Origin of the sequence: Streptomyces sp. 3N207, from assembly GCF_052246355.1 — a bacterium.
In the GTDB taxonomy this organism is placed as follows: domain Bacteria; phylum Actinomycetota; class Actinomycetes; order Streptomycetales; family Streptomycetaceae; genus Streptomyces.
The window spans coordinates 115343-170966 of sequence record NZ_JBQQBV010000004.1 but is presented as its reverse complement, the minus strand read 5'-3'; the positions used below and the strand labels follow the sequence as shown (position 1 = coordinate 170966).

Annotated in this window: 55 protein-coding genes (2 of these 55 cut by a window edge); 20 read left to right on the top strand and 35 right to left on the bottom strand. The window is 70.2% G+C overall.

Going from position 1 to position 55624, the window contains the following annotated elements; genetic code table 11:
• The 5 genes from ACTWP9_RS08495 to yhfZ all read right to left on the bottom strand — a co-directional run.
• On the bottom strand, window positions 1-834 hold the 5' portion of the coding sequence (locus ACTWP9_RS08495) for a phosphotriesterase family protein (RefSeq protein WP_443245384.1). 183 nt of this gene lie to the left of the window's left edge; 834 of the gene's 1017 nt are visible here — the first part of the coding sequence; it begins with the start codon at window positions 832-834; the stop codon falls past the left edge of the window.
• 69 nt (window positions 835-903) lie between these two features.
• Entirely contained in the window at window positions 904-2265 is a 1362-nt protein-coding gene (locus ACTWP9_RS08490) for a YhfT family protein (RefSeq protein ID WP_443245591.1), read from the bottom strand.
• 53 nt (window positions 2266-2318) lie between these two features.
• Window positions 2319-2675, bottom strand: a complete 357-nt coding sequence (locus ACTWP9_RS08485; protein ID WP_443245383.1) for a DUF2620 domain-containing protein — start codon at window positions 2673-2675, stop codon at window positions 2319-2321.
• A gap of 113 nt (window positions 2676-2788) precedes the next feature.
• The gene (locus tag ACTWP9_RS08480; protein ID WP_443245382.1) at window positions 2789-3163 is read right to left on the bottom strand and encodes a PRD domain-containing protein; all 375 of its coding nucleotides are present in this window, start codon (window positions 3161-3163) and stop codon (window positions 2789-2791) included.
• Window positions 3164-3277: 114 nt separating this feature from the next.
• The gene (gene yhfZ / locus ACTWP9_RS08475; RefSeq protein ID WP_443245381.1) at window positions 3278-4222 is read right to left on the bottom strand and encodes a GntR family transcriptional regulator YhfZ; all 945 of its coding nucleotides are present in this window, start codon (window positions 4220-4222) and stop codon (window positions 3278-3280) included.
• 286 nt (window positions 4223-4508) lie between these two features.
• Here yhfZ and ACTWP9_RS08470 point away from each other — a divergent pair, with 286 nt between their 5' ends.
• The 6 genes from ACTWP9_RS08470 to ACTWP9_RS08445 all read left to right on the top strand — a co-directional run bounded on the left by ACTWP9_RS08470 (window position 4509) and on the right by ACTWP9_RS08445 (window position 11375).
• The gene (locus tag ACTWP9_RS08470; protein ID WP_443245380.1) at window positions 4509-7253 is read left to right on the top strand and encodes a SpoIIE family protein phosphatase; all 2745 of its coding nucleotides are present in this window, start codon (window positions 4509-4511) and stop codon (window positions 7251-7253) included.
• 281 nt (window positions 7254-7534) lie between these two features.
• Window positions 7535-8926 carry a diaminopimelate decarboxylase gene (locus tag ACTWP9_RS08465; RefSeq protein WP_443245379.1) on the top strand — a complete coding sequence of 464 codons (1392 nt, stop codon included), beginning with the start codon at window positions 7535-7537 and terminating at the stop codon, window positions 8924-8926.
• A 249-nt stretch (window positions 8927-9175) separates the two neighbouring features.
• The gene (locus ACTWP9_RS08460) at window positions 9176-9538 is read left to right on the top strand and encodes an amino acid permease (protein WP_443245378.1); all 363 of its coding nucleotides are present in this window, start codon (window positions 9176-9178) and stop codon (window positions 9536-9538) included.
• The gene (locus ACTWP9_RS08455; RefSeq protein WP_443245590.1) at window positions 9465-10091 is read left to right on the top strand and encodes a hypothetical protein; all 627 of its coding nucleotides are present in this window, start codon (window positions 9465-9467) and stop codon (window positions 10089-10091) included. Before ACTWP9_RS08460 ends, ACTWP9_RS08455 begins: the two co-directional genes overlap by 74 nt.
• 140 nt (window positions 10092-10231) lie before the next feature.
• Window positions 10232-11035: a DUF1266 domain-containing protein gene (locus ACTWP9_RS08450; protein ID WP_443245377.1), complete on the top strand. Its 804-nt coding sequence runs from the start codon at window positions 10232-10234 to the stop codon at window positions 11033-11035.
• Between the two features lie 112 nt (window positions 11036-11147).
• Window positions 11148-11375 (top strand): DUF6408 family protein, encoded by a 228-nt coding sequence (locus ACTWP9_RS08445; RefSeq protein ID WP_443245376.1) that lies wholly within the window; start codon window positions 11148-11150, stop codon window positions 11373-11375.
• Window positions 11376-11432: 57 nt separating this feature from the next.
• Here the strand turns inward: ACTWP9_RS08445 and ACTWP9_RS08440 are convergent, their stop codons facing one another.
• From ACTWP9_RS08440 to ACTWP9_RS08415, 6 genes are all read right to left on the bottom strand, one after another.
• Complete coding sequence (locus tag ACTWP9_RS08440) at window positions 11433-13532, bottom strand: DUF2075 domain-containing protein (RefSeq protein ID WP_443245589.1); 2100 nt, start codon at window positions 13530-13532, stop codon at window positions 11433-11435.
• Between the two features lie 134 nt (window positions 13533-13666).
• Window positions 13667-15550, bottom strand: a complete 1884-nt coding sequence (locus ACTWP9_RS08435; protein ID WP_443245375.1) for a DNA/RNA helicase domain-containing protein — start codon at window positions 15548-15550, stop codon at window positions 13667-13669.
• A gap of 180 nt (window positions 15551-15730) precedes the next feature.
• Entirely contained in the window at window positions 15731-16060 is a 330-nt protein-coding gene (locus tag ACTWP9_RS08430) for a peptidase inhibitor family I36 protein (protein ID WP_443245374.1), read from the bottom strand.
• A 264-nt stretch (window positions 16061-16324) separates the two neighbouring features.
• The gene (locus ACTWP9_RS08425) at window positions 16325-16723 is read right to left on the bottom strand and encodes a hypothetical protein (RefSeq protein ID WP_443245373.1); all 399 of its coding nucleotides are present in this window, start codon (window positions 16721-16723) and stop codon (window positions 16325-16327) included.
• Window positions 16724-17019: 296 nt separating this feature from the next.
• A complete protein-coding gene (locus tag ACTWP9_RS08420; protein ID WP_443245372.1) occupies window positions 17020-17229 on the bottom strand; it encodes a DUF397 domain-containing protein in 210 nt (69 codons plus the stop codon).
• Entirely contained in the window at window positions 17211-18053 is an 843-nt protein-coding gene (locus ACTWP9_RS08415; RefSeq protein WP_443245588.1) for a helix-turn-helix domain-containing protein, read from the bottom strand. The genes ACTWP9_RS08420 and ACTWP9_RS08415 overlap by 19 nt, the downstream gene beginning before the upstream one ends.
• A gap of 184 nt (window positions 18054-18237) precedes the next feature.
• Between ACTWP9_RS08415 and ACTWP9_RS08410 the strand changes: the two genes are divergently transcribed.
• On the top strand, window positions 18238-18582 hold the full coding sequence (locus ACTWP9_RS08410) for a hypothetical protein (RefSeq protein WP_443245371.1): 345 nt from the start codon (window positions 18238-18240) through the stop codon (window positions 18580-18582).
• On the top strand, window positions 18579-18962 hold the full coding sequence (locus ACTWP9_RS08405) for a hypothetical protein (protein WP_443245370.1): 384 nt from the start codon (window positions 18579-18581) through the stop codon (window positions 18960-18962). Before ACTWP9_RS08410 ends, ACTWP9_RS08405 begins: the two co-directional genes overlap by 4 nt.
• A 123-nt stretch (window positions 18963-19085) precedes the next feature.
• Here the strand turns inward: ACTWP9_RS08405 and ACTWP9_RS08400 are convergent, their stop codons facing one another.
• Window positions 19086-20720, bottom strand: coding sequence for an MFS transporter (locus ACTWP9_RS08400; RefSeq protein ID WP_443245369.1), 1635 nt, complete (start codon window positions 20718-20720; stop codon window positions 19086-19088).
• A gap of 101 nt (window positions 20721-20821) precedes the next feature.
• On the opposite strand from ACTWP9_RS08400, the gene ACTWP9_RS08395 reads away from it, so the two are divergent.
• The 4 genes from ACTWP9_RS08395 (at window position 20822) to ACTWP9_RS08380 (ending at window position 25171) form a co-directional block, all read left to right on the top strand.
• Window positions 20822-21370, top strand: coding sequence for a MarR family winged helix-turn-helix transcriptional regulator (locus ACTWP9_RS08395; protein WP_443245368.1), 549 nt, complete (start codon window positions 20822-20824; stop codon window positions 21368-21370).
• Between the two features lie 87 nt (window positions 21371-21457).
• Window positions 21458-22222, top strand: a complete 765-nt coding sequence (locus tag ACTWP9_RS08390; protein WP_443245367.1) for a response regulator transcription factor — start codon at window positions 21458-21460, stop codon at window positions 22220-22222.
• Between the two features lie 10 nt (window positions 22223-22232).
• Complete coding sequence (locus ACTWP9_RS08385) at window positions 22233-23825, top strand: sensor histidine kinase (RefSeq protein WP_443245366.1); 1593 nt, start codon at window positions 22233-22235, stop codon at window positions 23823-23825.
• 26 nt (window positions 23826-23851) lie between these two features.
• On the top strand, window positions 23852-25171 hold the full coding sequence (locus ACTWP9_RS08380) for a glycosyltransferase (RefSeq protein WP_443245365.1): 1320 nt from the start codon (window positions 23852-23854) through the stop codon (window positions 25169-25171).
• Between the two features lie 93 nt (window positions 25172-25264).
• On the opposite strand, the gene ACTWP9_RS08375 is transcribed toward ACTWP9_RS08380, so the two are convergent.
• Window positions 25265-25753, bottom strand: a complete 489-nt coding sequence (locus ACTWP9_RS08375) for a phospholipase (protein ID WP_443245587.1) — start codon at window positions 25751-25753, stop codon at window positions 25265-25267.
• Between the two features lie 198 nt (window positions 25754-25951).
• Between ACTWP9_RS08375 and ACTWP9_RS08370 the strand changes: the two genes are divergently transcribed.
• Entirely contained in the window at window positions 25952-26104 is a 153-nt protein-coding gene (locus ACTWP9_RS08370; protein ID WP_443245586.1) for an FG-GAP repeat protein, read from the top strand.
• An 84-nt stretch (window positions 26105-26188) separates the two neighbouring features.
• On the opposite strand, the gene ACTWP9_RS08365 is transcribed toward ACTWP9_RS08370, so the two are convergent.
• The 3 genes from ACTWP9_RS08365 to ACTWP9_RS08355 form a co-directional block, all read right to left on the bottom strand.
• On the bottom strand, window positions 26189-26800 hold the full coding sequence (locus ACTWP9_RS08365) for an MBL fold metallo-hydrolase (RefSeq protein WP_443245364.1): 612 nt from the start codon (window positions 26798-26800) through the stop codon (window positions 26189-26191).
• Between the two features lie 334 nt (window positions 26801-27134).
• On the bottom strand, window positions 27135-28490 hold the full coding sequence (locus ACTWP9_RS08360) for a class I SAM-dependent RNA methyltransferase (RefSeq protein ID WP_443245363.1): 1356 nt from the start codon (window positions 28488-28490) through the stop codon (window positions 27135-27137).
• Window positions 28491-28589: 99 nt separating this feature from the next.
• Window positions 28590-30698, bottom strand: a complete 2109-nt coding sequence (locus ACTWP9_RS08355) for an APC family permease (RefSeq protein ID WP_443245362.1) — start codon at window positions 30696-30698, stop codon at window positions 28590-28592.
• A 70-nt stretch (window positions 30699-30768) separates the two neighbouring features.
• On the opposite strand from ACTWP9_RS08355, the gene ACTWP9_RS08350 reads away from it, so the two are divergent.
• The gene (locus ACTWP9_RS08350; RefSeq protein WP_443245361.1) at window positions 30769-31428 is read left to right on the top strand and encodes a potassium channel family protein; all 660 of its coding nucleotides are present in this window, start codon (window positions 30769-30771) and stop codon (window positions 31426-31428) included.
• A 55-nt stretch (window positions 31429-31483) separates the two neighbouring features.
• Window positions 31484-32146 carry a potassium channel family protein gene (locus ACTWP9_RS08345; RefSeq protein ID WP_443245360.1) on the top strand — a complete coding sequence of 221 codons (663 nt, stop codon included), beginning with the start codon at window positions 31484-31486 and terminating at the stop codon, window positions 32144-32146.
• A 26-nt stretch (window positions 32147-32172) separates the two neighbouring features.
• On the opposite strand, the gene ACTWP9_RS08340 is transcribed toward ACTWP9_RS08345, so the two are convergent.
• From ACTWP9_RS08340 to ACTWP9_RS08305, 8 genes are all read right to left on the bottom strand, one after another.
• Window positions 32173-33156, bottom strand: coding sequence for a DUF3048 domain-containing protein (locus tag ACTWP9_RS08340; protein WP_443245359.1), 984 nt, complete (start codon window positions 33154-33156; stop codon window positions 32173-32175).
• Window positions 33157-33291: 135 nt separating this feature from the next.
• On the bottom strand, window positions 33292-34017 hold the full coding sequence (locus ACTWP9_RS08335; RefSeq protein WP_443245358.1) for a DUF3159 domain-containing protein: 726 nt from the start codon (window positions 34015-34017) through the stop codon (window positions 33292-33294).
• Between the two features lie 3 nt (window positions 34018-34020).
• The gene (locus tag ACTWP9_RS08330) at window positions 34021-34425 is read right to left on the bottom strand and encodes an OB-fold nucleic acid binding domain-containing protein (RefSeq protein ID WP_276477461.1); all 405 of its coding nucleotides are present in this window, start codon (window positions 34423-34425) and stop codon (window positions 34021-34023) included.
• A 139-nt stretch (window positions 34426-34564) separates the two neighbouring features.
• Window positions 34565-35251 (bottom strand): response regulator, encoded by a 687-nt coding sequence (locus ACTWP9_RS08325; protein ID WP_443245357.1) that lies wholly within the window; start codon window positions 35249-35251, stop codon window positions 34565-34567.
• A gap of 31 nt (window positions 35252-35282) precedes the next feature.
• On the bottom strand, window positions 35283-37910 hold the full coding sequence (locus tag ACTWP9_RS08320; protein ID WP_443245356.1) for an ATP-binding protein: 2628 nt from the start codon (window positions 37908-37910) through the stop codon (window positions 35283-35285).
• Between the two features lie 137 nt (window positions 37911-38047).
• Complete coding sequence (locus ACTWP9_RS08315; RefSeq protein ID WP_443245355.1) at window positions 38048-38827, bottom strand: DUF3710 domain-containing protein; 780 nt, start codon at window positions 38825-38827, stop codon at window positions 38048-38050.
• Between the two features lies 1 nt (window position 38828).
• Window positions 38829-39401: a dUTP diphosphatase gene (dut, locus tag ACTWP9_RS08310; RefSeq protein WP_443245354.1), complete on the bottom strand. Its 573-nt coding sequence runs from the start codon at window positions 39399-39401 to the stop codon at window positions 38829-38831.
• Window positions 39398-40000: a PaaI family thioesterase gene (locus tag ACTWP9_RS08305; RefSeq protein ID WP_443245353.1), complete on the bottom strand. Its 603-nt coding sequence runs from the start codon at window positions 39998-40000 to the stop codon at window positions 39398-39400. Before ACTWP9_RS08305 ends, dut begins: the two co-directional genes overlap by 4 nt.
• Window positions 40001-40056: 56 nt before the next feature.
• On the opposite strand from ACTWP9_RS08305, the gene ACTWP9_RS08300 reads away from it, so the two are divergent.
• Window positions 40057-40524, top strand: coding sequence for a DUF3093 domain-containing protein (locus tag ACTWP9_RS08300; RefSeq protein ID WP_443245352.1), 468 nt, complete (start codon window positions 40057-40059; stop codon window positions 40522-40524).
• Window position 40525: 1 nt separating this feature from the next.
• Here the strand turns inward: ACTWP9_RS08300 and ACTWP9_RS08295 are convergent, their stop codons facing one another.
• From ACTWP9_RS08295 to ACTWP9_RS08280, 4 genes are all read right to left on the bottom strand, one after another.
• Complete coding sequence (locus ACTWP9_RS08295) at window positions 40526-41368, bottom strand: hypothetical protein (protein WP_443245585.1); 843 nt, start codon at window positions 41366-41368, stop codon at window positions 40526-40528.
• On the bottom strand, window positions 41347-41646 hold the full coding sequence (locus tag ACTWP9_RS08290; protein WP_016470291.1) for a DUF4193 domain-containing protein: 300 nt from the start codon (window positions 41644-41646) through the stop codon (window positions 41347-41349). The genes ACTWP9_RS08295 and ACTWP9_RS08290 overlap by 22 nt, the downstream gene beginning before the upstream one ends.
• 455 nt (window positions 41647-42101) lie before the next feature.
• Window positions 42102-43394, bottom strand: a complete 1293-nt coding sequence (locus ACTWP9_RS08285; protein WP_443245351.1) for a sensor histidine kinase — start codon at window positions 43392-43394, stop codon at window positions 42102-42104.
• A 5-nt stretch (window positions 43395-43399) separates the two neighbouring features.
• Window positions 43400-44053 (bottom strand): response regulator transcription factor, encoded by a 654-nt coding sequence (locus tag ACTWP9_RS08280; protein WP_443245584.1) that lies wholly within the window; start codon window positions 44051-44053, stop codon window positions 43400-43402.
• Window positions 44054-44387: 334 nt separating this feature from the next.
• On the opposite strand from ACTWP9_RS08280, the gene ACTWP9_RS08275 reads away from it, so the two are divergent.
• The gene (locus tag ACTWP9_RS08275; RefSeq protein ID WP_019359798.1) at window positions 44388-44549 is read left to right on the top strand and encodes a hypothetical protein; all 162 of its coding nucleotides are present in this window, start codon (window positions 44388-44390) and stop codon (window positions 44547-44549) included.
• A gap of 181 nt (window positions 44550-44730) precedes the next feature.
• Here ACTWP9_RS08275 and ACTWP9_RS08270 read toward each other — a convergent pair whose 3' ends face one another.
• On the bottom strand, window positions 44731-45564 hold the full coding sequence (locus tag ACTWP9_RS08270; RefSeq protein ID WP_443245350.1) for an inositol monophosphatase family protein: 834 nt from the start codon (window positions 45562-45564) through the stop codon (window positions 44731-44733).
• A gap of 63 nt (window positions 45565-45627) precedes the next feature.
• Entirely contained in the window at window positions 45628-46788 is a 1161-nt protein-coding gene (locus ACTWP9_RS08265) for a ferrochelatase (protein ID WP_443245349.1), read from the bottom strand.
• Window positions 46789-47006: 218 nt separating this feature from the next.
• Here ACTWP9_RS08265 and ACTWP9_RS08260 point away from each other — a divergent pair, with 218 nt between their 5' ends.
• Complete coding sequence (locus ACTWP9_RS08260; RefSeq protein WP_443245583.1) at window positions 47007-48335, top strand: D-arabinono-1,4-lactone oxidase; 1329 nt, start codon at window positions 47007-47009, stop codon at window positions 48333-48335.
• A 135-nt stretch (window positions 48336-48470) separates the two neighbouring features.
• Here the strand turns inward: ACTWP9_RS08260 and ACTWP9_RS08255 are convergent, their stop codons facing one another.
• Window positions 48471-49613 carry a hypothetical protein gene (locus tag ACTWP9_RS08255; protein WP_443245348.1) on the bottom strand — a complete coding sequence of 381 codons (1143 nt, stop codon included), beginning with the start codon at window positions 49611-49613 and terminating at the stop codon, window positions 48471-48473.
• 460 nt (window positions 49614-50073) lie between these two features.
• Between ACTWP9_RS08255 and sepH the strand changes: the two genes are divergently transcribed.
• Window positions 50074-51183: a septation protein SepH gene (gene sepH / locus ACTWP9_RS08250; protein ID WP_443245347.1), complete on the top strand. Its 1110-nt coding sequence runs from the start codon at window positions 50074-50076 to the stop codon at window positions 51181-51183.
• Between the two features lie 107 nt (window positions 51184-51290).
• On the opposite strand, the gene ACTWP9_RS08245 is transcribed toward sepH, so the two are convergent.
• Entirely contained in the window at window positions 51291-52160 is an 870-nt protein-coding gene (locus ACTWP9_RS08245) for a sulfurtransferase (protein WP_443245346.1), read from the bottom strand.
• 227 nt (window positions 52161-52387) lie between these two features.
• On the opposite strand from ACTWP9_RS08245, the gene ACTWP9_RS08240 reads away from it, so the two are divergent.
• On the top strand, window positions 52388-53182 hold the full coding sequence (locus tag ACTWP9_RS08240) for a VOC family protein (protein ID WP_443245345.1): 795 nt from the start codon (window positions 52388-52390) through the stop codon (window positions 53180-53182).
• On the opposite strand, the gene ACTWP9_RS08235 is transcribed toward ACTWP9_RS08240, so the two are convergent.
• From ACTWP9_RS08235 to ACTWP9_RS08225, 3 genes are all read right to left on the bottom strand, one after another.
• Window positions 53148-53864 (bottom strand): thymidine kinase, encoded by a 717-nt coding sequence (locus tag ACTWP9_RS08235; RefSeq protein WP_443245344.1) that lies wholly within the window; start codon window positions 53862-53864, stop codon window positions 53148-53150. The two genes, ACTWP9_RS08240 and ACTWP9_RS08235, sit on opposite strands and share 35 nt — an antisense overlap.
• Before the next feature lie 72 nt (window positions 53865-53936).
• Window positions 53937-55151, bottom strand: coding sequence for an alkaline phosphatase family protein (locus ACTWP9_RS08230; protein ID WP_443245582.1), 1215 nt, complete (start codon window positions 55149-55151; stop codon window positions 53937-53939).
• An 11-nt stretch (window positions 55152-55162) separates the two neighbouring features.
• A protein-coding gene (locus ACTWP9_RS08225; RefSeq protein ID WP_099884820.1) for a DUF5998 family protein crosses the window boundary here: on the bottom strand, window positions 55163-55624 show its 3' portion. The gene runs 141 nt beyond the window's last position; only the last 462 of its 603 coding nucleotides appear in the window; its start codon lies beyond the right edge, outside the window — the gene reads right to left on this strand; the stop codon is at window positions 55163-55165.

Below are 55624 nucleotides of genomic sequence, written 5' to 3'. Positions count from 1 at the left end.
CAGCGCCCGGTCGGCATGCCCGGCCTCCAGCAGCGCGAGGAGCAGCCGCAGCCGCACGTCGTCGCTCTGGTAGCTCTCCTTGCCGACGGTGTCGAATGCCACGTACGCGCCCGCCTCGGCGAGCCGCCGGTGCACGGCCGGTGCGGTGAGGAGGTCCTGGTGCCCGACACAGATCCGGTGCGGGGCCAGACCCGCGCCGGTCAGCAGCTCGAACTGGGCGAGTCCGCCGTGGCCGAGTTGGGCGTGAGTGGCCACGGACAGCCCGGTGGCCACGGCTGCGCGCGCCGCGGCCCGCAGCACTCGGGTCTCCGGCCCGCTGGGCACCTCGCCGTGGCTGCCCAGCTCGCCGAGTACGCCCGGGCGGATCCCGGTCGGCGTGCCGTCGGGGCCGGCGATGCCGTCGCGGATCTCCCTCTCCAGGTCGGCGGCGAGCTGTTCGACCGAGGCCCCCGCCAGGTCCGCCACCGGGTGGAAGGGCTCGTAGTACCACCCGGTCGCGGCGACGACGGCCACTCCGCTTTCCTCGGCGATCCTGGCGAGCGTGCCCGGATCGCGGCCCATGCCCCGGCAGGTCAGCTCGATGACGAGGGAGAGGCCGAACTCCTCGCGAAGCTCGGTCAGTTCGCGGCTGACGGCAGGCCCGTGCCGCCGCGCGTCCAGGACGGCGGCACCGTCGCCCTTGAGGTCCAGGTCCAGGACCAGATGCTCATGAGCGAGGGCCGGACCGCGCACGGCCGCCGCGGGCAGGGGCCCTGCGACGGTGTGCAGCAGTGGCTCGGGACCGTAGGGAGTGGTGCCGTGGGGGGCGGTGCCGTGGGGGGTGCTCCAACTCATGGGGGCCTTCCTGGGTGGCAGGTGGCAGCGCGGCCTCAGCCCTGACGGGGGTGGCTCAAGAGCTGGAGGTCAGCCCTTGACGGGGGTGAACAGGTCGAGCCAGTAGAGGACGTTGAGCAGGACGCCGCCGACAAGCACCGCCGCGGGTGCCGCCGCCATCCGGACGACGGGGCGGCCCATCACCTCGTTGAGCAGATAGAGCCCGCCGACGATGAGGATGCCGAGCCCGGCGCCCATCGCATTGGCCGCCATCAGCGAGCCGAACAGGATGGCCAGGAGGAGGGTCTCGGTGATGGCCTTGCGCAAGTGCTCGGAGGAGTCGCGGACGCTGGGCAGCTTGCCGAGGAGCTTGCCGATGGAGGACAGGGCCAGGACTTCGAGGGCGAAGACGACCGCCCCAACTATCGCCGCGAGCACCGGGTTCGGCAGCAGATAGCCGATCGGGTAGACGATCGTGAAACCGACGATGCCGTAGGCACCCGAGGCGAGCGCCGTTGTCGCGATCAGTGGGATGAAGCCGAAGAAGCGGTAGAAGTCGACCTGCGCCGCCTCGGAGATATTGCCCTTGGCTATCAGGAAGCTGGTGGCCTCGCCGCCGCCGAATATGTGCATCTGCGCGAGCATGCAGATCCCCGCGCCAAGCACCATGAACAGCGGCAGATGGCGGCGCAGCCGGGCGGCGCTGGTGCTGAAGAGGGAGGCCATCGGGTCGTCCTCGGGCGGGCCTTCCGAGGCGGCGGCTCCCGAGGCGGCCTCGGCCTCGCGGTCCGCCTTGCGCTGGACCAGGTCGCGGCGGACGGCGAGCCCGATCAGCAGCAGCACGCCGACGGCCATGGCGAGGGCGCCCGCGAACATGTCGGGCCACAGCTTCATCGTCATGACGACGAGGGCGAGTTCGACGACGCCCGCCACCCCGCCCCAGGCGCGCCCGAACTGCTTGGTGATGGCCAGCACCGGGAAGAGCGTGAACAGGAAGAGGATCGGCGTCGACATCTGCTGCATGGCCGTCAGGAAGTCGACGGGCAGGTCGTGCGCCACCTCGTTGGCGCCGTTGAGGCCGAAGACGACCACCGCGCCCCAGCCGGCGCCCAGCAGCGGTGCGAGCCACTTCTTCGGTGCCAGCAGGCCCAGGATGTCGGTGGGCAGGAAGAGCAGCCACGGGTTGAGGACGCCGGAGGAGAGCGCCATCGGTGCGCCGAGTCCGAAGATGAAACCGGCGGAGAGCCCGAAGGAGACCGCCGCGGTGGCCGAGCGGGTGGTCCGCCCGTGGATGAAGTCCAGCATGAACGGGCGCACTCCGTCGTTGAAGACGGCCAGCGCCATGTGCGAGATGAACGCGGTCAGCGCGCACAGGAGGATCACGGTCAGCTGCTGCGGCAGCGAGAAGTCCAGTCCGGCGTTTGCTGCCAGCTGACTGCCGGCGGTGCTCACGGTACTCACGGGGGTTGCTCCTTCACGCCCGGGATGTCTGCGCCGGAACCCGGTCAGGCACGCGCGGCGACGGCGCGGCCGAGCAGGGGGGCGATGGTCTCGATCTGGTCCATGGAGAAGCCGAAGACCTTCTTGCCGTCGGCCAGCAGCGCGGCGACCTGGTCCTGTGTGGGCACCGAGCGGCCGAAGGTGTGGCAGGCGGGCTGCCCCATCAGGCCGACGAGCACGCCAAGGGAGGCCCCCGCACCGGTATGGCAGGTGCCGAAGAAGTAGTCGGCCTGGCCGGAGCGGAGCTTCATCGCGGCGTCCATGTCGCTGGAGACAGCAACTTCGACCCCGTCCAGACCGAGCGCTTGGACGGCGCTCGCGACCTCGGTCTTGCCGACTCCGCCGGTGAGGATCTTCGTCATGGCTGGGTGCCTCTCATCTGTGCTGCGGGGCCCGGTGGTTGTGCCTGGCCCGACGTGTCGGGGACGGGACGTGGTGGGGGCGGCGGTGAATAGCGTCGGGATGTCAGGACGGATCAGCCGGACACTCGCTGGGCCAGGACGGCCAGATGCAGGGCCAGGAAGTTGATCTCGGAGTCGGGCAGCGTGGCGCCCAACTGCGTCTCGGCGCGGGCGGCGGTACGGCGGGCGCGCTCGACGGCGGCCGGATGGTCGGCCAGCTCTGCGGCAACCTGCTCGTCGGTCTCGAACTTCTCGATGGACTCGCCCTTGAGCAGCCGGGTGAGGGCCATGACCAGATGGCTCGTCAGCATGCCTGCCGTCTCCTCCGTCACCGGAGCGCCCTCGTCGGCGAGCGCCGACAGCTCGGCCGCCACGAAGTCGACCACCTCGGGCTGGATTTGGCCGCCCTCGCGGAAGAGCTGGATGCGGAGTGCGAGTTGGTCGTCCACTGGCGTTCTCCTCGACGGGCGACAGAAGTCGGGATTCTGGATTCTCACGGCGGCCCGGACCCGGCCGGCTCGGGCCGTGCGCGGGCTCCCTGGGGACGGCGGGCCCGTCGGTGGTCAGTACGAGGGCATCCGGTCTCCTCGTACGACCGCTGACTGAAGCTCCGTCACCCGGCCGGGGTCGATGGCGTCCCGTATGGCGTGCAGTGCGGCCACGCTCTCGGCTCTGCCGATGACCGCCGCGCTGGAGTTCCGCAGGGACAGATCACGCGTTATCTCGTCGCCGAGCGGCAGCACGTCGATACCCGCGTCGATCCGGCCCTGCACCTCGTCGAGATTCCAGACGGTGGCGTCCGCCTTGTTCTGCGCCAGCAGATCGGGCAGCTGCATGTACGAGCACTCGATCCACTCGACGTCGTCCCGCTCTGCGAACGCCCGCTCTGCGAGCATCCGCTGGTCCTCCGAGGCATGGTCGACCGCGACGCGCAGCCCCGGTGCGTCAAGCGAGCCCCCCTCGCGCAGCAGCACCCCGTGGGCTCCGACATAGGTGGTAGGGCCGAGGTCGACCACCAGCGACAGGTCCTCCGGATACTCCTCGATCAGGCGGTCGGCGGCGAAGCGGGAGAGCACGACAAGGTCGGCCTTGCCCTCGAGCAGCGCTGTGGCCCGGCTTCCCGCGCCGCGCATGAAGGTGATGGCGAACGGCGTCCCCGCGTCGTCGAACGCGGCGCGCAGACCGGTGGCCAGGCCCTCGTAGCGGCGGGAGTAGGGCAGTGGCATCGCGGCGAGCAGCGTGCCGAGACCGGAGAGCCGCCACAGGACCGAGCGGTCCGAGCGGACGAGGAAGGTGCCCAGATGGCCGCGCGCCGCGGTCTCGATCGCCCCGGCCTCCTCCAGCAGCCGCAGTGCGGCCTGCACGGTGCCGTTGCCGCAGCCCAGCTCCTCGGCGAAGTCCCGCACCCGGGGCAGCCGCGTCTCCGGTTCGTACTCCAGCAGGAGGAGCGCGAGCTGGCGGGCCGCCAGGCCGTTGCGGGTCAGGAACCGCTCGTCGTAACCGTTCACGAAGGAACAGTAACCAGAATCCTGGATTCTTGACAAGACCCTTTCTCCTGGCGGGCGAAGGCTCGAGTCGACGGAGGCTCGCCATGCCCGGAACTGCTAGAAAAGGGGCATGCGCGGACTCTTCGGGCGCCGATCGGCTCGGCGTGAACGGCACCGCCGAGTGCCTCCCACCTCCCCGCGCTCCCGCCAGGGCTCAGGCGCAGAACGCCAGGACTCAGGAGCCCAACGCCAGGACTCAAAAGCACAACGCCTGGGCCCAGGAGCAGAGAGCACCCCGTCCCCCGGCATGTCCCCCGATGCCGGACAGCCACCGCAACCCGCGCGCCGCTTCCGGTTCCGGTTCGGTCCCCGCACCGTCGCGGGCGAGGTCTTCGTCCTCCAGGTGGCGGTCATCGTGCTGCTCATGATCGCCGTGGTGGTGGCCTTCGTGCTGCACGCCCGGTGGGCCAGCACCCGCCAGGCCAGCAACCAAGCCGTCGCCGTGGCCACGACCTTCGCACAGTCACCGGATGTGGTGCGAAGCCTGGACGTCCGGGACCCGACCGCAAAGCTCCAGCCACGTGCGGAGGCGCTGCGGAAGACGGCCGATGTCTCCTATGTGGTCGTCTGGAAGCCGAACGGAATCAGGGTCACGGCACCGGACCCCCGCCTGATCGGCAAGCGCGTCATCGGGCCGTACAAGAAGGCGGTCCGGGAGGCCCGCGAGGGTCGCTCCACCATCGAGACCCTCCAGGCGGCACCGGGCATGACCGTGAACTCCGCCGTCCCCGTCACCCGGCCGGACGGCACCCTCGCCGGGCTGGTGTCCACGGGGGTCACGGTGTCGCAGGTGAACGAGGGGGTGAAGAAACAACTGCCCGTACTGCTCATGTCGGCCGTCGGCGCACTCGCCCTCGCCTCGGGCAGCTCCGCGCTGGTGAGCAGAAGACTGCGGCGCCAGACCCACGGCCTGGGTCCGGAAGAGATGACCCGCATGTACGAGCACCACGACGCGGTGCTGCACGCCGTCCGGGAGGGCGTGCTCATCCTCGACGACGGTGGACGTCTGATGCTCGTCAACAGCGAGGCCCGGCGGCTGCTGGAGCTGCCCGAGGACGTGGAGGGGCGCCGTGTCGACCAGGTGGGCCTGAGCGCGGGCATGGTGGGGCTGCTGGCGTCGGGACGCACCGCCTCGGACGAGGTGCATCTGGCCAAGGGCAGACTGCTGGCCGTCAACGTCCGCTCCGCCCGCAGCGGGGAAGGGGCACCGGGCCGGGTGGCCACCCTCCGGGACACCACCGAACTGCACGCCCTGGAAGGCCGCGCGGAGGGGGCACGGGAGCGGTTGCGGCTGCTGTACGAGGCCGGGGTACGGGTCGGCACCACGCTGGATGTGGTCCGTACCGCCGAGGAGCTGACCGAGGTGGCCGTGCCCCGGTTCGCCGAATTCGCCACCGTGGAACTGCTGGACCCGGTGCTGCGCGGTGAGGAGCCGTCGGCCGCGCGCACCGATATGCGCCGTACGGCGATGAGCGGCGTCCGCGACGACCCGCCCCTTCTCCCGGTGGGCGAGGTCATCCGGACCGTCGAGACGGTGCCCGGCAAGGCCGTGGAGGACAGCGGACAGGCCGTCCTGGAAGCCGACCTGCGCGAGGCGCACGGCTGGCTGGCGCAGAACCCCGAACGCGGCCGACGGACCCTGGAGTACGGCATCCGCTCACTGATCAGCACCCCGCTGCGGGCCCGCGGTGTGGTGCTGGGCGCCGTGGAATTCTGGCGCACCGATCAGAGCGAGCCCTACGGCGAGGAGGACCTGGCCTTCGCCGAGGAGCTGACGGCACGCGCCGCGGTCAGTATCGACAACGCCCGCCGCTACACCCGTGAAAACGCCATGGCGGTCACCCTGCAGCGCAGCCTGCTGCCCCGCGGGCTGCCCGAGCAGGACGCCCTGGAGGTGGCGTCCCGCTACCGACCCACCAGGGCCGGGGTGGGCGGTGACTGGTTCGACGTCATCCCGCTGCCCGGCGCGCGGGTGGCGCTGGTGGTGGGCGACGTGGTGGGCCACGGGCTGCACGCGGCGGCGACGATGGGCCGGCTGCGCACGGCAGTGCTCAACTTCTCCTCCCTCGATCTGGCCCCCGAGGAGCTGCTGGCGCACCTGGACGAACTGGTCGACAGGATCGACCAGGACCAGACGGCCGAGGGCAACGGCGCGATGGTCACCGGAGCGACCTGCCTGTACGCCATCTACGACTCCGTCTCCGGCCGCTGCACCATCGCCCGGGCGGGTCATCCGGGACCCGCTCTGGTGCTGCCGGACGGCACCGTCGAGTACCCGGACGTGCCCGTCGGACTGCCGCTCGGTCTGGGCGGCGCACCGTTCGAGACGGCCGAGCTGCGGCTGCCCCCCGACAGTCGGCTCGTCCTGTACACCGACGGACTCGTGGAGGACCGCGAGCGCGACATCGACGACGGTCTCGCCCTCCTCCACGAGGCACTGACCGGGCACCCCGGCCGATCCCCGGAGGACACCTGCCGGGCGGTACTCGGCACACTGGTGCCCGCCGAACCCAGCGACGACGTCGCGCTGCTGGTGGCCCGCGCCCGGGTGCTCGACCCCGAGCGGATCGCACAGTGGGACGTGCCCGTCGACTCCGGCGCCGTGGCCCCGCTGCGCGCCCGGGTCACTCGAAAGATGGCCGAGTGGGGGCTGGAGGAGATGTCCTTCACCACCGAGCTCATCCTCAGCGAGCTGGTCACCAACGCCATCCGCTACGGCAGCGAGCCCATCCGGGTCCGGCTGCTGTACCAGTCGTGCCTCACCTGTGAGGTCTCCGACGGCAGCAGTACCTCCCCCCATCTGCGCCGCGCCGCCGCCACCGAGGAGGGCGGGCGCGGTCTGTTCCTCGTCGCACAGCTCGCCGAACGCTGGGGGACCCGCTACACCCCGCACGGCAAGGTGATGTGGACCGAGCAGGTCCTGTACCACGAGGCGACCGGCGGCGGGGGGCACGTAGGCAGCCTCCTCGACCAGTGGGACGAGCCGCTGTGACACCGCGGGCCGCCGCACCGTACGCGGCAGTTGGGCCACACCTGAGCCATGCCTGGCCCCACCCCGTCGCACCCCCGCACGCTCCGACATCACTGCCCCGCCTACGGTGTGGTGCAACAGGACAACGCCGTCCGCACACCACCGGCCTGTTGTGCCGGACCCCATCCCATCGGCCGCAGCTTCGGCCCTTCCGCCGCAGACAGGGCACACGCCGACAGCGCAGAGTGGACGGTTTCTACGGTCCCGTTCCGCTGGACCGCCGCACGAGAAGGGAGCCGCACGTGGAGCTGGACGCTGTGGCACGCAGACAACTGGATGCTGTGGCACGCAGACAGGACGCGATCGTCGCAGCAGTCCGCGAGGGGCTGCTCGGCCCGGAGGCTCCGGTCGTCGCCCTGCTGGACGTGCAAGGCATCCGGGAGAGTGCCCGGCAGTTGCACGCCGCGTTCGCCGGCCCCTCCCCCGTCCTCCACACCTTCGCCGTCAAGGCAGGCGCGCTGGTGCCCGTACTGGAGCTGCTGGCCGCCGAGGGGATCGGCTGCGAGGTGGCGAGCGCGGGTGAGCTGGCGCTGGCCCGAGCGGCGGGCGTCCCGGCCGCACGGACCGTTTTCGACTCCCCCGCCAAGACCGTGGGCGAGCTGCGCGACGCGTTGGAGACCGGCGTCGCGGTCAACGCCGACAACGCACAGGAGCTGGCCCGCCTCGACGCGCTGGTCGCCGGGCGCACCGCCGCCGAGCGCGCCGCCGCCGGGCAGGGCCCCGGCGCACCGGTCGGCCTGCGGATCAACCCCCAGGTGGGCACCGGCTCCATCGGCGCGATGAGCACCGCGACGGCCACCTCGAAGTTCGGGGTGGCGCTGCGCGACGAGGGCGTCGAACAGTGGGTCGTCGACAGCTGTCTGGCCCGCCCCTGGCTGACCCGGCTGCACTCCCACACCGGCTCGCAGGGCGTACCGCTGGAGCTGATGGCCGAGTCGGTACGCGTCGTCTTCGAGCTGGCCGAGCGGATCAACCGCGAGGCGGGCAGACAGCAGATCGACACCCTCGACATCGGTGGCGGCCTTCCGGTGAACTTCGCCGGTGACGAGACCGAGCCGTCCTTCGACACGTACGCCCAGCTGCTGCGCCGTACCGTGCCGGGGCTGTTCGACGGGCGGTACACCGTCGTCACCGAGTTCGGCCGGTCGCTGCTTGCCAAACAGGGCTTCATCGCTGCCCTGGTGGAGTACACCAAGACCGCCGGCGGCCGACGGATCGCCGTCACCCACGCGGGCGCGCACGTGGCGACCCGTACGGCGTTCGCGCCCGAGTCATGGCCGCTGCGGGTGGGCGCCTTCGACGCCCAGGGCGCGCCCAAGGGCGCACCGGAAGTGGTGCAGGACGTGGCCGGGCCGTGCTGCTTCGCCGGGGACCTGATGGCGCGTGAGAGGTCACTGCCCGAACTGGCACCCGGCGATGTGGTGGCCCTGTGGGACACCGGCGCCTACTACTTCTCCACGCCCTTCCAGTACAACAGCCTGCCCAGACCCGCCGTACACGGATTCCGGCGCACCCCTGACGGCCGTATCCGCTTCTCGCTGGTACGGCCGGCGCAGCGGATCGAGGAGGTACTGGCGGACAGTGGCGCCGCACAGAGCGGCGCGCTGACCGCCGGAGACACACGCTCCTCCTGACCTGTCCACCAGGCACACCCACACCCCCAGTGCGCAGTTCGGCGTGCCGGGGCTTCGGTGTGCCCCGATCCACGGAGAAGACGAACCCATGGCGCACGGAGCCGACACCCGCGGGGACCGAGCCGACACCCGTGGGGACGGGGGTGACCGCCGAGCCCCCCGTACGCCCCGCACCCGCCCCCACACGCACCGGGGGGCCGCTGGTGCGAGGACGGCTATGCGTCGGGCCTGCGCAACAGACAGGTACAGATGATCGCCGTGGGCGGCGCGATCGGCACGGGCCTGTTCCTCGGCGCCGGTGAGCGGCTGCACTCCGCAGGGCCGTCCCTGGTCGTGGTCTTCGCGGTCACCGGCCTGTTCGCCTTCTTCATCGCCCGCGCCATGGGCCAGTTGGTGATGCACCAGCCGACGTCCGGCTCGTTCGTCTCCTACTCGCGGGAGTTGCTGGGCGGCGAGAAGGCCGCCTCCGTCGCGGCCTGGGCGTACTTCCTGCACTGGATCTGCAGCGGCATCGCGGAGATCACCGCGGTGGCCGTCTATCTGCACTACTGGAGCGCCCTGCGCGCTGTCCCGCAGTGGACGCTGGCCCTGTTCGCATGTTGGTGGTGCTGAGTGCGAATCTGTTTCAGTTCGCTGGTTCGGCGAGTTCGAGTTCTGGTTCGCGCTCATCAAGGTCGCCGCGATCACCGCGTTCCTCGCCGTCGGCTGCTGGCTGTTGGCGAGCCGCCACCCGGTGCGGGGCCAGGCCGGCGGGCCGCAACTGATCACTGACCACGGCGGGATGCTGCCGCACGGCTTTGTGGCGGCCCTGTGGTCGTACAGGGCGTGGTTTTCTCCTACGCGGCGATCGAGATGGTCGGCATCACGGCAGGCGAGACGAAGCCCCCCCCGCACGGTCGTCCCTAAGGCCATCAACTCGGTCTCCTGGCGCAGCGTCGTCTTCTATGTGGGCTCCGTGCTGCTGCTCGTCCTGTTGCTGCCCTGGAGCGCTACAGCTCGCCTTCCTGCTGCTCGTCGTGGTGCTGATGGCCTCCGACGGGGACATCGGCACGTGGACGGTGGCGTGCCTGCCGCTGATCGCAACCGCGCTGTGGGCAGGCTGATACGCCGTACGGCGCCGGGTGACGGCGCTGGCAGCAGCTCGCTAACGGGAAGGCAAACGTGAGGGCGAGCGGCATGGAACGCGTGGACCGGCCGACCCCGCGGGCGGCTGACCTTGCCGGTGACCAGCCCGGATAGGATCCCGCCTGTTCTTGGAAGCAGAGGTCCGTTTCCGCAAGGGCCCGTTTCGCACGGGGGCTGAGTGTGTTCGCTTTTCTTCGCAAGTCGCCGATCTTCCCCTGGGTGGGCAACCGGCTCCGGTCGGCCCGCAGCGGCGGCGAGACGGACTCGGCGGTGCTCCGGGGGCTCGCCTGCGGTGCGCATCTTAAGTACGCCAACGGCGCCCCCTGGAACACCGTCGCCGCCCCGCACCCCGCCCCCAAGTGGGAACGCGCCCGGCTCAAGGCGATGTGGGGCGTCATCACACCCGAACAGTGGCACGAGATGGGGCAGCAGCTCCTCGATGGCCAGATCTCCACCCCGCTGTGGGACATGGCCATGGGCGCCCGGGCCGCCCTCCTCGTACGGCAGGACGGCGCCCCGGTCTACGAGCAAGCGTGGAACGACGCGATCGGCCGCCTTCTGGTGGACCGGTTCGGCCCCCACCATCCCGAACTGCGCAGCACGGCCACCGCCGTAGGCCAGGTCATCACCCGCGTCCCCCGCTACGAGGCCCGCTTCCGCGAGGACGGTCTCCTCCCCCCGCACACCTGCGTACGCCGCACCCTCGCCTGGGACCTGGGCCGCGCCGCCAACATGGCCTGCTGGGGCGTCGACGCCGGCTTCGCCCACCCCGGCGAGGCCCGCCAAGCGCTCCGCGCCATCGGCACCGCAGCAGCGGAGGAATACGACACCTGGACCGACTTCTCCCTCAGCTACGTTCTCGGCCGCTGCCTCCACTTCGACGAGGACACCTTCGGCCCCTGGTACCGCGAGGTCCGCACCTCCCACCACCTGCTGACCTCCCGCGGGGACAGCCCGTGGAGGGAGGTTGCCCTGCACGACTGATGTCCGAAGACCGCTTCAACTCCCGTATGGGGATAGGATCCTTGCGCTGCGCACCTTCCCGGAGGGTACGAGGCTCTGAGTTCAGCGTCCCTGCACTGAGCGTGAGGAGCGAATGGCCGGCCGTGCTTCGAGTACGGCACCACTGCGGATGCCCGGTAGGGCAACCCCGCTCTGCCATTCCGTAACTCACCCCCGTGGAGTGGTACGAATGGACCGAGCCAAGTACGTATCTGCGCGTCGTGTATGGATCCGTAAGGTCCTGCTCGACATCGCTACCAAGACCGTCACCAATCTCTTGGCGACGGCGCTGGCAGCGGTAGCGTCCCGCCTCTTCTTCTGAGGCGACACGTGGCGGGTCCGGCGAGCCCGCCACGTTCTTTTCCACGCCCTCGGGCCCTCAGAACAGTGGAAGCATCGGCTCTTGCGCGGCGGACTTCTTCTTGCGTCTACTCCGGGCACCACCACGCTCGGGGCGCTTCTGATGCGGAACACGCAGTGCAGAAGGCAGGTTCTCCCAGGACGGTCGTAGGCCATGAATCTGCACGTCGCCAACCAGCTCTTTCAGGTACGCGCGCGTCTCCTCGTCCGTTGAGTAGAGCACCGTCGCGCGGCTGGCACGGGTCAACAGCACGTGGTAGGCGTTGCGCACACATTCGCTGAACTTGTCGTCGGGCAGCTTCTTGCTCCGGACCTTGTCGTCCAGCGAGCCCTGTACGGCGACGCGCTTGACCCCCGTTTCCTTGTCTTTGCTCCACTTCCCTCGCTGGAACACCCAACGGTCACCGCGCCACACCATGTCGTCGCCCATGATGACGCCGCACCAGTCCCATTCGAGCCCTTGCGCTGTGTATACACAGCCGATCTGGCCAATGCCTGCTTCGTGCACGGACCAGATCTTGGATGGAGGCACGGTGCCGTTCTCGCAGGAACTGTCACTGTCAGCGTTCCAAGGGCGGTGCCAATCTCCGATGCGCACATCGGATACGAGGCGCTTCTCCGGCCCCTGCGGATCGGTCCATGGCCAGCAGAATCCGGCGACCATACGAGCGGAAGCGCCCGCATGGGACTCATGGTGAATGATCCGCTCCATTTCTTCGGGCGAGTCGACGACCTCGACGTGCATCAATCCGTCGGGAACCCACTCTCCGGGTTCTTTGTCGTTCAGGCCGAGGAGGTTTTGGACCCAGCGCACATAGGCGTCGCTTCCACCGCATCGATACTGGTCTCTGAGGTCGAAAGGAATGGCAGGGACCCCGCGCCGTTCAGCGGCTTCCCTGATCAGTTTCACCGTACCGACCTCGTTGGGCCGTACCGACTGTCCCTCATCAAGGAAGAACACGGTCACACGAGAGGCGTCCAGCAATTCATCGACCTGTGGCTTCGTGCCCTGTTTCTCCGCCGGTAGGCGGTGGTTCTCGGAGCGCTCCCGCAGCCGGTGAGCCTCATCGCAGATGAGGACGTCCAGGGGCTCTTCCGGAGGAGTCACAAAGCTACTGAAGTAGGTGAAGCTCTCCTTGAATTCCCGATCTCCGTAACCCACGTGGTCCTGCATTGCTCCGTTGAAGGCCCTGGATCCGCTCGCGTAGCGGACCTCTCGGCCCTCTGCCTCAAACTCCACCTTGAGCTGGAGTCCGATGGCGCTTTTCCCTGTGCCCGCGCCACCAGTGACTATGAACACGGCACGCTCTACATTTGAGGTGGGCTCATCAAGGACCTTGACAGCCCTTTCCTTGACGTGATCCGCCACCTTCCGCTGCTCACGCCGGAGAGTGAAGACAGTGTCCTCACCCCGCGACATGATCATGGCGTCGAGAAGGGGCGTATTCCACAGGCCCATCCTGCTGAGCAGGGTCTCGGCGTGCGAATGCCCGCTGTCCTCCCCGAAGTGTTTCCGCAGGTCCTTCATCAGCTGGTCGCGCCGGTCCCGCGTATAGACGGAGGAGTAGGCTCCCGTCGGCGCGTTGATGCCGAGCAGCGGCTGGACCGATTCCTCGGTCGCGTTATGAAGGTAGGTGAAACCGCTGCACTCGAAAGTCAACTCGTGGAGTGGTCCGGACTCACCGGCGAACAGCCCGAAGCTCGTGGCCAGTTGAAGGGCAGGGTGCTTCTTCGCCTTGGACATGCCCGGTACATAGACCTTATCCGCTGTTGCGGCCTCAACCTGGGTCACGGTCGACCAGCGCTTCAGCTCGACAAGCTGTACAGAGAGGCCGTGCGTCTCAGGGTGCCTTCCGACCAGCACCACATCGATGATGTGGGCCTCCTTCGGATCCCCGCCGACGGTGGCCGCGCACTCGACGACCATTTCAACGTGCCCCCGGCCCGCTTCCACCATGGTGTCGGCCAGTTCCACGAGGCTTTCCGCCCATGCGGTCCGCTCCCCGAGAGAGGCGCTCGTTTCACGGAAGTGCTTCCACCTCTCTGCCAGATGAGGCACCATACGGTGCCGTTTGTCCAGCGTGAGCAGGTCTTCCGCAGAAAGCTTCAGCAGGAGCATGGACACGAACGGATCTCCCCCAGGGCACGAGTGACTCGTGCGGGTGGGGGCATGTCCTGCTGGAAGCCCGTCGGGCCGCAACTGTTCCGAACGATCCTAGTGAATGACCGCGGTTCGGCGCAGGAGCGGCCGGCTCAGCCGACGGCAACCTCCCGCTGAACGCCTACCAGTTCGCGGAGCTTCGCCTGCGTCTCCGGATCGGTCGAATACACCACAGTGCCGACCATGCCGCGCGTCAGCAGGACCTTGTAAGTGTTGCGGATGAGCCGGTCGACGTCGTCGTCGGAAGTGGACTTCTTGAAGGCCGGGTCCTTGGACGCCGTGCGGTCTGTGATCCATCGGTCGCCGCGCCAGACCAGATCGGGTCCGATGATGACGCCCGACCAGTCGTACTCGAACCCCTGGGCCGTGTAGACGCAGCCGATCTGACCGAAACCAGCGGCGTCGGTGGCCCAGAGTGCGGACGGTGGCGCACCGGACAGGCCGCGATCACCCTTCAGGTTCCATGGGCGTGCCCAGTCGCCGATCACCACGTCAGCAGGGAGCGGGTCTCCTGGCTTCGGCTCTTTCGACCACTTCCAGCAGAAACCGGCTGATATACGGGCTCCGTACCCCTGAGCACGGCAGTCGTCCAGGAACCGCTCCATTTCCTCCGGGCTCTCCGCGATCCGCAGGTCCATCCTGTCGTCCGGCTCCCAGCCGACAGGCCCGCCCGACTCCAGTCCGAGGAGCCGCACAACCCACCGCAGGTAGGCATCGCTGCCGCCGCAGCGGAACTGACTGTCCAGGGGCACGACGGTGCAGGCGAGGCCCCGCTTCTCAGCGGTGGCCTGGATCTCGGGCACTCTGCCCATCTCACCAGGTCTCACCACCTGGTGTTGGTCGAGGAGGAAGACAGGAACACGAGCGGCGTCGATCAGCTCTTCCACCTGTGCCTTGCCGGTGCGAAGTGCGGCCGGGGTGTAGCGGTTGGCCGAAGTCTCGCGAATGCGGTGTGCCTCGTCGCAGATCAGGACATCGAGGGAGTTCTTCTCCGCGTCCATGAAGCTGTTGAAGTACTTGAAGAGGTCCTGCACGTCTCGCTTCCGGGAGCCCGCAACCTTGCGCATCGTCTTGGTGAATGCCTGCGAACCGGTGGCGTGCAGCGCTGGGACGCCTTGCCGGTAGAGCTCACCGAGGAGCGAGAGCGCGATCACGCTCTTGCCCGTTCCGGGGCCACCGGTGACGATCACGACTTCCTTGTGGTCGGCCTGCTTGGCCTTGCGAACGGCGTTGAGCACCATGCGGTAGGCGACCTGCTGCTCGTCCAGGAGGACGAACTGCTCGCGTTCGCGTACCTCCTGGGCCGCGACGGACATCAGCTGCTTGGAAGGGACCTGTTCCCCGCTGAGGAACGCGTCTCCCATGGGCGCGCCCGGCGCTTTATTGCTCAGTTTGGAGCGGAGGTAGTCGAGGAACTCGCCGCGGCGCTCTTCCGTGAACAGCTGACCCTGGTCGTCGACCTCGATGGTGCGCAGACCGCTGACGCCGAACTCGGTGGCGTTGTGCAGATAGGCCGCGCCACTCACCCGATGCCCGTGTCCGGCCACGGCACCGTTGAAGTTGACTACGTACTGGCAGTACCTGCGGACCTGCTCGATCGGGTTGAGAACCGGCCGGGCGTACGCGTCGATGTGGCAGAGCTCCGGGTCTTCCTCGTCCGGCTCCGCCTGCCCCCACTGTTTGAGCTCGACCACCACGTAGGAGGGCTCCCCGGTGGCCGGGTGCTTTCCGGCTAGCACTGCGTCGGCGCGCTTGCTGTTCAGCGGCAGCGCGTACTCCAGGAGGACCTCGACATCGCCGAGACCCGCGTCGTTCAGCGCGGCGGCAAGCACGGGGATGCTCCGCTCCCAGGACTGGGCCTCCGAAGTCCCGGCGCGGTGACCGAGTTTATGGAAGAACTGTTCGTTCAGGTGGAGGAAGAGCGAACCGTCAAGAGCCATGGCGGCAACCGTCTTGGCGGACGCGCGGAACAACAAGAAATGCCCCCAGGCAGCACGACGAGACTCGTGCGGGTGGGGGCATGTCCGTGTCTCCAGCTGAGCGGAGCGGAAGCCCGGCGGGCCGCGAATGACGAGGCGATCAAGGATACCTGCGCAGCACAGCCATGTCGCGGGTGGCTGTCCGTGGAGGAGAGAAGCGAATGTCACACTCCGCGGTTACGTGGTAGCTACGCCCTTGATGCCGACATCGGCAGCCCACGAGGAGCTGACCATCGAGCAGGGGCCCCGTTCCTGGCCGGGCTGTTGGAACTCCAGCCCTGGCTGGACAAGTGGCAGGGTGAGTTCGCCGCCGCCTACGCTGCGTGCCTCCCCCGCTCCCTGCTTCCGGGGCGACCGGCAGATCATGCGGTGCGAGCACCAGTCTGAGATCTCGCAGTGCGCTGCGGTGGTGCTCCACTTCGCCATCGCACCGCGCCAATTCTTTTGCTCCCACACGCAGTACCAGCCGCGCGGGCACGATGCTGGGTGGGATTCATCAGCACGCACGCTCCTCCGGTTCGCCGGTGTTCGTCACCGTACGCCCGTGCGGAGAGCTCCGGAACCGCGTACAGCAACGGTCCCCGCGCCAGTTGGCTGGGACGCTGTTGGTTATTCCGAGGGCTGCCGGTGGTGGCCGCGTCTCCACCTGCCGAGCGTCCGCAACGCTTGTGGTGCCTGGTGGGACCCCGGATGATCCAACAGCGTCGGGCAGGGGCCGGGTTCACGGCCGACGTGGCGGTTTCGTCATGAGGGCCCGGCCGGGTAACTTACTCAGCCGCTCAGGTAAACCTTGGCGTCGGCGGCGTTCCAGTAGCCGGTCGAGATCTTGGTGACCTTGCCGCCGCAGTCCTTGTACTTGTCGGTTACGCCGGACGGCACGAAGACGACCTTGCCATGGGCGCAACGGCCGTTGCCCTTGGTGTCGTTCAGCGTGCCCGTCACCTTGCGCTTCCCGTTCCAGGAGCACTCCTCATACTTGAGCGTGCCACCCTCAATCTTGATCTTCTTGTCCCAGCACGTCGGCGCCTGCACGCCGGTCTCCCCGGCCCGGGCCACGGCCGACGGCGCGGCCTTCGGAGCAACGGGCTGCGCCTGTACGCCCCCGGCCGGGATCGCGAACGCGGCCGTGCCCAGAGCGGCAGCCACCAGGCCCATACGGATCTTGCTCATCTCGGCTCTTCCCCCTTGTTCCCATGCTGCGTTGTGGCAGGTCGTCCTGCACTGGACCAAGAAACCCGCTGCCGCTCGGCGGAGGAAAGGTGTTTCGGGGACGGCCGAAGATATGTGGGGGACGCGCCTGGAGCGTTTACGTGCGAGCGCCCGCAGACTCGACTCGCTGGAACATTCGGAACCCTGACGTTCCCCCAGCGACGTCGGCTCCCAAGACCACAACTGGCCTTGGGAGCCGACGTCACATGAGGGGGCCCGGATCAACCAACCGCACGCTCCGTAGCACGTGCTGCGCGTCAGGCGCTCACCTCGCCGTCCTTGACGGCCGTCACGAACGCCGACCAGCCGTACGCCGCGAACGTGAGGACAGGGCCGTGCGGGTCCTTGCTGTCACGGACAGGGACGGCCGTGGCGAAGTCGTCGGAGACCTCGACACATGCGCCACCGTCTGGGTTGCTGTAGGAGCTCTTGCGCCAGGTTACGGCGCTCAGGTCGAGGGATGGCAAGGCACTTCCTCCAACATGCGCAGGACGAATTTTCGCGACTCAGCCGGGGACAGCGCCAAGTCGCGCAACGCATCGTAAGCACGTTGCAAGCGCTCAACCGACGCGTTTTCCTCGATGAGATCGCCCCCGTAGGTGCTCTCGCTGTACGCAACGGTACGCGCATCCGGAAGACGCAGGAACCACATGTCAGTCCCGACGAGGCCGTGCAGCCCTGCACTGAACGGCAACACCTGCACCGTCACATTCCCCCGCTCCATCACCTCCCCCACATACTCCAACTGCGCCCGCCACTCCCCCGCATCCCGCAACGGGGTCCGCAGCACCGCCTCCGACAGGATGGTGCGGAACGGCGGGGCGTCGTCGCCCTCAAGCAACGCGCGGCGGCTCATTCGGGCTTGGACCTGCTGCTCGAGCTCCATGCCTTTCAGTCCGCCGGCCGCGAGGACCTCCCTCGCGTAGCCCGGGGTCTGGAGCAGGCCCGGCAGGACGCTGACCGCGAAGTGCCACAGGCTGGTGGCCTTGGCCTCCAGTTCCATGTAGCGGCGGTAGCGCTCGCGGAACTGGGTCTGGTCGTTGATGGCGAGCTCCCACAGGGCCAGCAACAGTCCAGGTGTGCCGTAGTGCTGGTCGAGGGCTTCGACGACCTCGGGCCCTCCCAGCGTCTCTCCGCTCTCCATCTTTCCGAACAGGGACCAGTCCCAGCCCAGCCGTTCACCGAGCTGGCGCAGACTCTCCCCTCGCTGCGCCCGTAGGTGACGCAGTTCCTCCGCGAACCGGGCGCGTGGTTCGCGGCTGCGGCCGGTGATCGCTCGCCTCGTCGGCATGGTGCCTCCGTGGAAGGTGTGGAACATGCGCTGATCTACCGGGGAAGCACAGCCGGTGCACGGTGTACGCAGCTCAGCCCGGCCGCATTCTCGTAACACGACCATCACGCACGGTAGTTCACACGTTGCGCTCAGGTCAGCGAAATCTCACAATAAACAGAACTAAAAGATGAGGAGCACTCCCATGACGAGCCAACAGCGCCCGGACCGGGACGACGACGCGCGACGGAACGAGGTCCGGGGCTGGACGGAGGGCAGGACACCGGCAGGGGCCGCGAAGATCCGCGAGGCGGTGGAGGCCCGCGACGCGCTCGCCGAGGCGCTGACCCGCGCGGGCATCCAGCTCCCGGCGATGGACGTACGCACCCCGTGGCGCGACGCCGTCGAAGAGCACGAGGACAGCGGCGAGGGTGAACCCGAGGCGGTCTCGGCAACCGCGGCCCGGTACGCCCTCGTACACCTCGGCGTCTGCTCGGCTTCGGTCGCTTTCGCGCTGGCCGCGGTGATCGTGCGGGGCGCCGCCCGGTGACGTACGGCGACGGCCCCGAGCCGCAGCCACAACGACCACCCGCCGGCACCGCGCCCGCAGAACCGGTCGTCGGCTCCGCCGTGCGGGACTCCGTCCGCAGCCGGGTCGGCATCGTGCTGGGGTGCGAGGGGCCCTACCTCCAGTTGCGGCCACTGGCCGGCGGCCGGGCGTGGGAGGCCGACCCGGATGCCGTCCAACTCCTCACCCACGCCGAGCTGCTGAGCGCCCGCGTTGCTGAGGTGAATGCGCGCAGTTGGCGGGAGCTCGGGATCAGCGGTGCACCGTCCGGAGGGACGATCCCGGCGCCGGGCCAGCAATGCGTGCCAGTTTCGAATGCAATCGACCCGGAAGTGTCCCCTCCGCGCCTATGGTCCCCCTGACGGGCGTGACCCCACAGAACGCGCCCAGCCGAGCTGCTGCCGCAGGACCGCTCGGCGCACTCGCATCTCCGGCGCAGGGCGCCCCGCGGGCGGCGGCCGTCGGCGTCGAGGCCCGGCGCGTAGTCAGCGCTCTCCCGCGCAGCCGCCGGGCGCCATTTCCGTAATCGGGTCGGGTGCCCTGTGCGGTTTGTCCGCCCTGACGAAGAGCGTTGCCGCGAGGGCCAGTACGAGCAGGGCCGCGCAGCTGTAGCTCGCCAGCTCCAGACCCTGTGCCATGGCGGCGCGGGCGGCGTCGGCGACGAGGGCGGTGCGGGGGTTCTCGGCGAGGGAGGGTATGGCCGAGCCTGCGCTGTGGGTGACCGTGTCGCTCAGTTGCCCGGCACTGCGGTCGGCCAGGCCCGTACCGTCGAGGCGGCTCTTGAGGTCGGTGGCGAGGGTGGTGAAGAAGAGGGTGGTCAGAACGGCGATGCCGAGCGCCGATCCGAGTTCGCGGGCGGTGCTTTGGATGCCGGATGCCTGTCCGGCGCTGGGTGCCGGTACGTCGGCGAGCACGATGTTGGTGACCTGGGCTGTCGCGAATCCGACGCCGACGCCGTAGAGGAACAGTGCGCCGGCGATGAGCCACCAGGCGGTGTCCGTCGAGGCGGTGATCCCCAACAGCACCAGACCGGCCGACTCCAGCACCAGGCCGAGGCGTACCTGCTGGAGTGCCGGTACGGAGGCGGCCATCGAGAAGCCGGCACCGCTGGCGAAGAAGCTGCCTGCCGCGAGGGCGACGAGGGCCAGACCCGCCTGGAAAGCGCTGTAGCCGAGGGCGAACTGCAACCAGAGCGGCAGCACAGCGATGATGCCGAACTCGCCGACGCCCACCAGCAGGGTCACGAAGTTTCCGTTGCGGAAGGAGCGGATGGCGAACAGCCGCACATCCATCAGCGGCTCCATCTCCGCCCTTCCGAGCGCCGCCTGCTTGAGCCAGAACAGCACCAGGGCCACGGTGGAGACGACGAGGGCCACGAAGACGGGTGACGGGCTCGCACTCCAGGTGAACGCGCCGAGATCGAGCGGCTCGATGGTCTCCAGCCAGCCATAGGTGCGCCCCTCGATCAGGGCGAACGAGAGCAGGCCGAGCCCCAGGACCGACAGCACGCCGCCGATCCCGTCGATGCGGGTCCGCGACCGGGGCGAGGCGTCGAGATGGCGGAGGACGCCCACGAGGATCAGGGCCACGAGCGGAATGTTGATGCCGAAGGCCCAGCGCCAGGAGAGGTCCGCCAGCCGGCCGCCGAGCAGCGGTCCGAGCGCCGCGGCGGCACCGATGGTGGAGCCCCAGACAGCGAAAGCCTGCCCACGGGCCCGGCCGGTGAAGGTGGCGTTCACCAGGGCGAGGGAGGTGGGCAGGATCGCCGCGGCGCCCACCCCCTGGAGAAAGCGGGCGAGGATCAGGACGCCGCCGTCCGGCGCGGCTGCCGCCAGCAGGCTGGTCAGCGCGAACACTGTCAGGCCGACGAGGAAGACCTTGCGTGCGCCCAAGACGTCGGACAGCCGGCCGGTCAGCAGGAGGAGCGCAGCGAAGGAGATCGCGTAGGACTCCTGGACCCACTGGGCCCCGGCGGAGTCCATCTCCAGGTCCTCGATGATCGGCGCCAGGATCACATTGACGATCGTGATGTCCACAACGATCAGGGCGACGCCCAAGGACACGGCGATCAGGCCGAGCCATTGACGGGTGGTGGGTGGGGCCGTTGCGGTACCGGTCAACGTTTCCTCCATAGTGAAGTAATTCCGCGGTGAAGTTATTTCATGGCCGTACCATTGTCAACGCAGGATGTGCCGGACCGGACAGGAAGCGGAGTCGAGCGATGGAAGCGACGGAAGCGATGAAGGCGACGGAAGAGCATGCGACGGAGGACGCGGAGCTCACGTCCTATCGGGTCGTCGACGCCCTGCGGACCTTCGGCGCGAACTACACCGAGTTCACCCGGCGGTTCGCGGCCTGGCTGGGTCTGCACTCCACGGACGCGGCGGCGTTGGCCGAGATCCTGTACGCGGAGGACCAGGGAGCCCCGCTCTCCCCCGCTCGGCTGAGCGAACGGATCGGCCTCTCCTCCGGCGCGACGACAGCACTGCTGAACCGCCTGGAGAAGGCAGGACACGTGGTACGGAAGCGGGAGCACTCCGACCGCCGGATCGTCACTCTGCGCAGCAGTCCGGAGGTCAGGCCGCAGGCGATGAAGTTCTTCGGCCTGTACACCGAACGGATGCAGACGGCGATGTCCCGGTACACCACCGCCCAACTCCAGGAGTTCCAGGACTTCGTGACCCAGCTGAGCAAGGCGATGGACTCCCTGCTGGCGCACGAGTACCACGCGCTGGAGCCCGGCGCGCACCCCGGCACACAGAAGGACTGAAGCACCTCTCACCTGGGGCCGCGGTTCTCAGCCGGCCGTCAGGTTCTTCACAGCTTCCTCTCAGGTTCGGCGGGCAGGCTGGCGTGCATGGACGAGAAAACGGTGTCCGGGGTGCGTGCCGGGGCGCTGGGGCAGGAGCCGTTGCGGCGGACCGACGGCAGCGCCGTACGCATCCTTGTCGTGGATGACGAACCGTCGCTCACGGAGCTGCTGTCGATGGCCCTGCGGTACGAGGGCTGGCAGGTGCGGGCGGAGGCCGCTGGTGAGGCGGCGGTGCGCACCGCGCGGGAGTGGCGGCCGGACGCGGTGGTACTGGATGTGATGCTGCCCGACGCCAACGGCTTCACCGTGCTCAGGCGGCTGCATGCGGTGAGCCCGGGCATTCCGGTGCTGTTCCTGACCGCGCGGGACGCGGTGGAGGACCGGATCGCCGGGCTGACGGCGGGCGGTGACGACTATGTGACCAAGCCGTTCAGCCTGGAAGAGGTGATCGCCCGGCTGCGCGGACTGCTGCGGCGCGCCGGTGCCACCGCCGCCGGGCAGCCCTCGTCGCTGCTGGTGGTCGGTGATCTGACCCTGGACGAGGACACCCATGAGGTGACACGCGGCGGCACCGAGATCCAGCTGACCGCCACCGAGTTCGAGCTGCTGCGCTATCTGATGCGCAATCCGCGGCGGGTGCTGAGCAAGGCGCAGATCCTGGACCGGGTCTGGTCCTACGACTTCGGCGGCCAGGGCAATGTCGTGGAGCTGTACATCTCGTATCTGCGGCGGAAGATCGACGCGGGGCGTACTGCGATGATCCACACGCGGCGCGGGGCGGGGTATCTGCTCAAGCCGGCCGCGGAGTGAGGAGGCGGAGATGTCCGGCCTCTTCGCCTGGCTGCGCGGCCGGCTGCGGATGCGCCGCTCGCTGCGGGCCCGGCTGGTGTTCTCGGCCGTCGCGATGATCGCGGTGGTGGCCGCGGTGATCGGGACGGTCACGACGATCGCGCTGCACACCTATCTGTACCAACAGCTCGACAGCCAGCTGAAGGACGTCACCTTTCGCGCCGCGGGGCCGGGGCCGCCCGGCCATCCGCGGCCGCCGGGGCTGGAGAAGCTGCGGTTCCTGGGGGTGGGCGGGCAACCGGTGGGGACCATCGGTGCCTTCGCCGAGAGTTCGGAGGACGGCGCATCCAGCGACGCGTTCAGCTCCGCCGCGCGCAGCGTGCAGCAGAAGCCGGTCGACGACCGGCCCGGGGTCGGTATCAAACCCCTGACAGCCGAACAGTCCGCCGCACTCGCCTCGGTGCCACGGGACGGTCAGCCGCACACCGCGGAGCTGCCGCAGGTGGGCAGCTACCGGGTGACCTCCGTACCCGTCGCGGACGGCACGCTGCTGGTGGGTCTGCCGACCGCGTCGGTCGACGACACGATCAGCACCCTCATCGTGGTCGAGGTGTGTGTGGCCGGTGCCGGGCTGCTGGGTGCGGGGATCGCCGGAGCGGCGTCCGTACGGGTCGCGCTGCGGCCGCTGCGGCGGATGGCGCACACCGCAACCCGCGTCGCCGAACTCCCGCTGCACAGCGGTGAGGTGCGGCTGCGCGAACGGGTGCCGGTGCGGGACACCGACCCGGAGACGGAAGTCGGACAGGTCGGAGCGGCGCTCAACCGGATGCTGGGGCACGTCGGTTCGGCGCTGGCAGCACGGCACGACAGCGAGCAGCGGCTGCGCCGGTTCATCGCGGACGCCAGCCACGAACTGCGTACCCCACTGGCCTCGATCCGCGGCTACGCGGAGCTGTCACGCCGCAGACAGACCGGTGCTGACGCGGATCCGGCTGGAACCTCCAAGCTCTTCGAGCGGGGCGGCTACGCACTCGAACGGATCGAGTCCGAAGCCGTACGCATGACCGCGCTGTTGGAGGACCTGCTGCTGCTGGCCCGGCTCGACGCGGGGCGCCCGCTGGAGCGGCGCCCGGTGGATATGTCGGCGCTGGTGGTCGATGCGGTCAGCGATGCCCGGGTGGCCGGTCCCCGGCAGGTGTGGCGCCTGGAGCTGCCCCCCTCGCCGCTGCTGGTGACGGGCGACGAGGGCCGGCTGCGGCAGGTGCTGGCCAACCTCCTGGCGAACGCCCGTACGCACACCCCGGCGGGGACGACGGTCAGCGCCCAACTGACGCTCGACGGCGGCGAGGTGGAAGTGCGGGTCGTGGACGACGGACCCGGTATCCCCGCGGACGTCCAGGGGCGGGTCTTCGAACGGTTCGCGCGGGGCGACGCCTCACGCTCCCGGCACCACGGCAGCACCGGGCTCGGACTGGCCATCGTGACCGCCGTCGTGGCTGCCCACGAGGGGGAGGTCGATGTCGCGAGCCGCCCGGGGCGCACCGTCTTCACCGTGCGCCTGCCGATGAGTTCGGTCGCATCCGGCACCTCACAGGTGGCTCACAGCCTGGCCACACCGGGCTGACAGGCCCGCCCGCCACGGTCGGCGGCATGAGCGCACAAACCGATCTGACCGATCGCTCCGGATACGGGGCCGCCCTTCCGGCCCGTCGCCACCTGCCGTCCCGTACGCGGACGACCGTGCTGGACGTGGTGGTGCCCGTCTTCAACGAGGAAGCAGCCCTCGGGCCCTGTGTCCGTCGGCTGCACACCTTTCTGACCAGCCACTTCCCCTACGACTTCCGCATCACCATCGCGGACAACGCCAGCCGGGACCGCACCGAAGAGATCGCCCGCGAACTGGCAGCGGAGTTCGAGTCCGTATCGCTGGTACGCCTGGAGGAGAAGGGGCGGGGACGTGCGCTGCGGACCGTATGGGCCGCCTCCGAAGCGCCCGTACGCGCCTACATGGACGTGGATCTGTCCACCGACCTCAACGCGCTGCTGCCGCTGGTCGCGCCGCTGATCTCCGGGCACTCGGACGTGGCCACCGGCACCCGGCTGGCCTCCGGCTCGCGGGTCGTACGCGGCCCGAAGCGGGAGGTTCTCTCGCGGGGCTACAACCTGCTGCTGCGCGGCTCACTGGCCGCCCGGTTCTCCGACGCGCAGTGCGGATTCAAGGCGGTATGCGGTGAGGTGGCCGACCGGCTGCTGCCCCTGGTGCAGGACAACGGCTGGTTCTTCGACACCGAGCTGCTGGTCCTGGCGGAGCGTGCCGGGCTGCGAATCCATGAAGTGCCGGTGGACTGGGTGGACGATCCGGACTCGCGGGTGGACATCCTGCGCACGGTGACCGACGACCTCAAGGGCGTCTGGCGGGTCGGCCGTGGGCTGGGGAGCGGCGCGCTGCCGCTCGACCGGCTGCGGCGCCCGTTCGGCGACGATCCGCGCGACCGTCACCTGGCCGACGTGCCCCGCGGTCTGCCGCGCCAGCTCATCGGGTTCTGTCTGGTCGGCGCGTTGAGCACCCTGCTCTATCTGGCGCTCTACTCGCTGCTGCGGCAGGGCATGGGCGCGCAGGCCGCGAACGCGCCGGCGCTGCTGCTGTCGGCGCTGGGGAACACCGCCGCGAACCGACGGCTGACCTTCGGAGTACGCGGCCGTGAACGCGCCGTGCGCCACCAGGCGCAGGGTCTGCTCGTCTTCGCCGTCGGCCTGGCGCTGACCAGCGGCTCGCTCGCCGCGCTGGACACCGCCGCCGACGACGCGCCCCACGGCGCGGAGCTCGCCGTCCTGATCTGCGCCAACCTGGCCGCCACGGTGCTGCGCTTCGCGCTCTTCCGCGCTTGGGTCTTCTCCCCGCGCCCCGAAGGGGCGCGGGGAACTGCGCGCTCAACCACCACGCACTCGCACACGGCACCGGACGCATAGCCGAACGGCCGCATCCCGCCGCAACGGCACCGCCGGACATCAATCCGGTGGCTGTCCCCCGCTGCGGCGGGAAAGGGGCGGGGCTGCGGCGGATCAGGCGGCGTTGGCGGCAGCCTTGTCCGCGCCCTTCAGACCGAAGACGTCGACGGCGTGGTAATACGTCCACGCCGTCGAGTTGCAGGCGGTCTTGGTCGCCCCGGAATACCGGCTGCACACACGCTTGAGGTCTTCGTAGAACGCGGAGTCGATACGGGCCTTGTTCGCGTCGAACGCGCCGACCGCCTTGTAGTTGCGGTATCCGAAGTCGTGGCGGGCGCAGGCGTTCTGGAACGGGAAGCCGAACGGGTTGTCGGGCGAGGAACTGCAGTAGTCCGTCGACCAGTCGAACTGGTAGGCCGCCCACTGCCCCTGGTTCTGCCGGGCGGCGTACCAGGCGCTGTAGCTGGAAGCGCTGGTCTGCGTCCAGGAGCTGAGGACCTGCAACTTGTCGGCGGGCGCGGCCGAAGCCGAGCCCGCAGGGATGAGAACGGCGGGAAGCGCCAGAGCGACGGCGGAGAGTGGGACGGCATGACGGCGGCGCATTCGCATGATGACCTCCGAAGAAGGCGAGCCCGAGACGCCCAGGCCAGGTGGGGTTCGCCGGGGCACGCCAAGCTTGGCACCACCGCACGTCGCTGAACAGATGCTTCAACTCTCAATCGAGCAGCACTCGTTCGGAGGAAGACAAAGTGGACGCTCAATCACCAAGTCTGCGTTCAATCACCAAGTCGGCGCTCAACCATCAAGTCGAGGCTCAACCACAAGCGGGACCTCCGGATCATCGAGGGGCACAACCCCAGCTTCGGCTATTGGCCGGCGGTCGGCGAGGTCAACGGCGACGACCATCCCGACATAGTCGTCAACAACCCCGAATTCACCGCAGCCACGGCCTGATCACCCTCCTCCTGCGTTGGCTGCGACGCCTGCGGGTTGAGCCGAGAAACGACAGCTCATCCGAGTACGGCGAGTGGTGCTGTCTCATCCGGTCAAGGTGTAGGTCCGCCCCTCGACGCCCCATTCACCCGCGTCGGGCACCAGGCCGGCATCCATGGCACGGAGGGTTGGCCGTCCGATGTGGGCGTAGACCAGCCGCCGCACTCGGTGGCGTGCGGCCTGCTCGGCGACCTGGTGGACGTCCGCGTGACCGCCGACGCCGCCGCGGAAACGGATGGGTCGCTCCCAGGAGGCGGCCTCGGCGAACATCAGATCCGCGTCCGAGGCCCATGCGGGGAACTCCCAGAACTCCGGCGCCCACACCACCACCTGCCCGGCTGCCGCGATGCGGTAGCCGTATGCGTCGTGCGAGGTGTGCACGACGGGAAGACAGGTGATCCGCAGATCACCCCGCGCCAGGCCCTCCGCATGCGGTTCGACGCCCCGCTCGGCGGCCAGACGCCGCAGCTTTGAGCGCAGCTCTGCCCGTTCATCGGTGACCAGCCAGGCGTCCAGCCGCTCAGGCGGCTCGGCTCCGGGCCCGCCGTCGAACGCGACCCGCAGCTTCCCGTAGCGCAGCAGCAGACCGGCCGGCGCGAACCGGGGTGAATTCATCGCCCCCACCCCCAACAGCGTCAGCCGCAGCCTGGCGGTCATGCTGCCCACCATCGGGGCAGGCGTCCCACACGCTCAGCCGGTCGGCACCACAGAGCAAGAGGGCACCGCACACGATGGAGCACGGTACGCACCACTGCGCTCGGACACAGTCCCAACCGCTCGGCGGCCGGACGGCGCGGGGCAACCCTCATGCAGGCTTTGTGCCCCCGCCCGCGAACCCCTCCCCCAACATCAGGCTGAGCGTCACCGACATGGACGGCACCCTCCTCGACGACGGCGGGAAGGCCACCGCTTGGAGCGGGCTTCCTCCACCGCCTCGTAGGCGTGGCCCTACGCCCGCAGCACACCTCACCCGCAACGGCAAAGCCGCAGGTCAGGCACCCTTCTCCACCGGCTCCAGAATCGCCACGCACTCAAAATGGTGCGTCATCGGGAAGAGGTCGAAGGCGCGGAGGAAGCGGGGGCGGTAGCCGGCGGTGGCGAAGTAGGAGAGGTCGCGGGCGAGGGCGGCCGGGTCGCAGGCGACGTAGGCGATGCGGCGGGGGCCCAGGGTGGCGACGTGGTTGACGAGATGTTTGCCGGCGCCGGTGCGGGGTGGGTCGAGGACGACCAGGTCGGCCTCGGTGATGCCGGTGCGCGGGAGGACCTTCTCGACCCTGCCGTGTTCGATGCGGACGCGCGGGAAGTCCTGGAGGTTCTTGCGGGCGTCGGCCACGGCCCGCTTGCCCGCCTCGATGCCGAGCACCGCGCCCTTCTCGCCGATGCGGTCGGCCAGCGCGCCGGCGAACAGGCCGACGCCGCAGTACAGATCGAGCGCCGTCTCGCCCTTGCGCGGGGTCAGACCGCGCATCACGGCGTCGACGAGGACGTCGGCGGCTTGCGGGTGGACCTGCCAGAAGCCGCCCTCACCGACCCGCCAGGTGCGGCCGTCCGCGCGCTCGCGGACGAAGTCGCGGCCGTGCACGCGGTGCACGGCGCGGTCCTTCTCGCCGACCCGGAGGACGGAGACCTCGCGATTCAGCTCCACCAGTGGGAGCCGGCCGCCGGGGCGGGGGGTGAGGACGACCTGCCGGTCGGTGGAGCCGGTTGCGGCGATGGCATCGACCGTGGCGATCTGCGGCCACTCGCGGTCCTCGATGCCCAGCTCGTCGACGCCGGGCGCGGCGATCAGGCAGTGGTCGATGCGCTGCACCTCGTGCGAACGGTGCTTGAGCAGCCCCGCGTGGCCGTCGTCGTCGATGGTGTAGCGCACCCGGGTGCGCCAGCCGGGGACCTCGCCGGGAGCGACCTTGTCGCCGGGTGCGGGCTCGACGGTGCCGTCCCAGGAGACGTCCTCGGGGGTCATCCCGGCCAGCCGCTGGAGCTGTTCGGTGAGCACCTCCGCCTTGAGGCGACGCTGTGCGCCGGGCTTGACGTGCTGCCAGTCGCAGCCGCCGCAGCGCCCGGGCCCGGAGAACGGGCAGGGCGCCTCGATGCGGTCCTTCGCGGGCTCCAGCACCTCGACCGCGTCGGCCCGCAGGAAGCGGGAGTCGGCGCGGCCCTCGGTGACCCGCGCGATCACCCGCTCGCCGGGCAGCGTGTGCCGTACGAAGAGCACCTGGCCGCTCTCCGTGCGGGCGACGCAGTGGCCGCCGTGCGCCACCGGACCGACCTCGACCTCGTACTCCTCCCCTACCAGGGAGGGAGCGAGCTCTTCGGACGCGCTGGCGGACGCGCTGGCTTCGGGCATCAGGGGGTGACTCCAAAGAAATGGGGGCGGTGCGGGGGCCGGGCGGGACATGACCGCAGCCGTCGAGTCTACTTCGCGGCTGCTCCCCCCGCTGCCAGGTCAGGCTCCCCCTGGTCCCGGCCCGTTCCGGGAGCTCTCAGCGGAGCCTTTGGCGCCCTTCCCGGCCTTGCCGTCCTTCTGCGCCTTGCGCGGCTGGATGACGGGGCCGCGGCGCACGGAGCCGGGCGCGTTCCACTGCTCGCGCCGCCTGGCCCGCTTCTTCGCCAGCTCGGAGGACTCCAGCTGGTAGGGGACCGACGTCACCATGACGCCCGGTGTGAACAGCAGCCGTCCCTTGAGCCGCAGCGCACTCTGGTTGTGCAGCAGGTGCTCGTACCAGTGTCCGACCACGTACTCCGGGATGAAGACGCTCACCACGTCGCGGGGCCGCTCCTGGCGCAGCCGCTTCACATAGTCGATGACGGGACGCGAGATCTCCCGGTAGGGGGAGTCGAGGATGGTCAGCGGGATGTTGATGCCGCTCTCGTCCCACTCCCTGCGCAGCTGCTCCGTCTCGTGCTGGTCCATATTGACGGTGACGGCCTCGAGGGTGTCGGAGCGCAGCAGCTTGGCGTAGCGCAGGGCCCGCAGCGTCGGCTTGTGGATCTTCGATACGAGCACGAAGGAGTGCACCCGCGAGGGGCGCAGCTTGGCCTCGCCCGGGTCCTCGGCCGCCAGTTCCTCGGCGACCCCGTCGTAGTGGCGGCGGATGCCGGTCATCACGGCGTAGAAGAGGGCCATGCCCACCAGGGAGACCCAGGCTCCGTGGGTGAACTTCGTCACCAGCACCACCACGAGCACCAGCCCGGTGAAGAAGGCTCCGAAGGTGTTGATGGCGCGCGAGCGGTACATGTGGCGGCGGCGCGCGCGGTCGGTCTCGGTGGTCAGCAGCCGGTTCCAGTGCCGGACCATGCCCGTCTGGCTGAGCGTGAAGGAGACGAACACGCCCACGATGTAGAGCTGGATCAGGCGGGTGGAGTCGGCTCCGTAGACCACCACGAGTATCGTCGCCGCCCCGGCCAGCAGCACGATGCCGTTGGAGAAGGCGAGCCGGTCGCCGCGGGTGTGCAGCTGACGCGGCAGATAGCGGTCCTGCGCCAGGATCGAGCCGAGCAGCGGAAAGCCGTTGTAGGCGGTGTTGGCGGCCAGGAAAAGCACCAGCGCGGTGGCCGCCGCCAGGAACACGAACGGGAGCGTCCCATCGCCGAACACCGCAGCCGCCACCTGTGAGATGACCGGGTTCTGGGTGTAGTCCTCACCCGCCGGACGGCCGTTGATCAGCAGGTCCTTGGCGGGGTTCTCGGCCATCCGCACATGGGTGGTCAGCGCCAGCGCGATGATGCCGCAGAACATCGTGACCGCCAGCAGGCCCATCATCGACAGCGTGCTCGCCGCGTTCTTCGACTTGGGCTTGCGGAAGGCGGGCACGCCGTTGCTGATCGCCTCCACGCCGGTGAGCGCCGCACAGCCGGAGGAGAAGGCGCGCAGCAGCAGGAACGCCAACGCGAACCCGGCGATCCCGGACTGCTCGGTGTGGATCTCGTAGTCCGCGGTGGGGGCGCGCATCTCGTCGCCCAGGATGACGCTGCGCACCACCCCCCAGACGATCAGACCGAAGACACCGACGACGAAGCAGTAGGTGGGAACGGCGAAGAGCTTGCCGGACTCGCGTACACCGCGCAGGTTCATCAGCGTCAGCAGCACGATGACCACGACCGCGCAGAGCACCTTGTGCTCGACGACGAACGGGATGGCCGAGCCGAGATTCTCCACCCCGGAGGAGATGGACACCGCCACGGTCAGCACATAGTCGACCAGCAGCGCGCTGGCGACGGTGAGACCCGAACGGCGTCCGAGGTTGGTGGTCGCCACCTCGTAGTCCCCGCCACCGCTCGGGTAGGCGCGGACGTTCTGCCGGTACGAGGCCACCACCGTGAACATCAGCACGACGACCGCGACCGCGATCCACGGGCTGAGGCTGTAAGCGGACACCCCCGCAACCGACAGGACCAGCAGCACCTCGCCCGGCGCATACGCGACGGAGGAGAGCGGGTCCGAGGCGAACACCGGGAGGGCCACACGCTTGGGCAGCAGCGTCTCGGCGAGCCGGTCACTGCGCAGCGCTCTCCCGAGAAGGAGTCGTTTCGGTACGTCGGTCATCCTGGGCACGCAGAGGATCGTATGCGTGTCAGTCGTGCGATGCTGAGACGGCCCGCTGTACGGGACGAAGGGACGGGCGTTGCACATTGTGATCATGGGCTGCGGACGAGTAGGAGCGGAGCTCGCGCAGACCCTGGAGCGACAGGGCCACACGGTCGCGGTCATCGACCGGGACCCCACCGCATTCCGGCGCCTCGGCTCGGGCTTCGGCGGCCGACGGGTCACAGGCATCGGCTTCGATCAGGACACCCTGCGCGAGGCCGGTATGGAGGAGGCGGGCGCGTTCGCCGCGGTCAGCAGCGGTGACAACTCGAACATCATCGCGGCCCGGGTGGCACGTGAGATGTTCGGCACACAGCATGTGGCCGCGCGGATCTATGACCCTCGGCGCGCGGAGGTCTACCAGCGGCTCGGCATCCCCACGGTGGCCACCGTGCGCTGGACCGCCGACCAGATGCTGCGCAGGCTGCTGCCGTCCGGCTCCGAGCCGCTGTGGCGGGACCCGAGCGGCGCCGTGCAGCTCGCCGAGGTGCACACCTCCTCGGCGTGGGTCGGCGAGCGCGTCAGCAAGCTCCAGGAAGAGGCCGGGGTGCGCATCGCCTTCCTCACCCGGCTGGGCGAGGCCATACTGCCCACGTCCCAGACGGTGCTTCAGGAGGGCGACCTGGTGCATGTGATGATGCGCTGCAACGAGGTCGCGCGGGTGGAGGAAGTCTTCGCTGTGGGGCCGGAGTCGTGACCACGAAACACGCACTCAGCCGCGTGGGCGGAGAAGCGAACAAAGGGAACGCAGCATGAGGGTGGCGATTGCCGGGGCGGGCGCCGTGGGCCGCTCCATCGCGGGTGAGCTGTTGGAGAACGGTCACGAGGTGCTGCTCGTCGACAAGGCGCCGACGGCCATCTCGGTCGAGCGGGTGCCGCAGGCGGAGTGGCTGCTGGCCGACGCGTGCGAGATCACCTCGCTCGACGAGGCGGCGCTGGAGCGCTGCCATGTGGTGATCGCCGCGACGGGTGACGACAAGGTCAACCTGGTGGTCTCCCTGCTGGCCAAGACGGAGTACGGGGTGCCGCGCGTCGTGGCCCGGGTCAACAACCCGAAGAACGAGTGGCTGTTCAACGAGTCGTGGGGCGTGGACGTCGCCGTCTCGACTCCGCGCCTGATGTCCGCGCTGGTGGAGGAGGCCGTCAGCGTAGGTGACCTGGTGCGGCTGCTGCGCTTCTCGCAGGGCGACGCGAACCTGGTCGAGCTGACGCTGCCGCCGGAGTCCACCCTGTCGGGCACCCGCGTGGGGGATGTGAACTGGCCGGAGGACACTTCGCTGGTGACGATCATCCGCGGCACCCGGGTACTGACCCCGGACGCGGACGACGTACTGGAGGCGGGCGACGAACTCCTCTTCGTCGCCGCCCCCGCGCGCGAGGAACAGCTGGAGGACCTGCTCTCGGCCCGGAGCTGACCGCGAGGGGCCTGCTCGGGGCGCCGTCAGCCCTTCTTCACCAGCGCGATCCACACCTGGCCGCGCGCGAAGGGCAGTCGGCGCCCTCCCCGGGCCTCGGTGAAAGTGGTGCCCCCGCTCGCCGAGGGGCGCGACCAGCGCGCTTCGTACGCCTTGCCGTCCCGCAGCACCAGCGCCTCTCCCGAGCCCACCGTCTCGGTGTACGGGGAGTTGCTGCCGGAGCGGTCGTGGAAGCGGGACTGGCGCACGGTCACGTACTGGATCACGACGGTCGCCGGCGCGAGCTGCCCGTCGCCGCGGGAGCGGGCCGGGGCGCCGTCCATCGCCACGAGCCAGCGACGGCGGTCCGCGGACCAGGTGAAGGTCGAGCGGGCCGCGGGGTAGCGGACGGTCTCCTGGTGCGTGGCCCGGCCGCCCTTGGGGGCCGCGCCGAAGCGGAAGCCGATGTCGCGTGGCTCCGAGGCGTCGTCCGCGGCCCGCTCGGCGCGGCGGGCCTTGAGGTAGAGGTTGTGCGGAGCGCGGCGGCCGGGGTCCCGTTGGTAGCCGTCGCTCAGCTCACCCGGCGGCAGCAGATGCAGCGGTGCCGCCTCCAGGGTCGGCAGGAGTCTGCCCTGTACGCCGGAGAACGCCAGTGCGGGCTCGCCGAACTGGCGCAGCAGCTCGATGTCGGACTCGCGCGCGCTGCGGACGGGCCCGACGGTGGCGGGGATGTCGGAGGCGAAGACGGCCAGTATCCGGCTGAGGCCCGCCTCGACCTCCTCGGTGTAGACGAGGTCGGCGTGCTGGAGCCCGGTCTGCGGGCGGGCCGGCGCCACGTTGTCGACCTTCACCGCCAGTACGTGGTCGCCCTTGCGCCGCTCTCCTGTGAACGGGGACGCGTCGTCCTCGTCACCGCCGGACCCGCATGCGGCGAGGGCACCGCCGGTGCCGACCGCCAGCGCGGTTCGCAGCAACGTCCTGCGCCGCGTCGCTCGGTGTGCGGGCCGCCCGGCCCGAGTGGGCTCATCCATGCCGTCGCCTCCGTCCGCCGAGCGTAGTGGCTGAGGCCGTCGCGGAACCGCCGGACACTCCCCGTCGTGGCTGCTCTCCCCCAGCCTTCGGCCGGGGCCCCAGCTGCCGGGCGCCGCAACCACCACGTTCGGCCCTCAGGAGCTGGCGGCCTTGGCGGCCTCCTCCTCGGCCTCCATCTCGGCGATGACGTTGATCGGCGGCGGCGCCTTGGCCAGGAAGATCCAGGTGAGGTAGACCGCCAGCAGGAACGGCGGGATCTTCAGGATGACCGTCACCCAGCCGAACTGCGTGGTGTCACCCCAGAAGTAGAGCGGGAAGAGCACGGCCGACTTGCCGAGCAGGATGAAACCCCAGGCGTAACTGGCCTTGGTGTACGCCTTCTTGCGGCCGGGGTTGCGCTTCCGCCAGGACAGGTTCTCCTTGAACACCGGCCCGAGCACCAGCCCGAGCAGGGGAACGCCTGCCATCGAGGTGATGATGTAGGCGAGCGCCAGGCCGAGGGTGTACAGCATGCCGGGCAGATAGAAGTCCTTGGCGTTGCCGGTCATCATCGCGAACAGCACGCCGAAGCCGACGCCGAAGATCCCGCTGAACGCGTGCTTGACGGTGTCCTTGCGGAACAGCCGGAAGACGACCATCACGCCGGAGAGCACCAGTGCGGTGATGGCGGGGAGGTGGATGTCCTGGGTCACCGTGTACATCGCGATGAACACCAGGCCGGGCACGGTCGTCTCGACCAGGCCCCGCACGCCGCCGAACGCCTCGAACAGTGCCGCTTCCGTCACGGCCTGCGATCCGGCCCCGCCGTCCTGCTGCCCGTCCGGCGGCGCCGCGTCGGTCTGCTTGTCGGGAGAGGTCACCCGCTACTCCTGTCCGAGGGGTCGCAGCTCGTATTTGGGGTTGAACATCACGGGACGGCCGTGGTTGACGGTGATCCGCCCCCAGGCGATCAGCTTGCGGCCCGGCTCGATCCCCGCGATGGAGCGGCGGCCCAGCCAGACGACGTCCAGCGAGGCCGACCCGTCGAACAGCTCGGCCTCCAAGGTGGGGACCCCGGCACGTGGCCGCAGCGTCACGGTGCGCAGCGTACCGGTTACCCGCACCATCTCGCGGTCGCTGCATTCGGAGATACGGGCACAGCCCGTGTCCTCGGCTTCCTCACGCAGCTCGGCCGAGCGCAGGTCTTCCTCGGAGGAGGAGAGCCGTTCCAGGAACCGTCGGAACCGCCCGCTTCCCGTGCCCCGCTGTTCTCGGGTGGCGCCAGTCATAACCGCCAGGGTACCGCCGGACCGCGCCCCGATTCCCCCGCCGCCGTCAGGTCACCTCTCGAACCTGTACCCCATCCCCGCCTCCGTCACGCTGTGCTTACCCGGGGGACAACCCCCGACCCCCCGGCCGGAAACCGGCTCACCTCTCGAACCTGTACCCCATCCCCGCCTCCGTCACGAAGTGCCGGGGGTGTGAGGGGTCGGTCTCCAGTTTGCGGCGGAGCTGGGCCATGTAGACGCGCAGATAGTTGGTCTCGGTGCCGTACGAGGGTCCCCAGACCTCCTTCAGCAGCTGCTTCTGGCTCACCAGCCGGCCGGGGTTGCGGACCAGCACCTCCAGCAGGTGCCACTCGGTGGGGGTGAGCCGTACGTCCCCGCCGTTGCGGTGCACCTTCTTCGCGGCCAGGTCCACGGTGAAGGTGTCGGTCTCGATGACACCGGCGCCGTCCGGCACCCCGGCCGACGGCTCGGCTCGACGGACGGCGGCACGCAGCCGGGCCAGCAGCTCGTCCATGCCGAACGGTTTGGTGACGTAGTCGTCGGCGCCCGCGTCCAGTGCCTCGACCTTCTCGTCGGACGTCTGCCGGGCGGAGAGCACCAGGATCGGCACCCGGGTCCAGCCGCGGATGCCGCGGATGACGTCCACCCCGTCCATGTCGGGCAGGCCCAGGTCCAGAACGATGGCGTCGGGGTGCCGGTCGGCGGCCATGCGCAGCGCAGTCGCGCCGTTGTGTGCGGCGTCCACCTCGTACTTGCGGGCCTTGAGGTTGATCACGAGGGCGCGGACTATCTGCGGTTCGTCGTCGACCACGAGCACCCGGTGCATGCTTGCTTCCTCTCGATTCCGTTGTGGCCGCTCAGGCGCCGGAGCGCTGCAGCCGGGGCTGGGCCTGGGGCTGCGGCCGGGGGCGTACGTGCCCGCGCCCGTGCGCCGCGCGCAGGGTGAGCACCATGGTCATCCCGCCGCCCGGGGTGTCCTCCGCCTCCAGGGTGCCGCCGATCGCCTCGGCGAAGCCGCGGGCGACGGCGAGGCCGAGTCCGACGCCGGCGCCGCCTGGGGCGTCGCCGTAGCGCTGGAAGGGCTCGAAGATGCGGTCCTTGTCGCTGTCGGGCACGCCGGGGCCGCGGTCGGTGACCCGGACCTCCACCCGGTCGGCCAGCGCGCTCGCCTTCACCAGCACCTTCTTGCCTTCGGGGCTGTATTTGACCGCGTTCTCGACCAGGTTGGCGACGGTGCGCTCCAGCAGTCCGGGGTCGACCGCGACCAGCGGCAGCGCCTCGGCGACGGCCAGCCGGAGGCTGCCCTCGGGGACCCCGCCCAGTGCCTTGGGCACGACCTCCTCCAGGCTGATGTCCTTGATGAGGGGCTTGACGGTGCCGGTCTGGAGCCGGGACATGTCCAGCAGATTGCCGACGAGGTTGTCGAGCTTGTCCGCGCCTTCCTCGATGGCTCCCAGCAGCTCCGCCTCGTCCTGGGCCGACCACTCCACGTCGTCGGAACGCAGCGAGGAGACGGACGCCTTGATGGCGGCCAGCGGGGTGCGCAGGTCGTGCGAGACGGCGGCCAGCAGGGCTGTGCGGATGCGGTTGCCCTCGGCCAGTTCGCGCGCCTGCTCGGCCTCGCCCAGCAGACGCTGCCGGTCGAGTACCCCGGCGGCCTGCGCAGCGAAGGCGGCGAGCACCCTGCGGTCCTCCGCGGGCAGGACGCGCCCGGAGAGCACCAGCATCATGTTGTCCCCGACGGGCATGTCCGTCTCGCCGTCCTCCGGGGTGGCCAGCCGCTTGCCGGACGCGGTGGTGCCGACGCTGCCTGCGCACACCCAGGGGGCCCGCTCGTCGGCCCGCTCCAGCAGCGCGACGCAGTCCATGGCGAAGGTCTCCCGCACCCGCTCCAGCAGCGCGTCCAGGCTGGGCCCCGCGCCGGGGCCGCCGGTCCCGTGCTGTGTCTCGCCGCGCAGTACGCTGCCCGCCAGCACGGAGAGGATCTCCGACTCGGCGCGCAGCCTGGCCGCCTGCTGGGTGCGGCGGGCCGCCAGGTCCACCACCGAGGCGACGGCCACAGCGACGGCGAAGAAGACGGCGAGCGAGACGACATTGCGGCCGTCGCTGATCGTCCAGGTACGGACGGGCTCGGTGAAGAAATAGTTGAGCAGCGCCGAGCACACCGCGGCCGAGGCCAGCGCGGGCAGCAGCCCGCCCACCAGCCCGGCGGCGACGGTGAGCACCAGGAAGAGCAGTACGTCGTTGGCGAAGCCGATGCCCGGGTCGGAGGCCAGCATCAGGAACGTCAGCAGCGTCGGGGCGCCGAACGCGGTCAGCCAGCCGGCGACGACCCGGGCCGTACCCAGCCGGGCGGCGCGCGCCCCGGGCAGCCCGCGCCCCTTGGCGACCTCTTCATGGGTGACGATGTGCACATCCAGGTCCGGGCCCGAGTCCCGCGCGACGGTGGCGCCGACCCCCGGCCCGAAAACGTACTGCCACGTCTTGCGGCGCGAGGAACCGAGCACGATCTGGGTCGCGTTGACGCCCCGTGCGAACTCCAGCAGGGCCTCGGGGATGTCCTCCCCTATGACGTGGTGGTAGGTGCCGCCGAGATCCTCAACGAGGGTGCGCTGGACGGCCAGTTCCTTGGGCGATGCCGAGGTGAGACCGTCGGCGCGGGAGATGTAGACGGCCAGGATCTCGCTGCCCGCGCCCTTGGTCGCCATCCGGGAGGCGCGGCGGATGAGGGTGCGGCCCTCGGGCCCGCCGGTGAGGCCGACGACGATGCGTTCGCGGGCCTGCCAGGTGGAGCGTATGCGGTGCTCGGAGCGGTACTGCTGGAGGTACTCGTCGACCCGGTCGGCCGTCCACAGCAGCGCCAGCTCCCGCAGGGCCGTCAGATTGCCGGGCCGGAAGTAGTTGGAGAGCGCGGCGTCGACCTTGTCGGGGGCGTAGATGTTGCCGTGCGCCATGCGGCGGCGCAGCGCCTGGGGCGACATGTCGACCAGCTCGATCTGGTCGGCCCGCCGCACCACCTCGTCCGGCACGGTCTCCCGCTGCCGTACGCCGGTGATCGACTCCACCACGTCACCGAGCGACTCCAGGTGCTGGATGTTGACGGTGGAGACGACATCGATCCCCGCTGCCAGCAGCTCCTCGACGTCCTGCCAGCGCTTGGCGTTCCGCGAGCCGGGCACGTTGGTGTGCGCCAGCTCGTCCACCACGGCCACGGCCGGGCGGCGTGCGAGCACCGCGTCCGTGTCCATCTCGGTGAGTGCCGCGCCCCGGTAGGTGATCTCGCGGCGCGGCACCTGCTCCAGCCCGTGCAGCAGCACCTCGGTACGCGGCCGGTCGTGGTGCTCGACGAAGCCGACCACCACGTCGGTACCCCGCTCGACCCGGCGGTGCGCCTCGGAGAGCACGGCATACGTCTTGCCGACGCCGGGTGCAGCCCCGAGGAAGACCCGCAGCTGGCCCCGCCGCGGTCGCACTACAGATGACATGCACCCATTGTCCTCGCAGTCCGGGCGGACCGGCCTGTGTGGGGGCCCACCGGCCGTCAGAGTTCCGTATGGATCACACACCGCGGCCACGACAAAGGCCGGGCCCCGAAGGGCCCGGCCCGTGCTCGCGCTGTGTGCTAACGCACTTCGGAGATTTCCGGGCCGCGCTGCAGCTTGTCGAGGCCGCCCGCGAAGCGGGAGCCCTCCTCCACCGTTTCCTGCTGCACGCCGTCCGGCACCATCTGGGCGTCCTCCGGCAGCTTCAGGACGATCGGATCGCGCGGTGCCATCGGCCCGTCGCCGCGCACCACGACCGTGTCCCGGAAGATCTGCTCCAGCACCCCGGCCGCCTGAGGCTGCACGGCGCCCTGGCCGGAGATCACACCCCGCAGGAACCACCGCGGGCCGTCCACGCCGACGAACCGTACGACCTGCACGCCGCCCGTGCCGTCGGGCAGCTGCACCGGCACCTGGGCCCGCAATTCCCAGCCCAGCGGACCGTCGACCTCGTCGATGACACCGCCCTGCTGAGTGATGCCGGAGGCGATCTCCTCGCGCACCTCGTCCCAGATGCCCTCGCGCTTGGGCGCGGCGAACGCCTGGAGCTGCACGGCGCTGTCCTGCAGTACGACGGTCGCCGCGACGATCGCGTCACCGGCGACCTCGACCCGCAGCTCCATGCCCTCCACGCCGGGGATGAAAAGGCCGCCCAGGTCGACCCTGCCGGAGCTGGGGTCGGTGACCTCTTCGATGTCCCAGGGGCCGTCCGGACGGGGCGCCGGGGGCAGCTTGACCCGGGTCCCGCCGGTCTCGGCTTCCACGTCGTCCTGCGGCTCGTCCTGGCCGTCCTGTTCCGTCTCGAACTCGTCCGAGGTGCCCTCAGGCTCTTCGCTCTTCTTGCGACGACGTCCGAACACGTCACTGTCCTCTCAGGTCGGAAGCTCGATCAGCACCGACCGCAACGTAATCCTTCTGCTGTGCGGCTGTCTGCCGGGCGACGCCCGGCTCGTCGGCAGAGGCTGTCTGCCGGGCCGGGCGGCCTGCCGCGTGGCCGCCCGTGGAGCCGAACCCGCCCGTGGCACGTACCGAGCCGGGCAGCTCCTCAACCTCGCGGAAACGCACCTTCTCCACCTGCTGGACGACGAGTTGGGCGATACGGTCGAACCGCTCGAACCGCACAGCCTCGCGCGGATCCAGATTGGCCACGATCACCTTGATCTCACCACGGTACCCGGCATCCACCGTTCCCGGTGCATTCACCAGCGAGACGCCGCAGCGGGCCGCGAGACCGGAACGCGGGTGGACGAACGCGGCGTAGCCGTCGGGGAGGGCGAGGGAGATACCGGTCGGCAGTACGGCCCGCTCCCCCGGCGCCAGTTCCACACTCTCGGTGGTCACCAGATCGCATCCGGCGTCCCCGGGGTGCTGGTAGGAGGGGACGGGTACTTCCGGGTCCGTACGCCGCAGCAGGATTTCGACGCTGTCGCTCATGGGTTCACCTCGAAGGCACGTGCGCGCCTGATCTGGTCGGGGTCGTCCATGGCCGCCTGGATCTCCTCCTCGCGGCCGTTCTCGATGAAGTGCTCGACCTTCACCTCTATGAAGACGGCGTCGGCGCGCACGGCTACCGGCCCGTCGGGGCCGCCGATCCGGCCGGTGGCCGTGGAGTAGATCTTGCGCCCGTGCACGGCGATGGCGTGCGCTTCGATGTGCAGCACTGTGTCCACCGGGACGGGCCGCAGGAAGTCGGTCTCCAACCGCCCCGTCACCGCGATCACCTGCATCAGCCAGCCGAGCGAGCCGAGCGTCTCGTCCAGCGCGCTGGTCAGCAACCCACCATGGGCGAGCCCGGGGGCGCCCTGGTGGGCGGTCCTGACGGTGAACTCGGCGGTGGCGCTGACGCCTTCCCCGGCCCGCGCCGTCAGGTGCAGGCCGTGCGGCTGTGCCCCGCCGCAGCCGAAGCACATGCCGAAGTGGGCGCCCAGCGGCTCACCGGGCGCGGGCGCCTCCGGGTGACGTACCGGGGGGACGGCGTCGGGCGGCGGCACCGGCGAGGTCTTCGGGGAACCGGGGGGATTGACTGCACTCACGGGTGCAGACCTTACCGCCGTGCGGGGGACGAGGAGCGCCGTGCCAAGCTGGACGCATGGCTCCCGCGGTCCCGCCCTACGACGAACGCCTCACGGCTCCCCGCTCCTGGTGGCTGATCGCCGCCGGTATCGGTGTGGCCTGTGCGCTGACGCTGTTCCCCTTCGGCCCGCTGCCGCTGCTGTGCGGGCTGGTGGCCGGCACCGCGCTGGCGTCCGTGTGCGTGAGCGCGTACGGCAGTGTGCGGGTGCGCGTGGTGGCGGGCTCGCTGGTCGCGGGGGACGCCCGGATCCCGGTGTCGGCGCTGGGCGAGGCCGAGCCGCTGGACGCCGAGGAGGCACGTGCCTGGCGTACGTACAAGGCGGACGTCCGCGCGCACATGGTGCTGCGCGGCTACATTCCGACTGCGGTGCGGATCGAGGTGACCGACCCGGAGGATCCGACGCCGTACGTGTACGTCTCCACCCGGCACCCGGAGCAGCTGGCGGCGGCGCTGCGCGCGGCCCGGGAGAGGTCCGCTTCGTAGTTCAGGCGCCGGGCAGCTGATTCTGGTCCGCGGTGGTGCGCAGGTCGGCGCGGATGCGCTCGGCGAGCTTCGCGGTGTCCCGGTGGTTGGTGAAGGCGCCGACGGCGGCGCCGATCAGGAACGGCGTGAGGTTCGGCAGATTGCGCAGCGTGCGCTTCATGATCTGCTGCCGCAGCCGGCGGCGGAGTTCCCCGCCCAAGGCCGTGCTCAGAGTGGCGGGCCGGGGGAGCTCTATGCCGCGCTCGGAGGCCCAGGCGCCCAGGTAGGCGGTGGCCCGCTCGCGTACGTCGCCGGGTGTGCGGCGGCCGTAGACCTCGTGCAGCTCGGCGATCAGTTTGAGCTCGACGGCGGCGACGCCGACGATCTCGGCGGCCAGCTCGGCGGGCATCGCGGGTGGCACCGGCAGCATGGCCGCGGCGCCGACACCGGCTCCCACGGTCGCCGAGCCTTTGGTGGCTCCGGCGACCAGCTTGTCCGCCAGCTCCTCGGTGCTCAACCCCGGGAACTGCGTGCGGAGGGTGTCGAGATCGCGTACCGGCACGCGGGGTGCGGTCTCGATGATGCGCTCGGCGACCGTGCGTACAAACGCCTGGGCGCGGCGCCCCCGTGAACGCCACAAGCCCTTGCCGCGCTGGTCGCTCCCGGGGCCGTGCGGATTGCTCCCGGGCGGTGCGGACGGCGCGGTGCCGCCCTCGTACGGCTCCGGACCGCTTCCGTACGGCATGGGGCCGTGCTCGTACGACACGAGCGAGGCCGACCGGTCATGAGGGCCTCGCCCGTTGTCACGTGCGCCTTTGACCGCCACGAGCAGTCGGTCCGTTCTCAGGCCGCGCAGTCGCGGCAGATCGGCTGGCCGTTCTTCTCCGCGGCGAGCTGGGAACGGTGGTGCACCAAGAAGCAGCTCATGCAGGTGAACTCGTCCGCCTGGCGGGGCAGCACCCGCACGGACAGCTCCTCGTTGGAGAGGTCGGCGCCGGGCAGCTCGAGCCCCTCGGCCTGCTCGAACTCGTCCACGTCGACATTGGACGCGGACTTGTCGTTCCGCCGGGCCTTCAGCTCCTCGATGCTGTCTTCATTGACGTCGTCGTCGGTCTTGCGTGGAGTGTCGTAATCCGTAGCCATTGTCGCTCTCCCCCTCTGGGTGTCTGTGGTGTCTCCAGCGCACGTAACGCGTGAGAGGCCGGACTTGTGCCCGGCCTGAGGCGGAGATTTTGCCTCACATCAAGGTCTGTTACTCAATCGACACCCAACCGCACCCCTGAAGAGGTGATCATGTCGGTTGTCGAGGAGGACCATAAACGGTCCCCGGTAGCGCTCCGCACACGCCATCCCGGGTACTGCCCACGATCTCCACCTGCGGAAACCTGGATTTTCCGGGATTTCTTCCCACCTGCTGGCCACTCTGAGCACCCACCTGAAAATTCGCGTGTGTGATCGATCACAGCTTGGTCGCAAGCGATGGGAACGCCGTTAATTCCGCATATAGCGAACGGCCTCCCGGCTACATTGAGCCATTTCTGGCCACTTTTCGTCACCTCCAGGTCTGTCACCATCGCGGCCTCCAGCCGCTGTGGTGCTCACAGCGGCAGCGTCACCCGCATCACCAGGCCACCGTCCTCGCGCGGCACGGCCGAGACCGTGCCACCGTGCGCCCGCGCCACCGAGCGCACGATCGACAACCCGAGCCCGACCCCCTTGTCGCTGCCCGTCCGCTCTGTACGGAGACGCCGGAACGGCTCGAAGAGGTTGTCCACTTCGTAGGCGGGAACGACAGGCCCGGTGTTCTCGACGACCAGCACCGCCTGCCCCGGCTGGGCCTCCGTACTCACCGAGACCCATCCGCCCTCACGCAGGTTGTAGCGCACGGCATTGTGCACCAGGTTCAGGGCGACGCGCTCCAGGAGTACCCCGTTGCCCTGCACATATGTGGGCTGACGCACTCCGCGCAACTCGATGCCCTTGGATTCGGCCTCGCTACGCGCCTGCTCGACGGCCTGTGAGGCCACCTCGGCCAGGTCCACGGGCTTGCGGTCCACCAGCTCGTTCTCGCTCCGCGCGAGCAGCAGCAGACCCTCCACGAGCTGTTCGCTGCGCTCGTTGGTGGCCAGCAGCGTCTTGGCCAGCTGCTGGAGCTCCGGCGACGCGTCCGGGTCGGCGAGCTGCACCTCCAGCAGCGTGCGGTTGATCGCCAACGGGGTGCGCAGCTCGTGCGAGGCGTTGCCGACGAAGCGCTGCTGCGCGGTGAAGGCGCGCTCCAGACGGTCCAGCATCTCGTCGAAGGTGTCCGACAGCTCCTTCAGCTCGTCGTCCGGGCCCTCCAGCTCGATCCGCTTGTGCAGATCGGAACCGGCCACCTGGCGCGCTGTGCGGGTGATGCGGCCCAGCGGCGACAGCACACGGCCAGCCATCACATAACCGAAGGCGAACGCGGCCACCGCCAGCCCAAGCAGCGCCAGCAGGGAGCGGCGCAGCAGCCCGTCCAGCGCCATCCTGCGCTGCGCCTCCGCACATGCCGACAGCCGCTGCATGAACACATCGCTGGGCAGCGTCCCGGTCAGCCCCGGACAGCGGTCCGAGGTGGGCTGGGCGTTCCCGTTGAGGATGCGGAACGGCAGCTGACTGGCGTCGTCCAGCGCCTGCGCGGCCAGCAGATAGATGATCGTCAGCAGCAACATGCCCGCGATCAGGAACATGCCGCCGTACAGCAGGGTGAGCCTTATCCGGATGGTGGGCCGCAGCCATGGTGAGGAGCGGGGCGTCTCGCGCGGGTCCCAGTTCGGCTTGGGCGGCGCCGGGGGCACCTGGCCGCCGGCGCCGCCGCTGCTGCTCGCGCCCGGGCCGGCCCCGGTGGGGGAGGTGGAGGAGGCCATCGACGTCAGATCCGGTACCCCGCGCCGGGCACGGTGACGATCACCGGCGGCTCACCGAGCTTGCGGCGCAGTGTCATCACCGTCACCCGCACCACATTGGTGAACGGGTCGGTGTTCTCGTCCCACGCCTTCTCCAGCAGCTGCTCGGCGGAGACGACGGTTCCCTCCCCGCGCATCAGCACCTCCAGCACGGCGAACTCCTTGGGCGCCAGCTGGATCTCCCGGCCGTCCCGGAAGACCTCGCGGCGGCCGGGGTCCAGCCGGATTCCGGCCCGTTCGAGTACGGGCGGCAGGGCCGTGGTCGTACGCCGTCCCAGCGCGCGCACCCGAGCCGTCAGTTCGGAGAAGGCGAAGGGCTTGGGCAGATAGTCGTCCGCGCCCAGCTCCAGGCCCTCCACCCGGTCGCTGACGTCCCCGGAGGCCGTGAGCATCAGCACCCGCGTGGGCAGGCCGAGCTCGACGATCCGGCGGCAGACATCGTCGCCGTGCACCAAAGGCAGGTCGCGGTCGAGCACGACGACGTCGTAGTCGTTGACGTCGATGCGCTCCTGCGCTGCCGCGCCGTCATAGACCACATCGACGGCCATGGCCTCCCTGCGGAGGCCCGTCGCCACGGCATCGGCGAGCAGCTGCTCGTCCTCGACGACGAGTACGCGCACGGCGCTGTTCCTTCCCTGGATACGGATGGGACCCCGGGACATGGACGGGGATCGTGCTCTCCATCGTGCATCGGACCCCGGTAAATCGGCGGTAAGAGCCGAGGTGAGAGGGTGGGGGCGGACTCCGCAACAGACCCTGGCACTTTTTCAGGGCGTTTGAGGTTTCTCTGAGGTTCCCGTTGGGGAGGACCTGAGCACCATCCACGATCACGCCCTGTGCGCAGCGTGCCACGACGCACCGCTGACGCAAGTCCGGGGACCACGCCGTGATCGGGGAAGCACCACAAACCCTCGGCACTCCCCGTGCCACCGACCCGCGACGAGGGGGCACACCATGGACGCATTCACCGCAGGCATCTTGCAGCGTATACGGACCACCGAGTCCGATCTGCATCGCGCACGTGAATCGGGCGACGACTTCCTCGTGGACGTCGAACAGTCGGAACTGGAAGACCTCCGCCGTCTCGCTGCCGAACACGGCGTGCAGGTCGCCTGACGGCGAGTCGAGCCGACAACATCGGTGCGGCCCCCGGCCCGGGGGCCGCACTTTTGCATCTTTTGTGTGCCCTGTGCGGGGAAGGGGGTGCCCCTGCCTGCCGTCTGCAGGCTGCGGGTGCTTTGTGGCTGATCGCGCAGTTCCCCGCGCCCCTTCGGGGCGCCCCCTGCGCCGGCAACTCCTAGTCGTGCCAGGCGCCCAGCCGCTCCAGCAGGGGCTGGAGGGCCTCGAAGACGCCGGGTGAGGCGGCGATGGTGAGGTCACCGTCGGCGGGACGGCCCGGGCGGCCACCCGTCACGGCGCCGGCCTCGCGTGCGATGAGGTCCCCCGCGGCGAGGTCCCAGGGATTGAGGCCGCGCTCGTAGTAGCCGTCGAGCCGTCCGCAGGCGACATCGCACAGGTCGATGGCGGCCGACCCGGCGCGGCGGAGGTCGCGCACCCGCGGCAGGAGTTCCTGGGCGACGGCGGCCTGGGCCGCCCGCCGCTCGGTGATGTATCCGAACCCGGTGCCGATCAGTGCCTGGTCCAGCGGCGGCGACGGGCGGCACCGCAGCCGGTGCCCGTCCAGAAAGGCGCCCTGTCCGGTGACCGCGTGCCACGTCTCCCCGAGTACCGGTGCCGCCACCACGCCCACGACGCACTCGCCGTGGTACTCGGCGGCGATGGAGACGGACCAGTAGGGGCGTCCGTACAGATAGTTGACGGTGCCGTCCACCGGGTCGATCACCCAGCGGACGCCGGAGGTGCCGTCGCTGCTGGCGCCCTCCTCGCCGAGGAAGCCGTCGTGCGGGCGGTGCTCGGTCAGGAAGCCGGTGATCAGCTTCTCGGAGGCCAGGTCCATCTCGGTGACCACGTCGATGGGGCTGGTCTTGGTCGCGGCGACGCCCAGGTCTGCGGGGCGGCCGTCCCGCAGAAGGGTGCCCGCGCGGGCCGCTGCCTCCTGGGCGAGGGCGAGCAGTTCGGCCTTCAGCGCGTCGTCGGCGCGCTCGGGTGCGGACTGCGAGGTGTCAGTCACTTTTGTCGCTGCTCCAGTAGTACGTACGTCGCAGGGTGGATGCCCGCAAGGGGCATGAGGGGCTCACAGGGCCGGCGCGTCGGCGCCGGCCGCCGCCGGTTTCGGCGACCGCGCCGGACAGCAGCCGACCGGGCACACGTCGTGGCTCGGGCCCAGCGCGCCCAGCGCGCACCGGGTGGGGCTCTCGCCCCGCTCGGCGGCGGCCCGCTCCAGCACCAGTTCCCGTACGGCGGCGGCGAACCTGGGGTCTGCGCCGACCGTGGGCGAGCGGCGCGCGGGCAGGTCCAGCTCGGACGCCTTGGCCATGGCTTCGGTGTCGAGGTCGTAGCGGACCTCCATGTGGTCCGAGACGAAACCGATCGGCACCATCACCACGCCGGGCACTCCCTTCCCGTGCAGCTCCTCCAGGTGGTCGCAGATGTCCGGCTCCAGCCAGGGCACCGAAGGGGGGCCGCTGCGCGACTGGTAGACGAGGCTCCAGGGGTGCTGCGTGCCGGTGCGCGCCCGGACCGACTCGGTGATCAGCGCGGCGACGTCGCGGTGCTGCGCCACATACGCCCCGCCGTCCCCGTGGTCCTCGACAGGGCCGGAGGTGTCGGCGGCGGCGGTGGGGATGGAATGGGTGGTGAAGGCGAGGTGGGCGCTGTTGCGTACCTCGGCGGGGAGGTCGTTCAGACAGCCGAGCACGCCGTCGACGACGGGCTCGATGAAGCCCGGATGGTTGAAGTAGTGCCGCAGCTTGTCCACCTGCGGCACGGGCAGCCCTTCCTCCCGCAGGGCCGTCAGCGACTCGGCGAGGTTCTCGCGGTACTGGCGGCAGCCCGAGTAGGACGCGTACGCGCTGGTCGCCAGCACGAGCACCCGCTGGTGCCCGTCGCGGACCACCTCGCGCAGGGTGTCGGTCAGGTACGGCGCCCAGTTGCGGTTGCCCCAGTAGACGGGCAGGTCGAGGCCGTGTGCGGCGAAGTCCTCGCGGAGCACCGCCAGTAGCGCCCGGTTCTGCTCGTTGATGGGGCTGACCCCGTCGAAGAGGTAGTAGTGCCCGCCCACCTCTTCGAGACGTTCGGTGGGGATGCCTCGTCCCCGGGTGACGTTCTGCAGGAACGGGACGACGTCGTCCAGCCCTTCGGGGCCGCCGAAGGAGAGCAGCAGAAGCGCGTCGTAGGGGGCCGGAGAGGAGTCCGGCCCGGGGCCGGGAGGTTCGGTGGGCAGCACATCGGACATGTCTCGATCCTGCCATCCTGCGCAGGCGGGAAGCCGCCGCCCTCGGCGTGCGCACTGCCGGGTCGCTGTGCGGCGGCCGTGAGTATGATCCCTCCCCAACTGGTGGGGGCCCGCTGGGGCGGGGCGCCGGCGGTCGTGGTGCGTTCCTCGGCCTCCGGCCGAGCTCTCGGCCGGCGCGCGGCGAGAGGGGACGGTCACGGATGGGCGTGCGGTCAGGCATGCGGTCGGCGACGGACAGCCGGGCGGCGACGTGGCGCAACTGGGCGGGCAATGTGACGGCCGCACCGCAGCGCACTGTCTCGCCCTCCACCACGGAGGCCCTCGCCGAGGTGGTGCGCCGCGCCGCCGCCGACGGGCTACGGGTGAAGGCCGCGGGCACGGGTCACTCGTTCACGGCCGCCGCCGTCACGGACGGGGTGCTGATACGTCCCGAACGGCTGACCGGGATACGCGCCGTGGACCGGGCCGCGGGCACGGTCACCGTCGCGGCGGGCACCCCGCTGAAGGAGCTGAACACCGCGCTGGCGGCGCGCGGTCTGTCGCTGACGAACATGGGCGACATCATGGAGCAGACCGTCTCCGGCGCGGTCAGCACCGGCACCCACGGCACCGGCCGCGACTCCGCCTCGGTGGCCGCGCAGATCAAGGGCCTGGAGCTGGTTCTCGCCGACGGCTCCGTGCTGCGCTGCTCCGCGGACGGCTCGGAGGAGGAGCGCGCCGTCTTCGCAGCGGCCCGGGTGGGGCTCGGGGCGCTGGGCATAGTCACCGAGATCACCTTCGCGGTGGAGCCGGAGTTCCTGCTGACGGCCCGCGAGGAGCCGATGCCGTTCGACCGGGTCGCCGACGAGTTCGATCAACTGGTGTCCGTGAACGAACATTTCGAGTTCTACTGGTTTCCGCACACCGACAGCTGCAACACCAAGCGCAACAACCGCAGCGCAGGACCCGCAGCGCCGCTCCCCCGGGTGCGCGGCTGGATCGACGACGAGTTGCTGTCCAACGGCGTCTTCCAGTCGGCCTGCGCGCTCGGCAGGGCCGTGCCCGCCACCGTTCCGGGCGTCGCCCGTATCTCCAGCCGCGCTCTGTCGGCGCGCAGCTACACGGACATCCCGTACAAGGTTTTCACCAGCCCGCGCAGGGTGCGCTTCGTGGAGATGGAGTACGCCCTACCGCGGGCCGCGCTGGTAACGGCGCTTCGGGAGCTGAAGGCCCTGGTGGAGCGGTCGGACTTCCGGGTGAGCTTCCCCGTCGAGGTGCGCACGGCCCCCGCGGACGACATACCGCTGTCGACGGCGAGCGGTCGCGAGACGGCGTACGTGGCGGTGCATATGTACCGGGGCACGCCCCATGAGGCGTACTTCAGCGCGGTCGAGCGGATCATGACGGCCCACGCCGGGCGCCCGCACTGGGGGAAGCTGCACAGCAGGGACGCGGAGTACCTCGCGGGGGTGTATTCGCGGTTCGGCGAGTTCACGTCCCTGCGCGACCGCCTGGATCCGGACCGGGTGTTCGGCAACGACTATCTGCGGCGCGTACTGGGCGACTGACACGGAAACCGACCGGCGCAGAGATACAGCACAGACATACAGAAAGAGCCGTGCCGTACGTCCGAACGGATGTACAGCACGGCTCTTGTCAGGGAACCGGAAGTGCGCTGCCCTCCCCCAGGAGGAGAGTCCGGGCTACTGACCCTGCTGGGGCTGGGAGCCGCTGCCCGCGTCACCGGTCTGCGGGGAGTCCGTTCCGTCCTGGCCGCCCTGCCGGCTGTCCGAGCCGCTGGTGTCCCCGGCGCCGGTGTCACCGCTGCCGGTGTTCCCCGTTCCGCTGGGCTGGGGCCGGGACGGTTCGGGGGTCGGCGTCGACTTGCTGCCGCTGTCGCCGGAGCCGGTCGACCCGCCCTCGCCGCTGTTCCGGTCACTCGGATCGGTGGACTGCTGCGAGTCCTCCGGCGTGGGGGTCGGGCTCTCACCGTTCCCCGACGTGTCCGGGTCCGAGGTGGCGGGAGGCGCGTCAGGCGAGTCGCCGGTGGACGAGCCGTGGCTCGGCCGGAAGACACCGCTGACGGAGGTGTCCTTGCCGCCGGAGACGCTGTGGCCCGAGATCGCCTCGTACAGTGTGATGCCGCCGATCGCGATCACGAACACCATGACGGCGGGCAGCAACGTGCGCCGCCAGCCGCGCCACTTGGTGCCGTGGGTGGTCGCCTCGGTGAACTCCTCCCCATCCTCTGGCGGTTCCCCGACACGTTCCTCGCCGCCGCCCGCGCTCCCGGGCCGCTTGACGGTTCCCAGCACCTGGGTCGCATCGTCGCGGCGCAGCGCCTGGGTGGCGTCCGCGCTGCGCAGCACCTGCGTCGCGTCCGCGCCCTGCGGAGAGCTCTCGTTGGTGCCGCGCCCGGTCTTCCTGCCCCGCGAGGTGCGGGGGAGCAGTTGGGTGGCTGCGGGCCGGGTGTCGTGGAGCGCGCCGGCGTTGTGAGCGGCCTGACTGGTGTGCCGGCCTTCGTCGTCCTTCCAGCCCACGGCGGGGTCCCGCACCGGTGCCTGCCGAGCCTTGGGCGGAACGGTGACTTCCTTGAGCTGCTCGCCGGTCTTGCTGAAGAAGTGCTGGAAGAGCGGGCCGCCACTGGTGGCGACGAGGCTCACGACACCGGCCCCCAGGAAGGTGCCGTACACCCCCAGCTGACCCGCCGCGAACGCGGCGACCACCGCGGCGACCGCGCTGCCCAGCACTTGGGCCACGCTCAGATCCAGCTTCTTGGCACTTTTGCTCTCTCCCTTTTTGTCGGCTTCCTTGCTGGATATCGATCGGTTGTCGCTCTTGCCCATCTACCACCCTTGATCGCACACTCCAAGCACTGTGCACGAATAGGGGACTTTCGCGCGAAGGGGAAGGTTCCATTTCGGGTGGTTCTGTGACGCTTCCCACCCCCGTATCCAGGCCAAATGGACTCTTGGGGCGTCAACTCCCTTACTCCGGAGCAACTTCGGTGGCGCGGCGGTCCACCCGGGTGGCCCTAATGGAGTAGTGTGACGAGCCCTGGTCTCGGTTCTGACCCGGCGCTGGCTGCACACGGTGACCACCTCGGTCACTGTGCGTTGTGAGGAGGTAACCGTGCCATAGCGGCGGTTCTGGGCAGTTCCAAAGGATTCGAACAACGATCTGGACACAGCCTCGGACCCCGAGGAAGTCGGCAAGGTTGTGGCAGGCTGCACCCGGGCAGGCCACACTCGTCTAGCGGGAGCAGCGACGCACGTGACGTCGGCAGGCACCACCCGGGAGGTCCCCATGCCCGAACTGCGTGTCGTGGCCGTCAGCAACGACGGCACACGACTGGTGCTCAAAGCTGCCGACAGCACGGAATACACGCTTCCGATCGATGAGCGGCTGCGCGCCGCCGTCCGGAACGACCGGGCGCGGCTGGGCCAGATCGAGATCGAGGTGGAGAGCCACCTGCGGCCTCGGGACATCCAGGCGCGTATACGAGCCGGTGCCTCCGCTGAGGAGGTCGCGTCTCTCGCTGGCATCCCCGTCGACCGGGTACGCCGCTTCGAAGGCCCCGTGCTCGCCGAGCGCGCATTCATGGCCGAGCGCGCCCGTAAGACCCCCGTACGCCGCCCCGGCGAGAACGTCGGTCCGCAGCTCGGTGAGGCCGTCGCCGAGCGGCTGCTGCTGCGCGGCGCCGACAAGGACTCCGTGCACTGGGACTCCTGGCGGCGGGACGACGGCACCTGGGAGGTGCTGCTCGCCTACCGCGTCGCGGCCCAGCCGCACTCGGCGACCTGGACCTACGACCCGCCGCGCCGGCTGGTGCAGGCGGTGGACGACGAGGCCAGGGCGCTCATCGGCGAGACCGACGACACCCCGGAGCCCAGCTTCCCGTTCGTGCCCCGGATCGCCCGGCTGCCGCGGGAGCGTACGGACCGGGGCGAGCGTTCCGGCCGGCACGAGTTGGAGCCCGCTGCGCTGGCGCCCGCGCCGGGCGACGAGGACGATCAGGTGCCCGGCGCCGAGGACGGCAGCGGTACCCCGGACTCGCTGACCAGCCTGCTGGAGGCGGTGCCCAGCTTCCGGGGCGACATGGTCGTCCCCGAGTCGAAGCCCTCCGCGCCGGGGGACGAGGACGATGAGGCTGCCGCCGCCTCCGCCGAGACCGCGGAGAGCACCGAGAGCGAGCGCGAGGAGGAGCAGGAGGCCGTGGAGCCGCCAGCGCCCGCCGCGAGCGCCGGGTCGGCGTACGCCGATGTGCTGATGCCGCGGTCGGTGGGCGCCCACCGGGACCGGCTCAAGGGCAACACGGACCGGCAGGCCGAGGCCGACGGCGTCCGTCCGGGTCGGCGCGCCGCCGTGCCCAGCTGGGACGAGATCGTCTTCGGCACCCGTCGCAAGAAGGAGTGACCGGGTTCGTCGAACGTGAGGGATAGGGCCGTCGCGGCGGACTTGTACGAGGGGCGCTGCACCTGTCGGTGCAGCGCCCCCTCGCGCTCCCCCCAAGGGCGACGGCCTCAGCCTCGTTCGGGGCCGGTGGCTACCGGACGGAGGGGATCCGCCGTCCACTCGCTCCAAGAGCCCACATAGAGGGCTGCGTCGATGCCAGCGAGGTGCAGGGCGAGGACTTCCTGGGCGGCGGAGACGCCGGAGCCGCAGTAGACGCCGACCTCGGTGTCGGGGCCGGCGCCGAGTGCCTCGAAGCGCTCCGCGAGGGCGTCCGGGGAGCGGAACGTGCCCGCGTCGGTGAGGTTCTCCGTGGTGGGGGCCGAGACGGCGCCCGGAATGTGGCCCGCCACCGGGTCGATGGGCTCGACCTCACCCCGGTAGCGCTCTGCGGCGCGCGCGTCCAGCAGCACCCCGCGCCGGGCCAGCGCGGCGGCCTCGTCGGCGTCCAGGGTGGGCAGGCCGCCCGGCGAGGGGGCGAAGTCGCCGGGAGCGGGGTCGGGGGTCTCGGTGCTGACCGGCAACGCTCCCCCGCCCTCCGGGTCGCGGTAGCTCTGCCACGCCTCCAGGCCCCCGTCCAGCACCCGGACGTCGGGGTGGCCCGCCCAGCGGAGCAGCCACCAGCAGCGGGCCGCCGCCCAGCCGCCGCCGAGGCCGCCCGCGTCGTAGACGACGACGGGCCGGTCCGCGGAGACACCCGCACGGCGCATGGCGGCGCCGAAGATGTCCAGCGCGGGCAGCGGGTGGCGGCCGGTCCCCTCCCCGGGGGGTGCGGCGAGCTCGCTCTCCAGGTCGATGTAGACGGCGCCGGGCAGGTGGCCCTTCTGGTAGGCGGGCAGGCCGGGGGGATCGCCGGGCTTGTAGCGCACGTCGAGCAGCACGGGCGCGGCTCCGGCTGCGAGGTCGCTCGCGAGTGCCCGTACGGAGATGATGGCTGTCATGGCGCCATCTTCGCGCAGCCTCCCGCTCGCTGGGTCCGCGGTCCTGTGACGGCACACGGATCGGGGATTCTCCGTCTGGATGCGGCAAAAAAGCGGCGCGGCCGAGGAGCGCGGCACGACAGGTGGTGACAGCATCTCCACTGGCGAGTAGTCACGGAGCCACGGCAAGGACGCCGGGGCAATTCCACCCGCACGACCGCATCGATGATGGTCAAGGAGCGAAGCAGATGACCGAGGCAGCGACTCGGCTACGGCACACGCCTGGCGCGCCCGCGTGGGCGAGCCTGATGGTGCACGGGCTGGATGTCGGCAAGGAGTTCTACCAGGGGCTGTTCGGCTGGGAGTTCCGGTCCGGGCCGCAGCAGCTGGGCCCGTATGTACGGGCGGTCGCGGGTGGGCACGAGGTCGCGGGGCTGGGGAAGAAGGCGGACGGCAGGCAGCTGCCGACCGCGTGGCTGCCCTATCTGGCGACCGCCGACGCCGACGAGACGGCGTCCGCCGTCCGTTCGTACGGCGGCACGGTCGCGGTGGGACCGCTGGATGCGGAGACGGCGGGGCGGATGGCCATCGTCGCCGACCCGCACGGTGCCCCGTTCGGGCTGTGGCAGGACGCGCACGTTCCGGCCCTGGGAACGGCGCCGCGGGGGATGTTGGGGGCACCGGTCTGGTTCGAGCTCGTCACCCGGGAGACGAGCACGGTGGTCAAGTTCTACCAGGCGGTGTTCGGTTACGACGCGGAGAGCATCGAGGCGCCCGGCTTCGACTATCTGACGCTCTGCGCGGACGGTGAACCGGTGGCCGGAATCCAAGGGGTGGGGGATGCGCTGCCGCGCGACCGCGGGCCGCACTGGCGCACGTACTTCGCGGTGGACGACCCGGACGGGATGGCGCGGCGGGCCGAGGAGCTGGGGGGCCGGGTGGTGCGCGCCCCCGACGACTCACCGTACGGACGGCTGGCGACGCTCGCGGACCCGGAGGGTGCGCACTTCAGTGTGATCCGGCCCGTCGCAGCGGATCGCTGAGACCGCGCCGAGGCGGCACATTTGGGGCCGCCGTGGGTTCGTCCACCGGGAGGACGTCAGGCGAGAGCGCGCCGGCGCCCGCCGAGGCCGCGGTGAGCCGCCTGCGGTGATGGCGCCTGCACAGCACTTCGTAGCCGACCTGGCCGCTGGGTTCGCCCACGTCCCCCACCACCACCTGCGCACCCTCGACCACCATCCGGCCGCCGACGGTGCGTGCGTTGTGGGTGGCACGGGCGCCGCACCAGCACAGCGCCTCCACCTGGAGGGTCTCCAGCCGGTCGGCGAGCTCCATCAGCCGCTGGGAGCCGGGGAAGAGGCGGGTGCGGAAGTCGGTGGCGATGCCGAACGCGTAGACGTCGATGCCCAGGTCGTCCACGACCCGGGCGAGCTGCTCGACCTGTTCGGGCGAGAGGAACTGCGCCTCGTCCACGATCACATAGTCGGTGCGTCCGCCCGCGGTCAGGTGGCGGACCAGGTGCTGCTGGAAGTTGAGGTCCTCGGCCACCTCGACAGCCTCGGCGACCAGGCCGAGCCGGGAGGAGAGCTTGCCCGTGCCTGCGCGGTCGTCCCTGGTGAAGATCATGCCCTGGAGACCGCGCGCCGAGCGGTTGTGCTCGATCTGGAGCGCAAGCGTGCTCTTTCCGCAGTCCATCGTTCCGGAGAAGAACACCAGCTCTGGCATGGGAGGTTCGGGCCTTTCTCGGTGCGGTTCCTCGGGCGGGGGCAGCGCGTACGGAACGCGGGACGCCGGGCGTCAGGTGCGGACCTCCAGCAGCGGGACGAGCTGTTCGGCAGCGGTCGCCGAACCATGCATCCCGATCAGCTCGGACTCCTTGGGCTCGCGCCGGGTGGCCACCACGGCCACGTCGTCGCGCATCGCGGCGATGACGTCGCCGAGCCTGCCACGCACCCGCGGCTCCACTCTCGGGCCGAACCAGCCCAGGTCGATGGCCTCTTCGCGGGTGGCCACCCACGCCTGCCCGGCGAGCACCTCGCGCCAGACGGCGTGTACGTCGCCCGCCGCACCGGGGACGGCGTAGACGTGCCGCATCCGGCCCTCGCCGCCCAGCTGGGCGACGCCTGCGCTCAGCTCCCAGTCCTCGTCGAAGTCGATCCGGGCCTCCGGGCTTCCGGGGATGTCGACCATGCCGTGGTCCGCGGTGATGTAGAGCGCCGAGCGCGGCGGCAGCTGCTCGGCCAGGCGCTGTGCGAGCCGGTCGACGTACATCAGCTGGCCGCGCCAGGCGTCCGAGTCCATGCCGTAGCGGTGGCCGTTGCCGTCCAGCTCCGCGTAGTAGGTGTAGACGAGGGCGCGGTCCGAGGCGGCGAGGCGCTCGGCCGCCAGATCCATGCGGTCCTCGGCGGAGAGCCGGCCGAGGAAGGTGCCGCCGGACAGTGCGATCTTGGTGAGCGGGGTGTGCTCGAAGTGCGGCGCCGTCACCTGGCAGGCGGCCACTCCGGCGGCCTCGGCCTGCTGGAAGACGGTGGGGTACGGCTGCCACACGTGCGGGTCGGTCCAGGGCTGCCAGCGGAGCTGGTTCATCAGCCGGCCGGTGGCCGGGTCCAGCGCGGTGTAGCCGGGCAGTCCGTGTTCGCCCGGTACCCGGCCGGTGCCGACGGAGGCCAGCGAGGTGGCCGTGGTGGAGGGGAAACCGGAAGTGAGCGGCTCACCGGTGCCGGCGGTGGAGCTCGGCAGCAGCGAGGTGAGGAACGGTGCTTCGTCGGGGTGCGCCTTGAGTGCTTCCCAGCCCATACCGTCCACCAGGAAGACGCAGACGCGGTCGGCGGGCGGAAGAGGCAGCCCGGCCGTCATGCCGGGGACACCGAGTCCGGCGGCGAGGGAGGGCAGCAGGTCGGCCAGCGAGCCGGAGCCGTAGCGCGGGACGGGTGCGGTGCGCGGGTCGAGCGGTGCGTCCAGGAAGGCGCCGTCGTGCAGGGCGTGCGGGGCCGTCGGAAGCGGGTGCGGGATGTTCTCAGCGGTCACTGCGGGGGTCCGACCCGGGTGGCTCCGGCGGTGGCCTCGGACAGTGCCTGCGCGAAGGCGAGGGTCTGACGGACGGTGTCCGGGCCGTCACCGGCCTCGCTGACCCGCAGCGAGAGATCGTCGGCGGTGGCGGAACCCGTGTAGCCGTGGTCGGCCTCGCAGTTGGGGTCGCCGCAGGTGGCGGGCTCCATGTCGAGGCGGGAGACGGCGCCCCAGCCGATGGTGAGGACGACCTCGCGGGGCAGGGTGCCGGGGGTGTAGGACTCGGGGTTGGCCACCACCCGGGAGAGCACGACGGAGGAGATCCGCTCCAGCTTCACGGACTCGGTGGAGGTGGTGGCGTACGGAGAGGGCGAGGTGCCGTCCGCAGCCTGCTCGTCGGTGTGGCTGACGAGGAAGCGGGTGCGGGTGAGCACCAGGACCGTGACGTGGCGGCGCACCTCGTTGGAGTCGAACGT

Excerpts from the sequence above, each read along its gene's own strand:
- ACTWP9_RS08440 (WP_443245589.1), bottom strand. The coding sequence starts at position 13,532 with ATGCTCCTGCTGAAGCTTTCTGCGGAAGACCTGCTCACGCTGGACAAA.
- dut (WP_443245354.1), bottom strand. The coding sequence starts at position 39,401 with ATGAGCGACAGCGTCGAAATCCTGCTGCGGCGTACGGACCCGGAAGTA.
- ACTWP9_RS08285 (WP_443245351.1), bottom strand. The coding sequence starts at position 43,394 with ATGGCCTCCTCCACCTCCCCCACCGGGGCCGGCCCGGGCGCGAGCAGC.
- ACTWP9_RS08395 (WP_443245368.1), top strand. The coding sequence starts at position 20,822 with ATGGAAGCGACGGAAGCGATGAAGGCGACGGAAGAGCATGCGACGGAG.
- ACTWP9_RS08240 (WP_443245345.1), top strand. The coding sequence starts at position 52,388 with ATGACCGAGGCAGCGACTCGGCTACGGCACACGCCTGGCGCGCCCGCG.
- ACTWP9_RS08425 (WP_443245373.1), bottom strand. The coding sequence starts at position 16,723 with ATGAGCAAGATCCGTATGGGCCTGGTGGCTGCCGCTCTGGGCACGGCC.
- ACTWP9_RS08390 (WP_443245367.1), top strand. The coding sequence starts at position 21,458 with ATGGACGAGAAAACGGTGTCCGGGGTGCGTGCCGGGGCGCTGGGGCAG.
- ACTWP9_RS08385 (WP_443245366.1), top strand. The coding sequence starts at position 22,233 with ATGTCCGGCCTCTTCGCCTGGCTGCGCGGCCGGCTGCGGATGCGCCGC.
- ACTWP9_RS08235 (WP_443245344.1), bottom strand. The coding sequence starts at position 53,864 with ATGCCAGAGCTGGTGTTCTTCTCCGGAACGATGGACTGCGGAAAGAGC.
- ACTWP9_RS08300 (WP_443245352.1), top strand. The coding sequence starts at position 40,057 with ATGGCTCCCGCGGTCCCGCCCTACGACGAACGCCTCACGGCTCCCCGC.
- ACTWP9_RS08245 (WP_443245346.1), bottom strand. The coding sequence starts at position 52,160 with ATGACAGCCATCATCTCCGTACGGGCACTCGCGAGCGACCTCGCAGCC.
- ACTWP9_RS08340 (WP_443245359.1), bottom strand. The coding sequence starts at position 33,156 with ATGGATGAGCCCACTCGGGCCGGGCGGCCCGCACACCGAGCGACGCGG.
- ACTWP9_RS08375 (WP_443245587.1), bottom strand. The coding sequence starts at position 25,753 with ATGCGCCGCCGTCATGCCGTCCCACTCTCCGCCGTCGCTCTGGCGCTT.
- ACTWP9_RS08415 (WP_443245588.1), bottom strand. The coding sequence starts at position 18,053 with ATGCCGACGAGGCGAGCGATCACCGGCCGCAGCCGCGAACCACGCGCC.
- ACTWP9_RS08320 (WP_443245356.1), bottom strand. The coding sequence starts at position 37,910 with ATGTCATCTGTAGTGCGACCGCGGCGGGGCCAGCTGCGGGTCTTCCTC.
- ACTWP9_RS08485 (WP_443245383.1), bottom strand. The coding sequence starts at position 2,675 with ATGACGAAGATCCTCACCGGCGGAGTCGGCAAGACCGAGGTCGCGAGC.
- ACTWP9_RS08445 (WP_443245376.1), top strand. The coding sequence starts at position 11,148 with ATGGCCGGCCGTGCTTCGAGTACGGCACCACTGCGGATGCCCGGTAGG.
- ACTWP9_RS08365 (WP_443245364.1), bottom strand. The coding sequence starts at position 26,800 with ATGACCGCCAGGCTGCGGCTGACGCTGTTGGGGGTGGGGGCGATGAAT.
- ACTWP9_RS08275 (WP_019359798.1), top strand. The coding sequence starts at position 44,388 with ATGGACGCATTCACCGCAGGCATCTTGCAGCGTATACGGACCACCGAG.
- ACTWP9_RS08255 (WP_443245348.1), bottom strand. The coding sequence starts at position 49,613 with ATGGGCAAGAGCGACAACCGATCGATATCCAGCAAGGAAGCCGACAAA.
- sepH (WP_443245347.1), top strand. The coding sequence starts at position 50,074 with ATGCCCGAACTGCGTGTCGTGGCCGTCAGCAACGACGGCACACGACTG.
- ACTWP9_RS08290 (WP_016470291.1), bottom strand. The coding sequence starts at position 41,646 with ATGGCTACGGATTACGACACTCCACGCAAGACCGACGACGACGTCAAT.
- ACTWP9_RS08460 (WP_443245378.1), top strand. The coding sequence starts at position 9,176 with ATGATCGCCGTGGGCGGCGCGATCGGCACGGGCCTGTTCCTCGGCGCC.
- ACTWP9_RS08470 (WP_443245380.1), top strand. The coding sequence starts at position 4,509 with ATGTCCCCCGATGCCGGACAGCCACCGCAACCCGCGCGCCGCTTCCGG.
- ACTWP9_RS08265 (WP_443245349.1), bottom strand. The coding sequence starts at position 46,788 with ATGTCCGATGTGCTGCCCACCGAACCTCCCGGCCCCGGGCCGGACTCC.
- ACTWP9_RS08325 (WP_443245357.1), bottom strand. The coding sequence starts at position 35,251 with ATGCACCGGGTGCTCGTGGTCGACGACGAACCGCAGATAGTCCGCGCC.
- ACTWP9_RS08410 (WP_443245371.1), top strand. The coding sequence starts at position 18,238 with ATGACGAGCCAACAGCGCCCGGACCGGGACGACGACGCGCGACGGAAC.
- ACTWP9_RS08330 (WP_276477461.1), bottom strand. The coding sequence starts at position 34,425 with ATGACTGGCGCCACCCGAGAACAGCGGGGCACGGGAAGCGGGCGGTTC.
- ACTWP9_RS08345 (WP_443245360.1), top strand. The coding sequence starts at position 31,484 with ATGAGGGTGGCGATTGCCGGGGCGGGCGCCGTGGGCCGCTCCATCGCG.
- ACTWP9_RS08380 (WP_443245365.1), top strand. The coding sequence starts at position 23,852 with ATGAGCGCACAAACCGATCTGACCGATCGCTCCGGATACGGGGCCGCC.
- ACTWP9_RS08360 (WP_443245363.1), bottom strand. The coding sequence starts at position 28,490 with ATGCCCGAAGCCAGCGCGTCCGCCAGCGCGTCCGAAGAGCTCGCTCCC.
- ACTWP9_RS08260 (WP_443245583.1), top strand. The coding sequence starts at position 47,007 with ATGCGGTCGGCGACGGACAGCCGGGCGGCGACGTGGCGCAACTGGGCG.